General features: G+C 72.3%; 40 protein-coding genes (1 of these 40 running past the window's edge). 18 read left to right on the top strand and 22 right to left on the bottom strand.

Annotated features, from left to right (window positions below):
* Positions 1 to 99: 99 nt before the first annotated feature.
* Complete coding sequence (locus tag ACYVAQ_RS19715; protein ID WP_460792197.1) at positions 100 to 561, bottom strand: hypothetical protein; 462 nt, start codon at positions 559 to 561, stop codon at positions 100 to 102.
* Positions 562 to 710: 149 nt separating this feature from the next.
* Here ACYVAQ_RS19715 and ACYVAQ_RS19710 point away from each other — a divergent pair, with 149 nt between their 5' ends.
* A complete protein-coding gene (locus tag ACYVAQ_RS19710; RefSeq protein WP_460792196.1) occupies positions 711 to 941 on the top strand; it encodes a DUF7336 domain-containing protein in 231 nt (76 codons plus the stop codon).
* Here ACYVAQ_RS19710 and ACYVAQ_RS19705 read toward each other — a convergent pair.
* Both ACYVAQ_RS19705 and ACYVAQ_RS19700 read right to left on the bottom strand, forming a co-directional pair.
* Entirely contained in the window at positions 920 to 1,774 is an 855-nt protein-coding gene (locus ACYVAQ_RS19705; RefSeq protein ID WP_460792195.1) for a hypothetical protein, read from the bottom strand. The genes ACYVAQ_RS19710 and ACYVAQ_RS19705 overlap by 22 nt on opposite strands.
* Positions 1,767 to 2,429, bottom strand: coding sequence for a hypothetical protein (locus ACYVAQ_RS19700; RefSeq protein ID WP_460792194.1), 663 nt, complete (start codon positions 2,427 to 2,429; stop codon positions 1,767 to 1,769). Before ACYVAQ_RS19700 ends, ACYVAQ_RS19705 begins: the two co-directional genes overlap by 8 nt.
* Positions 2,430 to 2,518: 89 nt before the next feature.
* On the opposite strand from ACYVAQ_RS19700, the gene ACYVAQ_RS19695 reads away from it, so the two are divergent.
* Positions 2,519 to 3,226, top strand: a complete 708-nt coding sequence (locus ACYVAQ_RS19695) for an aspartate/glutamate racemase family protein (protein WP_460792193.1) — start codon at positions 2,519 to 2,521, stop codon at positions 3,224 to 3,226.
* 24 nt (positions 3,227 to 3,250) lie between these two features.
* On the opposite strand, the gene ACYVAQ_RS19690 is transcribed toward ACYVAQ_RS19695, so the two are convergent.
* The 9 genes from ACYVAQ_RS19690 to ACYVAQ_RS19650 form a co-directional block, all read right to left on the bottom strand.
* Entirely contained in the window at positions 3,251 to 3,442 is a 192-nt protein-coding gene (locus tag ACYVAQ_RS19690; RefSeq protein ID WP_460792191.1) for a hypothetical protein, read from the bottom strand.
* Positions 3,439 to 3,660, bottom strand: coding sequence for a DUF7218 family protein (locus ACYVAQ_RS19685; protein WP_460792190.1), 222 nt, complete (start codon positions 3,658 to 3,660; stop codon positions 3,439 to 3,441). Before ACYVAQ_RS19685 ends, ACYVAQ_RS19690 begins: the two co-directional genes overlap by 4 nt.
* A gap of 170 nt (positions 3,661 to 3,830) precedes the next feature.
* Entirely contained in the window at positions 3,831 to 4,343 is a 513-nt protein-coding gene (locus ACYVAQ_RS19680; protein WP_460792189.1) for a hypothetical protein, read from the bottom strand.
* Positions 4,344 to 4,494: 151 nt separating this feature from the next.
* Positions 4,495 to 5,415, bottom strand: coding sequence for a methylenetetrahydrofolate reductase (locus ACYVAQ_RS19675; RefSeq protein ID WP_460792188.1), 921 nt, complete (start codon positions 5,413 to 5,415; stop codon positions 4,495 to 4,497).
* Between the two features lie 9 nt (positions 5,416 to 5,424).
* On the bottom strand, positions 5,425 to 6,444 hold the full coding sequence (locus ACYVAQ_RS19670) for a Rieske 2Fe-2S domain-containing protein (protein WP_460792187.1): 1,020 nt from the start codon (positions 6,442 to 6,444) through the stop codon (positions 5,425 to 5,427).
* Positions 6,441 to 8,852 (bottom strand): cytochrome P450, encoded by a 2,412-nt coding sequence (locus ACYVAQ_RS19665; RefSeq protein ID WP_460792186.1) that lies wholly within the window; start codon positions 8,850 to 8,852, stop codon positions 6,441 to 6,443. The genes ACYVAQ_RS19670 and ACYVAQ_RS19665 overlap by 4 nt, the downstream gene beginning before the upstream one ends.
* Positions 8,853 to 8,956: 104 nt before the next feature.
* The gene (locus tag ACYVAQ_RS19660) at positions 8,957 to 10,288 is read right to left on the bottom strand and encodes an adenylate/guanylate cyclase domain-containing protein (protein WP_460792185.1); all 1,332 of its coding nucleotides are present in this window, start codon (positions 10,286 to 10,288) and stop codon (positions 8,957 to 8,959) included.
* Between the two features lie 54 nt (positions 10,289 to 10,342).
* Positions 10,343 to 11,515, bottom strand: coding sequence for a PucR family transcriptional regulator (locus tag ACYVAQ_RS19655; protein ID WP_460792183.1), 1,173 nt, complete (start codon positions 11,513 to 11,515; stop codon positions 10,343 to 10,345).
* A gap of 56 nt (positions 11,516 to 11,571) precedes the next feature.
* Positions 11,572 to 12,969: an amino acid permease gene (locus ACYVAQ_RS19650; protein WP_460792182.1), complete on the bottom strand. Its 1,398-nt coding sequence runs from the start codon at positions 12,967 to 12,969 to the stop codon at positions 11,572 to 11,574.
* Between the two features lie 209 nt (positions 12,970 to 13,178).
* On the opposite strand from ACYVAQ_RS19650, the gene ACYVAQ_RS19645 reads away from it, so the two are divergent.
* Positions 13,179 to 13,661 carry an SRPBCC family protein gene (locus ACYVAQ_RS19645; protein ID WP_460792181.1) on the top strand — a complete coding sequence of 161 codons (483 nt, stop codon included), beginning with the start codon at positions 13,179 to 13,181 and terminating at the stop codon, positions 13,659 to 13,661.
* Positions 13,662 to 13,839: 178 nt separating this feature from the next.
* Here the strand turns inward: ACYVAQ_RS19645 and ACYVAQ_RS19640 are convergent, their stop codons facing one another.
* Positions 13,840 to 14,313 (bottom strand): SRPBCC family protein, encoded by a 474-nt coding sequence (locus ACYVAQ_RS19640; protein ID WP_460792180.1) that lies wholly within the window; start codon positions 14,311 to 14,313, stop codon positions 13,840 to 13,842.
* A gap of 45 nt (positions 14,314 to 14,358) precedes the next feature.
* On the opposite strand from ACYVAQ_RS19640, the gene ACYVAQ_RS19635 reads away from it, so the two are divergent.
* From ACYVAQ_RS19635 to ACYVAQ_RS19620, 4 genes are all read left to right on the top strand, one after another.
* Positions 14,359 to 14,742 carry a hypothetical protein gene (locus ACYVAQ_RS19635; RefSeq protein ID WP_460792179.1) on the top strand — a complete coding sequence of 128 codons (384 nt, stop codon included), beginning with the start codon at positions 14,359 to 14,361 and terminating at the stop codon, positions 14,740 to 14,742.
* A gap of 169 nt (positions 14,743 to 14,911) precedes the next feature.
* On the top strand, positions 14,912 to 15,343 hold the full coding sequence (locus ACYVAQ_RS19630; protein ID WP_460792178.1) for a hypothetical protein: 432 nt from the start codon (positions 14,912 to 14,914) through the stop codon (positions 15,341 to 15,343).
* A gap of 7 nt (positions 15,344 to 15,350) precedes the next feature.
* Positions 15,351 to 16,124: an SGNH/GDSL hydrolase family protein gene (locus tag ACYVAQ_RS19625; RefSeq protein ID WP_460792177.1), complete on the top strand. Its 774-nt coding sequence runs from the start codon at positions 15,351 to 15,353 to the stop codon at positions 16,122 to 16,124.
* 162 nt (positions 16,125 to 16,286) lie between these two features.
* Positions 16,287 to 21,800 (top strand): ATP-binding protein, encoded by a 5,514-nt coding sequence (locus ACYVAQ_RS19620; RefSeq protein ID WP_460792176.1) that lies wholly within the window; start codon positions 16,287 to 16,289, stop codon positions 21,798 to 21,800.
* Here the strand turns inward: ACYVAQ_RS19620 and ACYVAQ_RS19615 are convergent.
* Entirely contained in the window at positions 21,797 to 23,065 is a 1,269-nt protein-coding gene (locus ACYVAQ_RS19615) for an RNA polymerase sigma factor (protein WP_460792175.1), read from the bottom strand. The two genes, ACYVAQ_RS19620 and ACYVAQ_RS19615, sit on opposite strands and share 4 nt — an antisense overlap.
* Positions 23,066 to 23,156: 91 nt before the next feature.
* Entirely contained in the window at positions 23,157 to 23,510 is a 354-nt protein-coding gene (locus ACYVAQ_RS19610) for a YciI family protein (RefSeq protein WP_460792174.1), read from the bottom strand.
* Positions 23,511 to 23,678: 168 nt separating this feature from the next.
* Here ACYVAQ_RS19610 and ACYVAQ_RS19605 point away from each other — a divergent pair, with 168 nt between their 5' ends.
* The 3 genes from ACYVAQ_RS19605 (at position 23,679) to ACYVAQ_RS19595 (ending at position 26,989) form a co-directional block, all read left to right on the top strand.
* On the top strand, positions 23,679 to 24,818 hold the full coding sequence (locus tag ACYVAQ_RS19605) for an MDR/zinc-dependent alcohol dehydrogenase-like family protein (protein WP_460792173.1): 1,140 nt from the start codon (positions 23,679 to 23,681) through the stop codon (positions 24,816 to 24,818).
* A 487-nt stretch (positions 24,819 to 25,305) separates the two neighbouring features.
* A complete protein-coding gene (locus ACYVAQ_RS19600; RefSeq protein WP_460792172.1) occupies positions 25,306 to 25,908 on the top strand; it encodes an antibiotic biosynthesis monooxygenase family protein in 603 nt (200 codons plus the stop codon).
* A 28-nt stretch (positions 25,909 to 25,936) separates the two neighbouring features.
* Positions 25,937 to 26,989 carry an FUSC family protein gene (locus ACYVAQ_RS19595; protein WP_460792170.1) on the top strand — a complete coding sequence of 351 codons (1,053 nt, stop codon included), beginning with the start codon at positions 25,937 to 25,939 and terminating at the stop codon, positions 26,987 to 26,989.
* On the opposite strand, the gene ACYVAQ_RS19590 is transcribed toward ACYVAQ_RS19595, so the two are convergent.
* Complete coding sequence (locus ACYVAQ_RS19590) at positions 26,973 to 27,557, bottom strand: hypothetical protein (RefSeq protein WP_460792169.1); 585 nt, start codon at positions 27,555 to 27,557, stop codon at positions 26,973 to 26,975. The two genes, ACYVAQ_RS19595 and ACYVAQ_RS19590, sit on opposite strands and share 17 nt — an antisense overlap.
* A gap of 3 nt (positions 27,558 to 27,560) precedes the next feature.
* Positions 27,561 to 28,016, bottom strand: coding sequence for an SRPBCC family protein (locus ACYVAQ_RS19585; RefSeq protein ID WP_460792168.1), 456 nt, complete (start codon positions 28,014 to 28,016; stop codon positions 27,561 to 27,563).
* Positions 28,017 to 28,092: 76 nt separating this feature from the next.
* On the opposite strand from ACYVAQ_RS19585, the gene ACYVAQ_RS19580 reads away from it, so the two are divergent.
* Together ACYVAQ_RS19580 and ACYVAQ_RS19575 are read left to right on the top strand one after the other, a co-directional pair.
* Positions 28,093 to 28,713: a TetR/AcrR family transcriptional regulator gene (locus tag ACYVAQ_RS19580; RefSeq protein WP_460792167.1), complete on the top strand. Its 621-nt coding sequence runs from the start codon at positions 28,093 to 28,095 to the stop codon at positions 28,711 to 28,713.
* 4 nt (positions 28,714 to 28,717) lie between these two features.
* Entirely contained in the window at positions 28,718 to 29,650 is a 933-nt protein-coding gene (locus ACYVAQ_RS19575; RefSeq protein ID WP_460792165.1) for an alpha/beta hydrolase, read from the top strand.
* 21 nt (positions 29,651 to 29,671) lie between these two features.
* Here ACYVAQ_RS19575 and ACYVAQ_RS19570 read toward each other — a convergent pair whose 3' ends face one another.
* A complete protein-coding gene (locus tag ACYVAQ_RS19570) occupies positions 29,672 to 30,307 on the bottom strand; it encodes a hypothetical protein (protein ID WP_460792164.1) in 636 nt (211 codons plus the stop codon).
* 137 nt (positions 30,308 to 30,444) lie between these two features.
* On the opposite strand from ACYVAQ_RS19570, the gene ACYVAQ_RS19565 reads away from it, so the two are divergent.
* The gene (locus ACYVAQ_RS19565) at positions 30,445 to 32,274 is read left to right on the top strand and encodes a sensor histidine kinase (RefSeq protein WP_460792163.1); all 1,830 of its coding nucleotides are present in this window, start codon (positions 30,445 to 30,447) and stop codon (positions 32,272 to 32,274) included.
* On the top strand, positions 32,262 to 32,900 hold the full coding sequence (locus ACYVAQ_RS19560) for a response regulator transcription factor (protein WP_460792162.1): 639 nt from the start codon (positions 32,262 to 32,264) through the stop codon (positions 32,898 to 32,900). The genes ACYVAQ_RS19565 and ACYVAQ_RS19560 overlap by 13 nt, the downstream gene beginning before the upstream one ends.
* On the opposite strand, the gene ACYVAQ_RS19555 is transcribed toward ACYVAQ_RS19560, so the two are convergent.
* Entirely contained in the window at positions 32,882 to 35,761 is a 2,880-nt protein-coding gene (locus tag ACYVAQ_RS19555; protein WP_460792160.1) for an ATP-binding protein, read from the bottom strand. The two genes, ACYVAQ_RS19560 and ACYVAQ_RS19555, sit on opposite strands and share 19 nt — an antisense overlap.
* A 97-nt stretch (positions 35,762 to 35,858) precedes the next feature.
* Here ACYVAQ_RS19555 and ACYVAQ_RS19550 point away from each other — a divergent pair, with 97 nt between their 5' ends.
* Both ACYVAQ_RS19550 and ACYVAQ_RS19545 read left to right on the top strand, forming a co-directional pair.
* On the top strand, positions 35,859 to 36,959 hold the full coding sequence (locus ACYVAQ_RS19550) for a class I SAM-dependent methyltransferase (protein ID WP_460792159.1): 1,101 nt from the start codon (positions 35,859 to 35,861) through the stop codon (positions 36,957 to 36,959).
* Positions 36,956 to 37,705 (top strand): SDR family NAD(P)-dependent oxidoreductase, encoded by a 750-nt coding sequence (locus ACYVAQ_RS19545; protein WP_460792158.1) that lies wholly within the window; start codon positions 36,956 to 36,958, stop codon positions 37,703 to 37,705. The genes ACYVAQ_RS19550 and ACYVAQ_RS19545 overlap by 4 nt, the downstream gene beginning before the upstream one ends.
* On the opposite strand, the gene ACYVAQ_RS19540 is transcribed toward ACYVAQ_RS19545, so the two are convergent.
* On the bottom strand, positions 37,666 to 38,394 hold the full coding sequence (locus ACYVAQ_RS19540) for a FadR/GntR family transcriptional regulator (protein ID WP_460792157.1): 729 nt from the start codon (positions 38,392 to 38,394) through the stop codon (positions 37,666 to 37,668). The two genes, ACYVAQ_RS19545 and ACYVAQ_RS19540, sit on opposite strands and share 40 nt — an antisense overlap.
* Positions 38,395 to 38,491: 97 nt before the next feature.
* On the opposite strand from ACYVAQ_RS19540, the gene ACYVAQ_RS19535 reads away from it, so the two are divergent.
* Both ACYVAQ_RS19535 and ACYVAQ_RS19530 read left to right on the top strand, forming a co-directional pair.
* A complete protein-coding gene (locus ACYVAQ_RS19535) occupies positions 38,492 to 39,031 on the top strand; it encodes a gluconokinase (protein WP_460792156.1) in 540 nt (179 codons plus the stop codon).
* On the top strand, positions 39,028 to 40,449 hold the full coding sequence (locus tag ACYVAQ_RS19530) for a GntP family permease (RefSeq protein ID WP_460792155.1): 1,422 nt from the start codon (positions 39,028 to 39,030) through the stop codon (positions 40,447 to 40,449). Before ACYVAQ_RS19535 ends, ACYVAQ_RS19530 begins: the two co-directional genes overlap by 4 nt.
* Positions 40,450 to 40,478: 29 nt before the next feature.
* Here ACYVAQ_RS19530 and ACYVAQ_RS19525 read toward each other — a convergent pair whose 3' ends face one another.
* Both ACYVAQ_RS19525 and ACYVAQ_RS19520 read right to left on the bottom strand, forming a co-directional pair.
* Positions 40,479 to 41,648 carry an acyl-CoA dehydrogenase family protein gene (locus ACYVAQ_RS19525; RefSeq protein WP_460792154.1) on the bottom strand — a complete coding sequence of 390 codons (1,170 nt, stop codon included), beginning with the start codon at positions 41,646 to 41,648 and terminating at the stop codon, positions 40,479 to 40,481.
* Positions 41,645 to 42,341 carry the 3' portion of a CaiB/BaiF CoA transferase family protein gene (locus tag ACYVAQ_RS19520; RefSeq protein ID WP_460792152.1) on the bottom strand. Its footprint extends 443 nt past the window's final position, so the window shows 697 of its 1,140 coding nt (coding positions 444-1,140); its start codon lies beyond the right edge, outside the window; it ends in the stop codon at positions 41,645 to 41,647. Before ACYVAQ_RS19520 ends, ACYVAQ_RS19525 begins: the two co-directional genes overlap by 4 nt.

Below are 42,341 nucleotides of genomic sequence, written 5' to 3'. Positions count from 1 at the left end.
CCTGTTCTCTAGATCTTGAGCAATCCAGAGACTGTCTTCCGTGGCCCACACCTACGCGCAGGCACACCGGGTGTCACCCCAACCCGTGATCCCTAAGCCCTAGCCACCCCAGCCGTTCAACTGCGCTACGACTGCATCGACCCACGTCTTATGCAGATGAGCGTCACGCGCTCCGCTGTTAATCGACCTCATGACGATGGTACGGCCGTTGCTGACGTGCGCCACCAGCACGACATGTGGCGTGCGCATGTACGGAAGCGGCACCAGGCGTGCTTCGAAGCGAGTCCCTTCCAGCTTGAACTTCCAAGTCCGCATCGCTCCGAAGACCACCACGTCGTTGCCCGTGACCCAGACCGTGCCCGCACGAGTGCCGCGCCATGCTGCCCACATCGCCCCAACTGCGAAAGCGCCGGACATCGCCTGCAGGAATATGCCGCCACGCCCAGGAACAAAGATCGGGACTGCCAGCACAACAGCGGACACCAACAAGAGCACCACGTAGACCCACCAGGAGTGCCGAGATCCGTAGAAGACATGCCGGTCTGCGGGCTCAGGCGTCACCGCCCCATCATGCTCCGGCGCGGCGACGACCCGCAGTCGAATACATCCCGCCCTGTCGTGCCGTGACGGCTGCGTCCTTCCGCCGCGAGCCGGACAGGACGAATCTGCCAGCTGGCAGCCGCGCGCCTTGCCCGTGGCACGATGCGAAGGTGAACGCACCAAGTCACGTGTGGCTGCTTTGGCATGGCGACGACATCTATGACGAGACGCCTGAGGCGAAGCTGCTTGGGGTCTACGCATCGGAGGAGCTGGCTCGCGAGCGGATCGAACGCTGCGCTCGACTCCCGGGATTTCGAGATCATCCAGAGGCGTTCGAGATTGCTCGCTACGAAGTCAATCGAGACGAGTGGTCTGAGGGCTACGTCGTGCTGACGGGTTGACCACGGTGCTGCGCCGCGAAGGCCGCGTCATTCCGCCGCGAGTGATGCTGCAGGCGGGGGTCAGGCCGTGAGGATTCGGAGCGCGACCTGTCCGTCGGCCCGCCCATCTGGGGGCAGCGCGCGCCAGACCCAGGCCTCATCGTGCAATGCCCGGCGATCGCCGTGAGCCGGGACTTGTCCGATCCGGCGAACTGCTCACGAAGCGCGTAAGGATCGTCGATGCATGCCAGCAAGAGCGCGGCGTCCTGTACGTGACGCTCCTTGTCGCGGGCGTCGGTCTGATACGCGGCAGCCTTGAGGATCAGGGCGCCGAACGGCGACGGCACGCTGACCGTCGTGGTGCGGTCGGGGGTGATGCCCATCCGCGCGTTGATCGGTCGCCGCAGCGCCCGGGTACCACCTTCGATCACCATCATGTCCTTGCCGCGCAGCTTCTCGACCACTCGCGGAGCGGCGTGGTCGGCCACCAGCACGTCGACGACATCGGATCCACTGGTGACGAGGTCGACCCGCGACTCCGCCCGCGTGAACCGATGGGCGACCCTGTTTCGCTCGTCGATCGACGGGCTGAACACGTAGCCGATCGACTCCAGTGCGCGGGCTGCCTCGGAGGCCACGCCTCGGGTCGTCTCCACATGGAGCACGATGTCGACGTCATTGGTTGGCCGCAGGGCGTCGATGCCGCGGTAGATCCCGTGAAGCTGGGTCATGAGACCGCCGACGAGAGTCCACTTCTCATGCGGGAGCACGGCTTCGATCTCGGCGACGTTCAGCCACGGGCCGACCCAACCGCCGGGCGGGCTCGGCACGTCGATGGTCGGGCGCTCAGCCACGGAAGTCCTCCAGCGCCTGGTCGAGCGCTTCGAGGCCTGCCCGCCTCTCACGTACATCCAAGGACTCCGCCAGGTCCAACGCCGCGAGTACGACGCCGCGACCAGCTAGGTCGCGAACGAGATCGAGCGAGGTAGTCGTGGCTCGGAGCGTCACGCGACCTTCGTCATCGCGAATCAGGCCGTGACGAGACACGACTCGGGCAACGTCACCGGCCGCGAGATAGCCGTCGATGTCGTTGGTTTCAGCCAGTCCGAGCTGCCCAGCCACATTCGCCGGATACACCAGTTCCCCAAGCAGATACCGGCCGGCGCTCGAATGTGCGCGGTACCGGGTCACGGCAGCCCTCCCTCGGGTGCGCTCGACCAGGCCGGTACTCGACAGCTCGCGGAGCCGTGCCTTCAGCCTGGTCCGTTGCCTCGATCCCAGCCACTCCGCATCGGCTCCGGCGAGCAGCGCGAGCGCTCCCCAAGCAGTGGACTCTGACCACGCCCGACGGCGGGACTCGCCGCGGACAGCCAGGAATCGGTCGACCGAGCTCTCGTCGATCACCCCGCGGGCGACCTGACGCAGGTCTCCCTTGGCGACGAGGTGCTGCACCTGTCGCGTCGAGACGCCCAGCCGTTCGGCGACGGTCGAGACAGCCACAAGAACCACGACAGACAGTTTCGCATATGCGAAGTTGTCTGACCACTAGCGCTGGAACGAAATGGTGAACTCGTAGGCTGGAATAGGGCGCCCGCCTGATGCGGAGCCTGGTCGTCAACCCGAACACCACCGGGTCGATGACCGCGCTCATCGGGGCGTGCGCGGGCGCTGCCGTGAGCGGGCCGGGCGTGACCGTCGACGCGGTCAGCCCGGCCCGCGGACCCGTGTCGATCGAGAGCCATCGCGACGAGGTGCTCGCTGCCGTCGGCGTCGTCACGACGATCGAGGCGGCTGAGGCCGCCGGCTACGACGGCTTCGTCATCGCGTGCTTCGGCGATCCGGGCCTGCTCGCTTCCCGCGAGGTGGCGAACGGCCCGGTGGTCGGCATCGCCGAGGCGGCCATGCGCACCGCCGGCTACCTCGGACGCAGCTTCAGCGTGGTGACGACGCTCGCGCGCACCGTCGGCCACGCCTGGGACATCGCACGCCAGTACGGCGTCGCCGACCTCTGCGCCGGCATCCACGCCTGCGAGATCGCCGTGCTGGACGTCGCGACGGACCCCACCGCGCGTGCCCGGATCCTCCAGGTGTGCAAGCAGGCATTCCTCGACGACGGCTCCGACGTGATCGTGCTCGGCTGCGCGGGGATGGCCGACCTCTGCTCCGAGATGTCGGTCGAGCTCGGCGTACCGGTCATCGACGGGGTGGCCGCCGCGACGGCCGAGGTCGAGAAGCTCGTCCGCCTCGGGCTGCGCACCAGCAAGCACGGCGAGCTCGCGCCTCCGCCCCGCAAGGAGATCCTGTGAACGGGTCGTCTCGGTGTCTGTCGCTCAGCGCTCGCCAGCGTCGTCGGTCGTCGGATCCTGGTCGTCGGCCGGCCGTGCGACACCGCCGCCGCTGACGACGTACCCCTCCTCGGGGTCCTCGTCCGGCCGCAGCTCCTCCGGCGGATCCCCCATCGCCGGAGCTCCCAGCGTGCCTCCCCTGCCCGAGCCGGCGCGCGGATCGTCCTGGCCGCTCACCGGTGGGACGCCTTCCCACCCTTGCGCCCGGCCTTGACCTTCTGCGCGTGCGTGCCGCCCTGGGAGCTGTCACCACTCCCGGAGTGGCTCTTCTCGCCCCCGTGCTTCGACGCGTCGGACGAGTTCGCGATCCGCGCCGCCCGCTCCTTCGACATGCCCTTGTCCTTCAGGGCCTCGTACTGCTTCTCGTTCTTCACGTTCGCGCTCTTGCTCGGCATCGGTCCTCCTCGGGTCCGGTGGTGGCTGCCGCGTCCCGGTACCCGCGGTTCGCCTCGGCTCACCTCCACCGGCATCAATCCGCCGCTTGTGAACGCCCAGATCTGCCGCGAAACGCGCCCAGCTTCTGTGCAAGCGGAAGGCGCTGAGTAATGCGCGGCCCGTGGGCACATCAGGTAGCACGACAGATCGCCGGAAGGCTTCCAACCACGCCGTAGCCGAAGAAGCGGACCGATGGACTGTCTCGCGGCGTCAGCAGAAGGTCGTGGACGACCAGACCAGTGATGTCCCTACGAGTTGCGCCGAGGACGATCCGCGCGCCCGGGGCCCACGAGCGTGGCTCGGCGCCGCGCTTCTTGCTCCACGAGTCCGGGGTGAACACGAACTCGAACGTCTGGGTGACGGCAAGTGACCCAGCGAACCGAGCGGCTCGACCGTCGGTGGTCCGGCACCGAACCCGGGCACCCCAGGCGATCCGACCAGCCTCAACGTCGGCCACGAGACGCGAGGCAGCAGACAACGCCTGACCCCGGAGATAGGCAATGGTGCCCAGCGCGCCCGTGATGGCGGCGCCGAGGTACGCCGCCCCTGACAGCGGGCCTGCAGCGTTCGCAGCGCCCACTACCTCGATGACGATGAGCGCGATCCACACCGCTGCCACGAGAGGCCTCACGACGCCCATCATCGCGCCCACTCGTGCGCTCTGCTGCCCGATCGGCGGATCTGCGGGTGAGCCGCGGCTCGGAGGCGATCGCAACGGGCATGGTGGCATCGCGCTTGTGTCACCGCTCGCCAGCTCCTCTGCGCCTACGCCGGTCGCGACCGACTGCGTTCGGTCAGGAGCGCAGGCGGGCGGCGAGCTGGGCCGCGAGCTCGACGGAGGCTTCGATCTCCTCGCGGCGGATGGAGACGCTCTCGACGTTGAGGCCGAACGGTACGCCGAGGCGGTCGCAGAAGTCGGCGAGCTCCTCGGCCGTCGCGGCGGCCTGCTCCAGCGAGGCGCGGAGCGGGTTGGTGGCGTGGCGGAGGTCGTTCTCGATCCATCGGGGGACGTCGACGCCGAGCCAGCGGAGGAACTCGAGGGTCTTCATCGAGCCGCACACCGAGAAGGTGAAGACGATCGGGACCGGGGCGAGCCCGCGCTCCGAGCACTCGTAGCGGTAGTCGGAGACCAGGTTCTTGGCGGCGTTCAGGTCGTAGACGACCTGGGTCACGAAGAAGCGGCAGCCCGCCTCCTGCTTGGCGATCAGGCGCAGGTGCTCGTTGTCGCGGCGGCTGTGGCGCTCGGGGATCGCCACTCCCCCGAGCAGCAGGTCCGGGTTGGCATCGGCACGCAGCGCCTGCGCCTCGCTCAGGGACACCGGCGCGGAGACGCCGCTCGATGCGGCGCCGACCATCACCGTCAGCGTGCGCTGCGGGTCCTGGTCGGCGAGCCAGCTGCGCAGCCCCTCGCGCTGGTACTTCCCCACCGCCCGGTAGACGACGACCGGGGTCGGCCAGTCCTGCAGGTGATCGGCACGGTACGCCGACGGGTCGATCGTCGGGCTGAACGGGAACGGCCGCTCGGCCTGGTTCCGCGAGCTCTCGTCGTCGATGTCGTAGAGCACCAGTCCGTCCAGGTCGAGGCCCTCGAGGCGCTCGATCGTGGCCCGGGCGATCTCCGGCAGGCGCTCGGCCGGCGTCGACTCCCGAGGGGGCGTGATGGCGAAGAGGACGAAGCCCCCGCGACCCGAGGCGATGCGTTCGACGACCTGCACGCCGCGAGGTTAGCGGGTTCCGGAGCCGCGCTCGTCCTCCACCATCGAGGTCAGGATCCGTCGCGCCCGTACGGCGGCGCGGTCGGCCTTGACGTTGAAGTACCGCCGTGGCGTGGTGTCCTCGTCGCGGCAGCGCTGGACCGTCTCGAGCACGGCCGTGTCGCGGTCGGCCATCTCGTGGAAGACCGCGGCCAGCTGGGCGCCCGCGTCCGGCGACACCGACGAGCCGCGCCACGAGATCTGCAGGAAGACGTGGGTCCGGCCTGTGGTCTCCGGCGTGAAGCCGTGGGTGCGGACCAGCTCCAGCTCGGGGCCGTCGGGTCCGCTGATCGTGTACGTCTGCTGGTGCAGGCCGGGCGTCACGAACGTCCCGGTCTCCCGGCGACCGAACGAGCCGACGCTGTCGATGCCGGAGACCAGTGCCTCCCACGGCGCCAACGGTGCCTTCGGCAGCTCGCGCAGGTAGGAGACCGACACCTCCGAGACCTCGACCTCCTCGAGCGGCGGCAGCGCCTCGATGCCCGGCGGCACCAGCTCGGGGTGCATCTCGAAGACGTTGGTCAGGTCGAGGTAGTGCTCGTGCAGCAGGCCGAGTTCGGCCGCGACGGTACGTCGCTCCCCCACGCTGCTCCAGCCGTCGCCCGCGAGCCACGGCGTCGCCGGGGGCGGCCGGAGCCGCTCGCCGCCGCGGGTGCCGGTCCAGACCCAGACGAAGGGCCCGCGCTCGACGACGGGGAACGCGCGCACGCGGGCGCCCGCGGGCGGGTTGTCCTGCGAGGGGACACGGACGCAGCGGCCGGTCGCGTCGTACGTGCAGCCGTGGTAGCCGCACACGACGAGGTCGCCCTCGCGGTGGCCGGCCGAGAGCGGGTACGGCCGGTGCGCGCAGCGGTCCTCGAGGGCGGCGATCGAGCCGTCGGCGAGCCGGAACAGCACGACGTGGGTGTCGACGACGCGTCGCGTGGTGAAGCCGTCGCCGACCTCGTCAGAGGTCGCGGCGACGTACCAGCACTCCCGGGGATAGCTCATACGTCCAGCACCAGCTTCTTCGACAGCGAGCGGGAGACGCAGAGCATGATCGTGTCGCCACGCTCGCGCTCCGCCTTGGACAGGATCGAGTCGCGGTGGTCGGGCGTGCCCTCGAGCACGTCGGCCTCGCAGGTGCCGCAGATGCCCTCCATGCACGACCCGAGTACATCGACGCCGGCCTTCTCGACCGCGTCGAAGATGGACGTGCCCTCGGGCACGGTCACGGTCACGCCCGAGCGCGAGCACTCCACCTCGAAGGAGTCGAGCGCGTCCTCCGACGCGTCGACCTTCTTGGCCGCGAACCGCTCGATGTGCAGGCTGCCGTCCGGCCATCCCGCGCACCCCTCCTCGACGGCGTCGAGGAGCGGACCGGGGCCGCAGCAGTAGACCAGCGTGTCCGGCCGCGGCGTGCCGAGCACGGAGGCGAGGTCGAGCAGGCCCTTCTCGTCCTGCGGCCAGACCGTCACCCGGGGGTCGCCCTCGAGCCGGTCGAGGAACGCCATCGACGCGCGCGAGCGACCGCCGTACAGCAGGCTCCACTCCGTGCCCCGCGCCTCGGCCGCCTCGATCATCGCGAGGATCGGGGTGATGCCGATGCCGCCGGCGATGAACTGGTAGCGCGGCGACGCCACGAGCGGGAAGTGGTTGCGCGGACCGCGTACCCGGACCGTCGCGCCTTCCGCCAGCTTGTCGTGGACGTACGCCGATCCGCCCCGGCTCGTCGGGTCGCGGAGGACGCCGACCTTCCAGGAGGTCGCGTCGGCGGCGCTGCCGCACAGCGAGTACTGCCGCGTCAGCGACGGGCTGAGGACCAGGTCGACGTGGGCGCCGGCCGTCCACGACGGCAGCTGGGCGCCGGACGGGTCCGCGAGGGTGAGCTCGACGATCCCGTCGGCCACCTCGCGACGACCCGCGACCTGCAGGTCGAGCTCGGTCTCCTGGGTCGTGGTGACCCAGCCCTCGCGGGAGCGGTTCGGCGCGGGGCGGGCCGCGGCGACGGCCTCCTTGCGGGCACGCGGCCGGGGCTCCTGCCCGAGCGGCGTGAGCCGGACCATCATCTTCGTGTAGCCGCGGACGAAGTTGGACTGGAGGTACTCCGGCTCCTCGACGACCTCGATGTCCGCGAAGCGCGCGAGCAGCTCCTCCCACAGGATCCGCAGCTGCATCTCGGCGACCCGGCTCCCCATGCAGCGGTGGACGCCGATGCCGAAGGAGAGGTGGTGGCGGGCGTTGGGGCGGTCGATGACGAAGTCGTCGGGGTTCTCGAAGGTGCGCTCGTCGCGGTTGGCCGAGGCGTACCACATGACGACCTTGTCGCCCTTGCGGATGAACTGGCCGTTGAGGACGGTGTCCTTGGTCGCGATCCGGCGCATGTAGGCCAGCGGCGTCTGCCACCGGATGATCTCGTGCACCAGCTTCGGGACCAGGCTGTGGTCGGCCTTCAGCCGCTCGAACTGATCGGGGAACTGGTTGAGCGCGTAGACACCGCCCGACATCGAGTTGCGGGTCGTGTCGTTGCCGCCGACCACGAGCAGGATCAGGTTGCCGAGGAACTCCATCGGCCGGTTGATCAGGTCCTTGGTGTCCTCGGACATCTGCATCAGCGTGATCAGGTCGTAGCCCGGCTTCTCGCCGGCGGCGCGGCGCGCGGCCTTGTCGTGCCACAGCGCGCTGAAGCTCTTCGCCATGTCGGCGACGCCCGTGTACAGCTCGTCCATGTCGACGGGGCCGCCGGTCGCGCCGGCGCTGGCGCCGGCCAGCTCGGTCCAGTAGACGAGCTTGCGGCGCTGGTCGTAGGGGAAGTCGAGCAGCGTGGCGAGCATCCGCGAGGTGAGCTCGATGCTGACCTTGTCGACCCAGTCGAAGGGCTCGTCGACCGGCAGGCTGTCCAGGACCTCCTGCACGCGCGAGCGGATCAGCCCCTCCATCTCCTCGAGGTTCTGGGGGGCCACGACGCCCTGGACGGCGCCCCGCTGCTGGTCGTGGCGCGGCGGGTCCATCGCGATGAACATCTCGATGTCGAGTCCCTCGGGCGGCGTACCGATGACGATCTGCGGCTCGGCGGAGTAGGTCTCGAAGTCCTTGTCCACGGTGATGATGTCGTCGTACCGCGTGATCGACCAGTACGGCCCGAAGGCGCTGTTCGCCTGGAAGTGGACCGGCACCTCGTCCCGCAGCCGCTTGAAGTACGGCAGCCACTGGCCCTGGCGGTAGAGGAACGGGTTGCTGACGTCGATCTCGGTCAGCTCGAGCGTGTCGACGTCGGGGAGCACCTCGTCGGCGAAGACCGGCTGGTCGTCCCCGACCACCCGCCGCTTCACCTTCGTGAAGAGGTGGAGGCCCTGGACCTGCCGCTCCATGGGGATCGTCGCCTGGGCCTTGGTGATGACCTTGTCGAGCACTCGCATCTCACCAAAGTAGGCCTTCTCAGGCCTGTCCGTACGTGGCGTGGTGAACGAGCTTCCCGACCCCGGCTGTCACGGTGCACAAGAGCTCGGGGTGAGCGGCCGGGTCAGCCGTCGACGGCGTACAGGCGCCAGGTGTCGGGGATGCCCTTGAGCTCGTGCTCGCCGCGCTCGGCGAAGGCGATACCGGAGCCGGCGACGAGGTCCTTCACGGTGCTGGAGACGAGGACCTCGGAGGCGCCGGCCTTGGCGCCGACCCGGGCCGCGATGTGGACGGCGATCCCGGCGACGTCGTCGCCGACGAGCTCGACCTCGCCGGTGTGCAGGCCGACCCGGATCTCGATGCCGAGCGGCTTCACGGCCTCGACCAGCGCGAGGCCGCAGCGGATCGCGCGCGCCGGGCCGTCGAAGGTCGCGAGCATGCCGTCGCCGAGGGTCTTGACCTCGACACCGCGGAAGCGGGCGAGCTCGCGGCGCAGCACCGCGTTCTGCTGGTCGAGCAGGTCGCGCCACGCCCGGTCGCCCAGCTCACCGGCCAGCACCGTCGAGCCGACGATGTCGGTGAACATGACGGTGGCGAGGACACGGTCGACCTCGACGGCACGTCGTACGCCGGTGAGGAACTCCTCGATCTCGTCGATCACCGCGTCGGCGTCGCCGGCGTACATGGTGTGGTCGATGCCGGGGAGCTCGACGTACCGGGCACCGGGGATCTGGGTGGCCATCCACGCGGCGCCGAGGTGGTTGACCGCGCGATCGCCCTTGCGGTGCAGGACCAGGGTGGGCACGTTGATCGTCGGCAGGACCGCGCGGACGTCGATGTCCATGAACATGAGGTAGCTCTGGGCGAGCATCGCGGGGGTGGCGCCGTACCGCTGGAACTTGGCGAACGTCTCGACCGCCTGCGGGTCGTCCTGGAGGCTGGGCGCCATCACCTCGATCATCGCGCCCTCGTAGAGGTAGGGCGTCATCTCCAGGGACGCCTCGAGGAGGTCCTCGGCGGGCGTGGCCCAGGGGTAGTCGGGCGCCCAGGTCGAGCGCGCCATCGCGCCGTACAGGACGAGCTCGGAGACGCGGTCGGGGTAGGTGGCGGCGTACAGGATCGAGAGCGGAGCTCCCTCGGAGACGCCCAGGATCGCCGCATGGGTCGAGCCCACGGCGTCCATGACCGCGCGCAGGTCGTCCATCCGCTCCTCGAGGGTGATGCTGCCCTCGACCGGGTCGGACAGGCCGTTGCCGCGCTTGTCGAACATGATCACCCGGGCGAACGAGGCCAGCCGCTCGATGATGTGGACCGCCGGCGGGACCTCCCAGACGAGCTCGACGTGCGAGATGTAGCCCGGCACGTAGAGCACGTCGATCGGCCCGTCGCCGACGACCTGGTAGGCGATGGACACGTCGCCGGACCGCGCGTACTGCGTCTTGGGCCACGCGATCATCGCGGCGACGCCCCTCGGAGGGTCATGGGGGCATTGTGGCGCACCGGCCGCGGGTCAGGGCTGGACGGCGACGAGCCCGAGCACCGGGGCGAGCGTGAGGCCGAGGTGCAGCCGCAGCTGGTCCTCGCCGTCGGTGAGGTCCAGGCCGGTGACCTTGCCGATGCGCTGGAGCCGGTAGTACACCGTCTGCCGGTGCACGCTCAGCTGCTCGGCGGCCCGTTGCACGTTGCCGCCCGCGCGCAGGTAGGTGAGCGCGGTGGTGCGGAGGTCGGGGTCGTCGAGCTCGAGCAGGCGTCGTACGGCGTCGTCGACGACCGCCTCGGTGAGGACCGCCTCGGGCCCGCAGGCCAGGAGGCGGTAGATGCCGAGGTCGGCCCACGCCGCGACCGGACGACGTTCGGGGACCGCGGTCAGCACGCGCGCGGCGAGGCGGGCCTGGCGCCAGCTGGTGCGCAGGTCGGCGAGGTCGGGGGTGGGTACGCCGATGCCGGCCACGAGGTCGACCGAGTGGTCCTCGGGCAGGCCGTCGAGGTAGAGCTCACGCGTGGTGCGCGCCAGCTCCTCGGCGGTTCGGACGTCCCCCTCCGGCACGGGGACGAGCAACGTCGTGTGGTCCGGCCCGGTCCAGGCGATGACCGAGCTGGGCAGCGTCCACACGTTGATGGGTACGGCGTCCGCGGTCGGTCGCCGCACGACCTGCAGCTCGACCACGGCGACCGGCACCCCGCGCCGCACGATCCGGCGTGCGTCGATCTCCTCGGCCGCCCGCTCGACGGTGTCCGGGTCGGTGGACAGCAGGTCCTGCAGGAGGATGCCGAGGTCGCTGCGGTGCCGCGCCTGCTGCGCCATCAGCGCACCGGCCTGCTCGGCGAGCTCCATCGCGGCCGGCAGCAGCGCGTCGTCGATGTCGCCGTCGTCGATCGCCCACAGGTAGCCGTAGGTCACGCCGCGCCAGCGCGCGGGCAGGCAGAGCCGGGGCAGCACTCCCATCGCGGGCTCGGCGGGCGTGAGCACCGGACCGGTGGCCGTGGTGATGCCGAAGCCCTCGAACCAACGACGGACGTCCGCGCCGGAGCCGCGCTCGAGGATGGACCGCTGGCGCACGTCGTCGACCTCGGCACGGTGGGAATGGAACGCCACCATCGCGAAGGTGCGGTCCTCCAGGGTCACGGGGTGCGCGAGCAGCCGGGAGACCTCGTCGACGATGTTCTGGAGCTCCGGGCGCACCCACCCATCATCGACCACGCCATTCGGGTCATCGGCCGGGCGGTGCGGAGCGATCGTCAGGAGAGCTCCGCGACCGGGGTCGACGGGACGGCGCCGGCGGCGCGGGCGCTGATCCGGCCGCGCAGCGCGGCGTACGCGACGAGCACGAGGCCCCACGACGCGAGGCTGCAGAGGATCTGCACGCGGGTCGAGGAGTCGACGTACATCGAGATGAGGATGCCGATGATCGCGGCGGCCGCGAGGATCGGCAGGGCCGGGTAGAACCACATCTTCACGATGAGCCGCTCGGGCGCCTCGCGCTCCAGCCGACGCCGCATCACCAGCTCGGAGCAGCAGATCAGCAGGTAGACGAAGAGGATGACGGCACCCGAGGAGTTGAGCAGGAACAGGAAGACCTTGTCCGGGGAGGTGTAGGCGGCGATCACCGAGACGAAGCCGATGATCGTCGACAGCAGGATCGCCCGAGCCGGGACGCCCCGCTGGGTCACGGCGCTGACCGAGGCCGGCGCCTGGCCCTTGGTGGAGAGCATGAAGAGCATCCGCGACGCCGTGTAGAGCCCGGAGTTGAGGCACGAGAGGACCGCGGTGAGGACCACGAAGTTCATCACCTGCGCGGCGGCCGGGACACCCATGGCGTCGAAGGCCGTCACGAACGGCGAGGACAGGACGGACTGCGAGTTCCAGGGCAGGATCACCACGAGGAGGAACACCGAGCCGACGTAGAAGGTCGCGACCCGGAAGATGACGGAGTTGGTGGCGCGGACGACGGCTCGCTCGGGCTCCGCGGACTCGGCCGCGGCGATGGTCGCGATCTCGGCACCGACCATGGAGAACACGACGATCGCGATGCCGGAGGCGATCGACCCGAAGCCGTGCGGCATGAAGCCGCCGTGCGCGGTCAGGTTGGAGAAGTCGGCGTGCCGCCCGGGCCAGAGCCCGAGCACGAAGGCGAGCCCGGCGAGGATGAAGACCAGGATGCAGGCGACCTTGATCGTGGAGAACCAGTACTCGAACTCGCCGTACGAACGGACCGAGAAGAGGTTCGTCGCGGTCATCAGCACCAGCAGGCCCAGCGCCATGATCCAGAGGGGTACGCCGGGCAGCCACCGCTGCAGGATCGCCGCGCCCGCGACCGCCTCGAAGCCGACGACGATCACCCAGAAGTACCAGTAGAGCCAGCCCACCGAGAAGCTCGCCCAGCGGCCGAGGGAGCGCTCCGCGTAGTCGGAGAACGACCCGGCCGACGGCTCCGCGACGGCCATCTCCCCCAGCATCCGCATGACCAGGACGATGAGGATCCCGGTCGCCGCGTAGCTGAGGAACGCCGCCGGCCCCACGCCGTTGATGACCGTGCCGGACCCGACGAACAGGCCTGCCCCGACCACGCCGCCGATGGCGATCATCGAGAGATGGCGTTGCTTGAGGCCCGGACGAAGCGTGGTGGCCGATGACATGGGGCGACTCCTACCCGTTGGAGGTACCGAACTCTGGCTCCCGACCCTAGGTGACGCCGGTCACGCGAGCGATCGCCATCTGTCTGAAGGTGGTGTGCCGGGGTCAGACAGATGCCCAACGGGATCCGATTCTCTGCGGGCATGTCGAGAACCGACTGACGGCTCCGTCCCTGGGGTGACAGCAGCACGAGACCCCAGGAGGAACCACCATGAACACCACCGCGACCATCGAGCTCCGCCGCAGCCTGCCCGTCTCCCCGGAGCGGATCTGGGAGCTCTGGACCACCCCCGAGGGCATCTCCGCCTGGTGGGCTCCCGACGGCTTCCGCACCACCGTCGACAGGCTCGACCTCCGCGTCGGCGGCGCGCTCGACCACACGATGACCGCCACCGGGCCGGAGCAGATCGCCTTCATGGAGCAGGCCGGGATGCCGCTCTCGACCAGCTCGCACAAGGAGCTCACCGAGGTCGTCGAGCCGCACCGGCTGGCCTACCTGTCGCTCATCGACTTCGTGCCTGGGCAGGCGCCGTACCAGCACCTGACCGTCGTCACGCTCGAGCGGACCGCGACCGGCACCGACGTCGTCATGGAGTGCGAGCCGCTGCACGACGAGGAGTGGACCCAGCGCATCGTCGCGGGTCGGACCAACGAGCTCGACAACCTCGAGCGCCTGGTGGCTGCCGAGCGCTGATCGCCGGTGGTCTAGTCCGGGTTCCCTATTTCCCGCGTTTCCGATGACAGGACGCCGACGAGCGAGGGACGGTAGGAGGAGCTCCCCGCGGTCGCCGAGCCGCGACGAGTCGCCCACGTCTGCGGTGCCCCCATAGCCGCGGGCGTGCGGTGTTTTTGGGGGCGGGCCAGCTGCACGGCTACCGGGTCAGGCCGGCGACGTACCTCGTCGTGTCGGCGAACAGCCGACCGACGAGGACGGCGTTGAGGGGGCCGCCGGGGCGGCCGAGGGGTGACGGGGCGACCGCCACCTTCCAGGTGAAGCGGCAGGTGTCCGAGCCGGTCGGCTCGACCTCGTAGTACTCCGCGAAGCTGGTGAAGATCGGCAGGTTCACCCGCGTGAAGTGGAAGGCGAACCGGCGGCCGTCCTCCCAGAGGAAGAAGAGCTCGTCGGCGTGCATCAGGCCGAGCAGGCTGACGTGGCGCTGCGCGCCGACGCCGTACGGCGCCGGGGAGAGCCAGTCGAGCCTCAGCCCGCGGCACCAGTGCAACGGGTCCTCGACCAGGTCGTCGCTGAAGAAGGTCTCGGCGGACCGCGGGACGTCCCAGGTCTGCTCGAACCGCTGCGGCGCGGTGTCGAAGAAGGTGAGGTCGACCGGTGCGCAGGTGGGCATGGTCGGAACCTAGCCGCCCCAGGCGTCGGCGAGGAGGATGTCGACGTGGCTGAAGGCGCAACGGGTTACTCCGACGTGGCGATGCGGGTCGGCATCTTCTGCCGTCCGGACGGCTTCAACGCGGTGTCGACGGGGTGGCCCTTCGGCAGCCTGACCTACGGACAGGTCGGCGTGGCGGTGTCCGCACCAGGCATCGTGTCGGCGGCGGTCCGGCGTCGGTTCGCCTGGGCGGACGTGGTCCACGCCGAACGGACGTCTCACGGAGTGCGGTTCCGATTCGGCGACCGCGCCAGCACCATCGTGGTGACGACGTTGTCCGGTCGGAATCGGCGGCTGCTGGCCGAGGCTGCCCGCCAGCACTGCGTCGAGGGTGTGTACAGCGACGAGGTGCACCGGCTGCACTGGTGGCGCTGGGATCCGGACGAGTAGCTCGAACCGTCGAGAGCTGTGCGGCTTCGACGGATGTGGGGAAGATCCGCGCCACCGGGTGGACTCAGATCTCCCCGCGACCGGATCGGAGACCGCTACGACAGGTCGACGACGGCGCGGATGGTGTCGCGCCGCATCGCCTCGAGGATCGAGGCGATGGTCTACCCGGGTGCAGGGGGCGGGCGGTCGCGACCTGGAGGCGTTCTGGACCGAGAACCGCTTCCAGGCCTACCGCGGTGTGAGCGTCCTCGGCTTCCCGAACTTCTTCGCGATCCTCGGGCCCTACGGCTACAACGGCTACAACGGCTACAACGGCTCGTCGTACTTCGATCTCATCGAGACCCAGTCGGCGCACATCGTCCGCCTGCTCAAGGCAGCCCGGAAGCGCGGCGCGAGCCGGATCGGCTACTTCGCCAGCGTGCTCGGGCGCCGGGACAAGCAGGTGTTCTTCCAGGGCCAGTGCTCCACGGCGAACAGCTACTATTTCGACGAGCACGGCGACGTACCGCTGCGACCGGCGTCCACCCTGGAGACGATGTGGGACGCGGCCCATTTCCCGCTCGACGACTACGCCTTCACGACACCGGTCGGCTCGGCATAATGAAGCAGTGCTGTTCCACCGGTACGTCGCCCTCGGGGACTCCCAGACCGAGGGGCTGAACGATCTCGACGCGCATGGGGGCATCCGCGGCTGGGCCGACAGGTTCGCCGTCTACCTGGCCGAGAGCAACCCGGACCTGCTCTACGCCAACCTCGCGATCCGCGGCCGGCGCACGAAGCGGATCCGCGCCGACCAGCTCGAGCCCGCGCTCGCGCTGAACCCGGACCTGGTGAGCGTGATGGCGGGCGCGAACGACGTGCTCGGCTCGTTCGACCTCGCCGAGACGATGACCGACCTCGAGGACATGTACGCCGCCCTGCGCGGCATCGGCGCCACCGTCATCGGCTGCACGTTCCCCGACCCGGGCGCCACCTTCAGCATCGCCGGGCACCTCACCCCGCGGGTGCGTGACCTCAACGCGGCGATCCGCGAGGCCGCGGCGCGGCACGGCGTGGTGCTCGTCGACTTCGAGGAGTACCCCGCGGTCAACGACCCGCGCTGGTGGAGCTTCGACCGGCTGCACCTCAACACCGCGGGGCACACCCGGCTCGCGACGGCGTTCGCCGACGTGCTCGGCGTACGACCCGACCCGTCGTGGCAGGAACCGCTGCCGCCGCTGTCGGCGCGCGCCTGGTGGCGCAGCCGGGTCGAGGACGCCCAGTGGCTGGGCCGGTTCTGGGTGCCGTGGTTCGTCCGGCACGTCCGCGGCCGCTCGACCGGGGACAACCGTCTGCCCAAGCGACCGGTGCTCGAACCGGTCCTGCCGATCGCGGAGGCCTGAGCGGCGCAGGGGCCCGTCATGTGACGGTCAGGTAAACAATATGAGGCAATCCTCACGTAATATTTGAGCCTTTCCTCATCTTTTGCGAGGATGTGTCCGGCAGCCACCGCTGCCGACCGACGCGTCCTCCCCGGGCGCTTCTCCCGACCCCGGAGGTAGCTGGTGTTCTCACGAATCGCGATCGTGAACCGAGGAGAGGCCGCGATGCGGCTCATCCACGCCGTCCGGGACCTCGCCGCGGCGGGGCAGGACCTCACCTCGATCGCGTTGTACACCGACGCGGAGCGGCACGCGACCTTCGTGCGCGAGGCCGACGAGGCCCACGGCCTCGGCCCCGCCTCCGCGCGGCCCTACCTGGACCTCGAGGTCCTCGAGCGCGCCCTCGTCGCCACCCGCGCCGACGCGGTCTGGGTCGGCTGGGGCTTCGTCGCCGAGGACCCGGCCTTCGTCGACCTGTGCGACCGCCTCGGCATCACGTTCATCGGCCCCGGCTCCGACGCGATGCGCCAGCTCGGCGACAAGATCGGGTCCAAGCGGATCGCGGAGAAGGTCGGCGTACCGGTCGCGCCGTGGAGCAACGGCCCGGTCGACACCCTCGAGGAGGCACTGGCGGCCGCCGAGCGGATCGGCTACCCGATGATGCTCAAGGCGTCCGCCGGTGGTGGCGGCCGCGGCATCCGCAAGGTCACCACCCCCGCCGAGCTCACCGACGCCTACCAGCGCACCCGCGACGAGGCCGAGCGTGCCTTCGGCAGCGGCGTCGTCTTCCTCGAGCGCGTCGTCACCGGCGCGCGCCACGTCGAGGTGCAGCTCATCGCCGACAGCCACGGCACCGCCTGGGCCCTGGGCGTCCGCGACTGCTCGGTGCAGCGGCGCAACCAGAAGGTCATCGAGGAGTCCTCCTCGCCCCTGCTGTCCCGCGACCAGGTCGAGGAGCTCAAGGCCTCGGCCGAGCGCCTCGCGGTCGCGGTCGGCTACACCGGCGCCGGCACCGTGGAGTTCCTCTACCAGCCCGAGGAGCGCTCGTTCGCCTTCCTCGAGGTCAACACCCGGCTGCAGGTGGAGCACCCGATCACCGAGGTGACGACCTCGGTCGACCTCGTCAAGGCCCAGATCCACGTCGCCGCCGGCGGCGCGCTCGAGGGAGAGCGGCCGGTCGAGGCCGGCCACGCGATCGAGGCGCGGCTCAACGCCGAGGACCCCGACCGCGACTTCGCCCCGGCCCCCGGTCGGGTCGCGCTGCTCGAGCTGCCCAGCGGCCCGGGCGTACGCGTCGACACCGGGCTGGGCGAGGGCGACGTCATCCCCGCCGACTTCGACTCGATGATCGCCAAGGTCATCGCCTACGGCCGCGACCGCGACGAGGCGCTCGCCCGCCTGCGCCGGGCGATGGCGGAGACGACCGTCGTCATCGAGGGCGGCACCACCAACAAGGCCTTCATCCTCGACCTGCTCCAGCAGCCGGAGGTCGTCTCGGGCGAGCCGCAGTGGGCGGACACCGCCTGGATCGACCGGGCCCGGGACGAGGGCCGGCTCGTGTCCGACGACCACCGGGAGATCGCCCTGCTCACCGCCGCCGTCGCGGCGTACGACGAGCAGCTCGCGGTCGAGCGCACCCGCTTCCTCGAGACCGCGCACGGCGGCCGGCCGCAGGCCCAGCACGAGGTCGGCGAGCCGGTCGAGGTCAAGCTGCGCGGTACGACGTACCAGCTGACCACGCTGCAGCTCTCCCCCGGCCGCTACCGGATCACCGTGGCCGCGGGCGCCAGCTCCGCCACCGCCGACGTCGAGATCGAGTGGCTCGACGAGTTCCACGCCCACCTCGTCGTGGGTGGTCGCAAGCACCGCATCGTCTCGGCCGTGCACGGGACCGTGCACCTGGTCGAGGTCGACGGGGTCGCCCACCGGATCAGCCGCGACGAGGGCGGTGTCGTGCGGTCGCCCGCGCCGGCCCTCGTGGTCGCGACGCCGGCCGCCGTCGGTGACGTGGTGCAGGCCGGCGCCCCGCTGCTGGTCCTGGAGTCCATGAAGATGGAGACCGTCATCCCGGCGCCGGTCACCGCGCGGGTGCGCGACCTGCTGGTGATCACCGGCAGCCAGGTCGAGACCGGCGCGCCCCTGCTGCGGATCGAGCCGATCGCCGACGAGGCCGGCAGCGAGGGCGCGACCGACGCCGCGTGCGCCGACGTGGTCCTGCCCACCGACGGCGGCGCCACCTCGCTGCGCGACCGCGCCGAGCGGGCGCACGCGACCATCGCGGCCCAGCTCCTCGGGTACGACGTGCCGGCCGCCGACCGCCGCGACACGCTCAAGGAGTACCTGACCGCGCGCGACGAGCTGCGGGCGTCCGGGGAGTACGTCGTCTCCGACGACGTCGCCCTGGTCACGCTCTTCACCGACATCGCTGACCTGCACCGCGACCGTCCGGCCGACGACGAGCGGCGCAACGAGCTGCGGGTGCACAGCTCCCGCGAGCACTTCCACACCTTCCTGCGCAGCCTGGACGCCGACCGCGGCGGCCTGCCGGAGCACTTCCGCGAGCGGCTGTGCCGGGTCCTCGCGCACTACGGCGTGACCGGTCTCGACCGCTCGCCCGCGCTCGAGGAGGCCGTGTTCCGGATCTTCCTCGCCCAGCAGGGGCCGGCGACCGACGCCGACGTCGTGGTCGCCCTGCTCCAGCGCTGGATCGACGAGCCCGCGCCCGCCGACGCCGACCCCGCCGACGTACGTGCCCAGCTCGAGCGGCTCAAGGCGGCCACCCAGCGCCGCTTCCCGGCGGTCGGGGACCTGGCGCGCAGCATCCGGTTCCGCTGGTTCGACCAGCCGTTGGTCGACGCCGAGCGGGAGACGGTCGTCGCCGGCGTGCGCGACGAGGTCGCCGCGCTCGCCCACCCCGACGCCTCCGACCGCGCCGCGCGGATCGACGCGCTCGCCGCGATCCCGGAGAAGATCGTGGGCTTCCTCGGCGAGCGCATCGCGTCGGGTGCCGGTGCCCCCGAGCCGATGCTCGAGGTGATGACCCGCCGCCACTACCGCGAGACGGTCGGCGCCGTGACCGTGTCCGAGCGGGAGGGTCGCCCGTTCGTGGGCGCGACGTACGAGATCGACGGCGCGGCGCGGCACCTGGTGACGACCACCGGGACGTGGGACGAGCTGAGCGACCCGGCCTCCGCGCTGGTGCGCGAGCTGGCCGCGGCGCTCGCCGAGAGCGGCGCCCCTGCCGACGTCGTCGCCGACCTCTTCCTGCACTGGCCGTCCACCCCGGACTCCGCACCGGCCGTCACCGCCGCGCTCCGCGACGCGCTGGCCGCGTCCGGGCTCCTCGCCCTGGCCCGTCGGGTCACGGTCGCGGTCTGCCCGGGCGACGACACCCAGGTCGAGTACTACACCTTCCGCACCGACGACTCCGGCGAGGTCGTCGAGGACGAGCTGGTCCACGGCGTGCACCCGATGGTGGCCCGTCGCCTGGACCTCTGGCGGCTCCGCGACTTCCACATCACCCGGCTCGACGCGCCCCACGACGTGCTGCTCTACGAGTGCGTCGGCCGCGACAACCCCGAGGACCGGCGCCTGGTCGCGCTGGCCCAGGTGCGGCAGCTGGTCGTCGTCCGCGACGAGGACGGCCAGGTCACCGGCGTACCCCACGCGGAGCGGGCGATCGAGAACTGCCTCGAGGCGGTACGCCGGGCGCGCACCTCCCGCGGGGCGGCCGGCGTCAAGCTCGACCTCAACCACGTCTGGGTCCACGTGTGGCCCGTCGTGGACGCCGACCTCGACCAGATCACCGGCCTGCAGCGCAAGATCACGCCGCTGACCGACGCCGCCGGCATCGCCGAGGTCGTCGCGGTCGGCCGCGTCGCCGGCCCGGACGGTACGCCGGTCCCGATGTCGATCCGCTTCGCGTCCGGCCCGGGCGGCCGGGTGGTCAGCGCGATCGAGGCGCCGCCCACCGAGCCGCTGCGCACCCTGGACACCTACGACAGCCTCGTGCTGCGCGCCCGTCGCCGGGGCTTGGTCTACCCCTACGAGCTGCTCCCCTTGCTCACCGGCGCCCAGGGCTCGTTCGTCGAGCACGACCTCGACGACGCCCACCGGCTGGTGCCGGTGGACCGTCCGCGCGGCCTCAACAAGGCCGGCATCATCGCCGGTGTCGTGTCGACGCCGACGGCGCTGCACCCGGAGGGCGTCACCCGTGTCGTCCTGTGCGGCGACCCGACCAAGGCGCTCGGCGCGGTCGCCGAGGCGGAGTGCCGCCGGGTCATCGCCGCGATCGACCTCGCGGAGGAGATGGGCGTGCCCGTGGAGTGGTACGCCCTCTCCGCCGGCGCCCGGATCTCCATGGACTCCGGCACCGAGAACATGGACTGGGTGGCGGCCGGCCTGCGCCGGATCATCGAGTTCACCCAGGCGGGCGGCGAGATCAACGTGGTCGTCGCCGGCATCAACGTCGGCGCCCAGCCGTACTGGAACGCCGAGGCCACGATGCTGATGCACACGCGCGGCATCCTGGTGATGACCCCCGACAGCGCCATGGTGCTGACCGGCAAGCAGTCGCTCGACTTCTCCGGCGGCGTCTCGGCCGAGGACAACTTCGGCATCGGCGGCTACGACCGGGTGATGGGTGCGAACGGCCAGGCGCAGTACTGGGCCCCCGACCTGCCGGGTGCCTTCGACGTGCTGATGGCGCACTACGAGCACACCTACGTCGTCCCGGGCGAGCCCGGCCCCCGGCGTACGACGACGAACGACCCGACCGAGCGCGACATCCGCGACTTCCCGCACGTCGATCCCTCCAGCGACTTCACCACGGTGGGACAGATCTTCGACGCGGCGAGCAACCCGGACCGCAAGAAGGCGTTCGACATCCGCACCGTCATGCGGGCGGTGGCCGACCAGGACCACGAGACCCTGGAGCGCTGGGCGGGGATGGCCGACGCCGACACCGCGGTCGTGTTCGACGCCCACCTCGGCGGCCACCCGGTCTGCCTGATCGGCATCGAGTCCAAGCCCGTGCCGCGGCGCGGGTTCCCTCCCACGGACGGCCCGGACACCTACACCGGTGGCACGCTCTTCCCGCGCTCCTCGAAGAAGGCGGCGCGTGCGATCAACGCGGCCAGCGGCAACCGCCCGCTCGTGGTGCTGGCGAACCTGTCCGGCTTCGACGGCTCGCCCGACTCGATGCGCAACCTGCAGCTCGAGTACGGCGCCGAGATCGGCCGTGCCATCACGAACTTCGACGGCCCGATCGTCTTCGTCGTGATCTCGCGCTACCACGGCGGTGCCTTCGTGGTGTTCTCCAAGGCGCTCAACCCGCGGATGACCGTGCTCGCCCTGGAGGGCTCGTTCGCCTCGGTCATCGGCGGCGCGCCGGCTGCAGCGGTCGTGTTCTCGGCCGAGGTGGACAAGCGCACCGCCGCGGACCCGCACGTCAAGGAGCTGGAGCAGGAGCTGGCCGAGGCCACCGCGGCCGAGCGCGGTCGCCTCGCGATCGAGCTCAGCAGGCTGCGGGCCTCGGTCCGGGCGGAGAAGCTCAACGAGGTCGCCAGTGAGTTCGACGGCGTTCACGACATCCACCGGGCCGTGCGGGTGGGATCGGTCGACGCCGTGATCTCCGCCGAGCGGCTCCGGCCCGAGATCATCGGGGCGATCGAGCGGGGCCTCTCGGCGCAGTCCTAGGTGGCCGCGGCCTGCTCCGCGTCGCTCGCGCGGCGCAGGAGCAGCTCGCGCTCGCCCTGGTTCTGGGTGAGGGCGGCGGCGGCCCGGAAGGCGGCCGCCGCCTCGTCGTGCCGGCCGGCGCGGTCGAGCAGGTCGCCGCGGACGCTCGGCAGCAGGTACGACCCGGCGAGCGCGCCGTCGGGCAGCCGGTCGAGCACGGCGAGTCCGGCCTCGGGCGTGTGGGCGCGGCCGTGCGCGACGGCCCGGTTGACCTCGACGACCGGGCCGGGCGCGGCTTCGGCGAGGACGTCGTACAGGGCGGCGATGCGGGGCCAGTCGGTCTCCTCCGCGACCCGTGCGCGGGCATGGCACGAGGCGATCGCCGCCTGCAGGAAGTACCGACCGACCGGCCGTCCCTCGGCGGCCAGCCGCTCCGCGCGGGCCAGCGCGTCGAGCCCGCGCCGGATGAGCAGGTCGTCCCAGAGCCGCCGGTCCTGGTCCTCGAGGAGCACCGGCCGACCGTCGGCGTCGACCCGGGCCACGCCGCGCGAGGCCTGCAGCTCCAGCAGCGCCTGCAGGCCGTGCACCTCGGGCTCGTCGGGGACGAGCGACGCGAGCATCCGGGCCAGCCGGATCGCCTCGCGGGTGAGCTCGGGACGCATCCAGTCCTCGCCCGCCGTCGCGGCGTACCCCTCGTTGAAGACCAGGTAGATCACGGCCATCACGTCGTCGAGCCGGTCCAGCCGCTCCTGGCCCAGGGGGAGCTCGAGCTGCACCCCCGCGTCGGCCAGCGTCCGCTTCGCGCGGGAGATGCGCTGGCCCATCGTCTTCTCCGGGACGAGGAAGCCGCGCGCGATCTCCGCCGTCGTCAGGCCGCCCACCAGCCGCAGGGTCAGGGCCGCGCGCGACTCGGCGGTCAGCGACGGGTGGCAGGACAGGAAGATCAGCCGGAGGACGTCGTCCTCGATGAAGTCGACCTGGTCGGTGAGGTCGGGCATGCCGTCCTCCTCGCTCAGCTCGTGGCCGATCTCGGCCGTCTTGCGGCGCAGCGTGTCGGCGCGCCGGAACGAGTCGATCGCCCGGCGCTTCGCGGTGGTCATCAGCCACGCCGCGGGATTGGCGGGTACGCCGTCGGCGGGCCAGCGCTCGAGCGCGCTCAGCAGCGCGTCCTGGGCGAGGTCCTCGGCCAGGTCGAGGTCCCGGGTCATCCGGGTGAGGGCGCCGATCAGCCGGGCCGACTCGGCACGCCACGTCGCGGTGATGGTCTCCGCGGTGGTCTCGGCCATGCGGCCAGCCTAGGGACTCGCACCCCAGGCCGGCCGCACGACGGTCTCGATACGCCGCTCGCTGGCGCTCGCGGCTACTCGACCACCGACATCAGGCGTCGGCAGCGGCCTCCGGCGGCGCGTCCGAGACCTGGCGCAGGGTCGCGACCATCGAGCACTCGGGCCAGTACTTCGCGTGCAGCTCGGCGAACTCGGCCTGGCCGGCGATGGCCTCCTCGACCGTGTCGTACTGGAGCAGCGCCCAGCCGCCGACGACCTCCTTCGACTCGGCGTAGGGGCCGTCGACCCGGGTGGTCTCGCCCTTGCGGACCACGAAGTTGACCGTGTCCTCGGTGCCGAACAGGCCGCCCCCGTCGAGGAAGTGGCCGAGCTGGGCCTGCTCACCGATGTAGACGTCCATCGCGTCGAACAGCGCCTGCGGCGGCATGCCCTGTCCCTCTTCCATCCTGACGAATCCCATGAACCGCGGCATTGCTCGCTCCTGTCGTGTCGTGGTCACGCGCTGTCTCGGTGACCCTCTCGCACCTACGTCGATCGGCGTCGTGCAACTTCTACATCGTCGCCGAAAAAAGTTGTCGAGCACCGAGGTGCCGGCGGCCGCTAGCGTGCGGTCATGACCTTCACCTCGCTCGAGCTGCGCTCCGAGATCACCGCCGACGGCCACCTGCAGCTGTCCCTCGAGGACGCGGAGGTCGGCGACCCGGGGCCGGACGAGATCGTGCTCAAGGTGGAGGCGAGCCCGATCAACCCCTCCGACCTGGCCCAGCTGCTCGGCCCCGCCGACCTCGACACCCTCGAGGCCAGCGGTACGCCGGAGCGGCCGGTCGCGACCGCGGCGATCCCCGCGCCGGCGCGGCCCGTGGTGGCCGGCCGCGTCGGGAAGCCGCTGGTCCTCGGCAACGAGGCGGCCGGCACTGTGGTGGCCGCGGGGGCCGACGCGGAGCACCTGGTGGGCAAGGTCGTCAGCGCGTTCGGCGGCAGGATGTACGGCCAGTACCGCAAGGTGCCGGCCTTCCAGGCCTACCCCTTCCCCGACGGCATCACCCCCGAGCAGGGCGCCTCCGCGTTCGTGAACCCGCTGACCGCGCTCGGCATGGTCTCGACCATGCGGCTCGAGGGCCACACCGCGCTCGTCCACACCGCCGCCGCCTCGAACCTCGGCCAGATGCTCACCAAGATCTGCGTCGGCGAGGGCGTCGGCCTGGTCAACGTGGTCCGCAGCGCGCAGCAGGAGCAGATCCTGCGCGACCTGGGAGCGACGTACGTCGTCAACTCGACCGCGGACGACTTCCGCGCCCAGCTGCAGTCCGCGATCGCGGAGACCGGCGCGACCCTGGCCTTCGACGCGGTCGGCGGCGGCCCGCTCGGCGGGCAGATCCTCGCGGCGATGGAGGCGGCGCTGCTCGCCAAGGACCCGGAGCCCGGCCCCTACGGCTCGTCGGTGAAGAAGCAGCTCTACGTCTACGGCCGGCTGGACCGGACCCCGACCACCATCCCGATCTCGGTGGGCATGGCCTGGAGCGCCGGCGGCTGGCTGCTCATGCACCACCTGATGCGGATCGGTGTCGAGGAGACGATGAGTATGCGCGCCCGGGTCGCCGAGGAGATCACCACGACGTTCGCGAGCCACTACACCGACGAGATCTCGCTGGCCGAGGCCGTCGACCCGGCCACGATCCGCCGCTACGGCCGGATGGCGACCGGCGAGAAGTTCCTCCTGCGCCCCTGGAGCACCGCGACCGCCACCCCGTAGGCGAGGTGGTCGGCCACCTGCGGACCGACCGGCAGCCGGCGAACAGCCGGGACGTGGGGCCCACGACGCCCAGGTCGAGGGCCGCGATCGCCGCGCCGGCCAGTGCACCCGCGACGACCGGGCGGCGCCGCGGGAGCACTGCAGCGAGCACGACGCCCCACCCGAGCGAGATCGCGACGTGGGCCACCAGACCGGCCACGAGGAGCCGCCCGCGGCGCTCCTCGGCGGGCAGCAGCAGGGTGCCGGCCGCCAGCGACGCCTCCAGCGGGTCGCGCCCGCTCAGCAGCGCGTACGCCGTGGACGGAGCCCCGCTGAGCAGCCCCGCCACCGCTCCGGCGCGGAGACCGTCGTACCGGGCGGGCGAGGGGCTCACCGCTCCATGATCGCGCGGCCGAGAGGGTCTGGCGCGTCGACCGCGCGAGGAGTATGCAGGGAGGTACCGGCGACGCCGGTCGGGCGTCGCCCCAACTCCTGAGAGGAGTGGGTCGTGTACGCACGTTCCACCACGTTCCACGGCAGGCCCGAGAACATCGACGCGGGCATCAGGATGGTCGAGTCCGAGGTCGACCCGCTGCTCTCGCGCACCACGGGGTGCCTCGGCGTCTCGCTGCTCGTCGACCGCGACACCGGCTACTGCATCACCACGAGCTCCTGGGAGAGCGAGGAGGCGATGGCGGACAGCGACGAGGTGCTGCGCCCGATCCGCGAGCGCGGACGCGACGTCATGGGCGCCTCGATGCAGGTCGACTCGTGGGAGATCGTCGCCATGCACCGCACCCAGCACGCCGCGTGCTGCCGGGTGAGCTGGATCGAGGGCGACGTCGACACCATCACCGAGACCTTCCGGGTGGCGCTGCTCCCCCGGCTCGAGCAGATGGACGGCTTCTGCAGCGCCAGCCTGATGGTCGACCGGATGGCCGGCCTGGCGTGTGCGACGACCGCCTGGGCGTCGCGCGACGCGATGGAGGCCAGCCGGACGATGGCCGACGAGATGCGCGAGCGCGCGGCCGACGAGGCCAACGGCATGGTCGTCGAGGTGCACGAGTTCGACCTCGCCTACGCGCACCTGCACGTCCCCGAGATGGCCTGATCCTCGCGATACCGGGTACGGCACCCGGGTGCCGAACCTGCGCCGTGCCCGGACCGTCGTACGCCGCCACCCGCGCGTGCTCATGGCGGCGAAGACCGCCTTCGCGGCCGGGGCGGCGTGGCTGGTGGTGCAGCCGATCGGCGGCTTCGTCCACCACTACCCCTACTACGCGCCGCTCGGCGCGGCCGTCGCGATGTCCACCACGGTGGCGGCGTCGATGCGGTTCACGCTGCAGAGCGTCGCCGCGATCCTGGGCGGCGCGGTCCTCGCCCTGGCCGTCCGCGCGCTGCCGATCGGCGAGCCGGCCGGCATCGCACTCGTCACCGGCGCCGGCACGCTCGTGGCCGGCTGGCGGTTCCTGGGAGCGATGAGCGGCTGGGTGCCGATCGCCGGTCTCTTCGTGCTGATCCTGGGCGGCGACCAGCCCGAGCGGTACGTCGTGGCGTACGGCGGCCTCACCGGGGTCGGTGCCCTGATCGGGGTGGGCGTCAACGCCCTGCTCCCGCAGCTGCCGTTCGCGCCCGCGAGCCGCGCCCAGGCCGACCTGCGCCACCGCCTCGCGCGCGAGCTCGACGAGCTCACGGACGGGCTCGACGCCGAGCAGCGGCTCGACGAGGGCTGGGAGGACGTCGTCCGGTCGCTCGACCCACAGATGCGTGAGGTCGAGGACCTGCTGCGCGTCGGCGAGGACGCCCGTCGCGCCAACTGGCGTGCCCGCCGCTGGACCGAGCTCGCCGACCGTCGGCACCGGCAAGGCCGCTCCCTGCGCCGGCTCGCGGGGTGTGTCGAGGAGGTCGTCGCCCTGACGTCGGCACCTGACGCCTCGGTCCACGACGACGGCCCGGCCGGGACCCGCCTGCGCACCTCCCTCGCCGCGGCCCTGCGCGCCACCGCCGACCTGGTCCGCGCGGTCGACGAGGACGACCCGGACGCCGGGAGCGAGGAGCAGGAGCGGGCGGCCGACGCCGTGGCCGAGCTCCGCCGGACCGTCACCCGGCTGCTGCCGGAGTCCGACCAGAGCCGCTTCGACGCGGCCGGGATCGTCGCCAGCCTCGAGCGCGCCGTCAGCGTGTGGCGGTAGCGAGCCGGGCGCGATCCGCCACCGGTCGGGCCGCAGCCCGGCCGACCAGGTAGCCGACGCCGAGGCCGACGAGCAGCACCAGCGGCGCCACGAGCGCGTCCGGCTTCGTGGTCATGTCGACGACCACCGCGAGCAGGAGCGCGGTCGTCATGTGGCCCACGACCGTCCCCGGGCGCGCGAGCACGACGGCGCGAAGCTCGGGACCGATCGGCCCGTCGGGCGCCGCCGCCACCGCCGCCGCGATCGCCTTGGAGTACGGCGCCATCACCGCGCCCGAGGCGGTCAGCAGCGCGTACGCGATCAGGCCGCTCCACACGAACGGGTCGCCGAAGCCGACCTTCTCGTCGTCCGGCGAGATGAGAACAAGCACCACACCCAGGGCGACGAGGGTGGTCCCGAGCACCGGCATCAGGAAGCCGTAGCCCATCGCCGTGCCGAGCGGCCGCAGCTCGGCGACCGTCCGCGCCCGCCGCGCCATCCACTCGCACCCGTGCAGCAGCGTGCTCATCCCGAACACGGCCAGCGCCGCGATGATGTGCAGCGCCAGCACGACGTCGTACGCCGCCACGGCTCAGTCCGTCACGTACGCCGGCGTGGCGATGACGACGTCGCACATCCGCGCGGTGATCCGCTCGCTGCGGCGGTGGATGCCGAGCGCGAGCAGCGGTGTCATCAGCCGGGTCGCGCCCTTGGGACGCATCCGCACGTCGACCCGCAGCACGCAGCTGGTCGGGCCGGTCGGCGTGAGGTCGAAGACGATCCGGAAGTCCATCCCCGGCTCGACGTGCTCGTACGCCGCCCGGCGGTCCTCGACGTACTCCACGCAGGTGTTGGTCACCTCGCGGGTGCGGCCGTGCTCGTGACGCACCATCACCGAGCGGGCACCGAGCCCGGGCTCGTCGAGCTGGCGCACCTCGAGCACCTCGCGCTCCCAGCGCGCGTGGTTCTCCGCGTGGTGCCGCACCATCACGTCGAAGGCGTGCTCGGCGCTGCAGCTCATCTCCTTCGTCACCGTTGTCGCGACCATCGTCATCCCCTGCTTCCCCATCGATTTCACTAGTTATGATCACTAGTGATTGTCACCAGCTAGAGTGATCCTCGTCATGAGTGCTGTCAAGCGTCCGAAGCAGACCCGCCGCGAGAAGGCCGCCGCCAACCGCGAGCGGATGATCCTGGCCGCCAAAGAGGCGTTCGCCGAGCAGGGGTACGCCGGCACCCGGATGGCCGACATCGCCGAGCGCGCCGGCGTGGCCGTGCAGACGCTCTACTTCGTGTTCCACACCAAGCCCGAGCTGCTCGAGGCCTGCTACGAGTACTCGGTGCTCGGCCCGGAGAAGCTCCCGCCGCCGCTCCAGGCGTTCTGGCAGGAGATGCGGCGCGCGCGCTCCGGACGGGGCGTGCTCGCCGCGTTCGCCCGCGGCAACGTGAGCATCACGGCCCGGACCGCCGTCGTCGACGAGGCCGCGAAGGCCGCCCGGCACGAGCCCGACGTCCTGCGCGTCCGCACCAACAGCGAGGCGCTGCGACGGGTGGGCTACCGCGAGGTCATCACCCTGCTCGCGGACAAGGGCTGGCTGCGGCACGGGCTCGACGTGGACGCCGCGACCGACGAGATGCTGGTGCTCGGCAGCCCGTCGACGTACCTGGAGCTGCAGGGGTACGGCTGGAGCGACGACCGCATCGCGGGATGGCTCGGTGACCTCCTCGCCGCTCGGCTGTTGTAGCGGCATGAGCTACGCATCCCAGTCCGCCTGGCGCACCATCCAGGAGCAGCTGCCGCCGGCGTACCGGCTCACCCCGGCGACCGAGCCGGTCGAGGAGTGGTGGGAGCACGACGGCCACCGGATCCACCTCGACACCTACCGGAACCCCGCGGCGCCGGTGAAGGTGCTGCTGTTCCACGGCGTCGGCACCAACGGCCGGCAGATGACCACGATCCTGGGCCGGCCACTGGCCGAACGCGGCTTCGAGACGGTGGCGATCGACATGCCGACGTACGGGATCACCGAGGTGGCACCTGGCGCGCTGGTCAGGTACGACGACTGGGTGCGCCTCGGCTCGGCGCTGGTTGAGAAGGAGCGGGACGGGCGGCCGATCGTCCTCTACGGCCTCTCGGCCGGCGGGATGGAGACCTTCCACGTCGCCGCGCTCAACGGCGACGTCGCGGGCATCGTCGGGATGACCTTCCTCGACCAGTCCTCGGCGCGGGTGCGCCGCGAGACCGCCTTCGACCCCGTGACCGGCACGGTCGGCGCGACGCTGATGGGCCTGCTCGCGCGCACCCCGCTGCGGCGGGTCCGGGTCCCGATGCGCTGGGTCAGCAAGATGCGGGCGCTGGTGAACAACCGGGCAGCGAAGCGCGCCTGCTACGCCGACAGGACGTCGGCCGGCAACAGCGTCTCGGTCGCCTTCCTCGACTCCTACCTGAACTACGACCCGCCGGTCTCCCCCGAGGCCTTCGACGTGTGTCCGGTCCTGCTCACCCAGCCCGCCGCCGACCGGTGGACCCCGCTGCACCTCTCCGAGCCGTTCCTGTCGCGGATCACGAAGGTGCCGGTCACGACGGTGCTGCTGGAGAACGCCGGGCACTACCCGCTGGAGCAGCCGGGCCTGGACCAGATGGTCGAGGCGGTCGCGGCGTTCTGCCGCGACCGCGCCTGACCTCCCGCCCCACCCGGGGGGTCAGGCCTCCTCGGCGATCAGCGCCGCCCCGAGGGTGACCTGCAGCGCCGCCATGATCCCGACGGCGAGCTGCACCTGCTCGGCCACGATCAGTCCGATCATCACCAGCGGCCAGATCCCGTTGACGAGCGGGGTGAAGCGGCCGACGCCCTGCCACGCGCCGGTCCGCAGGGTCGCGACCCCGGCCGTCGTGAACCCGACGCCGAGCAGGACGGTGCACACGCCGAACACCAGGCCGATCGCTCCCCCGATGCCGTTGTTCTCCATCGCGTCGGCGTTCGCGGCGGACAGGAAGTTGGCCACGACGATGCCGGCCGCGGCGACGACGGCGGCCCATGCCCCGGCGCGTCCGTACCTGCTGCCCGCGACCGCCCGGCTCCGGGCGAAGGCGGCGAAACCGACGACCAGGAACAGCCCGCTGAACGACCACCAGGTCGAGATCTGGCCGGCCAGGTCGCCGTACCAGGGGAAGTTGAGGGTGTCCTTGGCGGCGGGGCTCGCCGACCGGTAGGCGTTGGTGATGACGGCCGCGTCGATCTGCGAGCCCGCGGCGGCGACGAGCGCGACGGCGGGCAGCAGGACGGCGGCACGGACGCGGCGTCGGGTCGCGGCGGGCTGCTGGATGGTGACGGACATGGTGACCTCCTCGGGTCGAGAGTGATGACACCAGGGAACCCGCGACGCACCCCCGAGCGCGTCCGGGCGGACGCTGCACCTCGACCTCCGTGCTGATACTGAATACGCGGGCAGCCGGCGTGCGTCACGATGCGGAGGTGGGAACGCGAGTCCGGCCGGCACACGGGGCACTGCTGCTCGTCGCCATCGCGGCCGAGGCCGGTTCCGTCACCCTGTCCTGGGGCCGGGAGCCGGTGTGGGACACGCTCGTGTACGCCGTCTACGCGCTGGCGAACATGGCGGCGGGCGTGCTGATCCTGGCCCGCCACCCGCGTCACCGGATCGGGATGCTCCTCGTCGTGAACGGCCTGCTGCAGTCGATCGTCACCGACCTCGCCCAGGGCTACGCGCTCACCGGTACGCCGCACCACTGGCCGGCCGCCGCGGCCGTCGACCTGGTCGCGAGCAGCTCGTGGGCGGTCAGCGGAGCGATCCTGCCCGCGATCCTCGTCCTCTTTCCGGACGGCACCCTGCCGACCAGCGGCCGGATCTGGCCGTGGGTCCTCCCGCTCGGGTGTCTGGGTGCGGTGCTCACCCTGGCGGGGTGGGCGACGGGCCCCCGGGTCGCCGCGCAGATGGTCGGCGGGACCAACCCGGTGCACGCGCCCGGCGTACCGTCGGACCTGCTCTACTGGCTGGGCTTCCCCGGCCTGACCGGCGCGCTCGTCCTCGGCGTCGTCGCGATGGTGCAGCGGATGCGAGCCGCGACCGGTGTCGAGCGCCAGCAGCTGAAGTGGATGGTCTTCGCCGCCGGTGTCATGGTCGCGACCCTCGTGCCGAGCAGCCCGCTGTTCAACAGCTTCGTCGTGGTGCGGATCGCCGACGCCCTCGTGCTCACCGTGCTCCGGCTCGCGGCGCTGGCCGCGATCTGGCGCTACCGGCTCTACGACATCGAGCTGATCGTCAGCCGCACCGTGCTCTACGCGTGCGTCACCGCGGTCCTCGGCGGCGTCTTCGCCGTCCTCGTCGTGGCGCTCGGCGTCGTCTTCGGCAACGGCTCGCCGGTGGCGACGGCGGGTGCGACCCTGGCCGTCGCGCTGGGGTTCCGGCCGGTGCGCGACCGCCTGCAGAAGCACGTCGACCGTGCCTTCGACCGGGGCCGGTACGACGCCCTCGGCCTGGTGGCCGGCTTCATGGCCGACCTGCGGGCGGGCCGCCGCGAGCCGGAGGACGTGGCGGGGGTGCTCGCCGAGGCGACGGCCCGGCTCGGGTCGGCGGAGAGGCAGGCCGCCGTGCGGCCTGCCCTCGAGCAGGAGGCGGCGCTCGCGGTCGAGATGGTCCGGCTGCGGGCCGAGCTGCGCGAGCAGCTGCTGGAGGTTCGTGACTCCCGGCGGCGGATCGTCGAGGCGGCCGAGACCGAGCGGCACCGCATCGAGCGCGACCTCCACGACGGCGCCCAGCAGCGCCTGATCGCCGTCGGCCTCGCCCTGCGCCACGTCCAGCACGACCTCGCCGACGCCGCACCGGCCGTCCGGTCGACGCTCGACGCGGCGGTGCAGGAGGTGACCGACACGATCGGCGAGCTGCGCGAGATCGCCCGCGGCATCCGGCCCGGCGTGCTCGAGGACGGGCTGGAGTCGGCGCTGCGCGAGCTGGTCCAGCGCACGCCGCTCCCGGTCGACGTCGTCGTCCCGTCGCACCGGCTCCCGGCGGCGGTCGAGACGGCGGCGTACTTCATCGCCTGCGAGGGCGTGACCAACGCGGCCAAGCACGGCGGCGCCACCCACGTCGACCTCCGCATCGAGGAGGCCTCCGGGACGCTCGTGGTCCGGGTCGAGGACGACGGCGTGGGCGGCGCGACCCTCACCCGCGGTGGCGGGCTGGTCGGCGTCAGCGACCGCGTCGCCGCGCTCGGCGGCCGGCTGTCGATCCGCTCCGAGCCCGGTCAGGGCACCACGCTGCTCGCGGAGCTGTCGTGCGCGTCGTGATCGCCGAGGACCAGGTGCTGCTGCGGGCGGGGCTGGCGCGGCTGTTCCAGGACGGCGGCCACGAGGTCGTCGGCACGCAGGGCGACGCGGACGGTCTGGTCGACCTGGTGCGGGAGCAGTCGCCCGACCTGGTCGTGGTCGACGTACGCATGCCGCCCACGCACACCGACGAGGGCATCCGGGCGGCCGCGGACCTGAAGGCCGCCTGGCCCGACCTCGGGGTGCTCGTGCTCTCCCAGCACGTCGAGACGGTCCACTCGGTCGGGCTGGTGCGGCACCCCGGCTTCGGCTACCTGCTCAAGGACCGGGTGCTCGACGTCGACGACTTCCTCGCGACCGCCCAGCGGATCGCGCACGGCGGGTCCGCCCTGGACCCGACGGTAGTGGCGAACCTGGTCGCGGGCCGGCAGCGCTCCGGGCTGGAGTCGCTCAGCGAGCGCGAGCTCGAGGTCCTCGCGCTGATGGCCGAGGGTCTCACCAACACGGGCATCGCGGCGCGCCTGGTGATCAGCGAGCGCACCGTCGAGTCGCACGTACGACGGCTCCTCATGAAGCTCGACATCGCCGAGTCCACCAACGAGCACCGCCGGGTGCTCGCGGTCCTCGCCTACCTCAGGGCGGTCTGACCGGGGTCGTAGCGGCAACGCGCACCGGTCGTCACGCTGCGCTCGAGGTGCTCGCCGATGGCGGGCGAGCGCGCGCCGACACGGCGGATCGCCGACCGGATCGCGCGGGTGACGTTCACCCGCGCCCGCTCGGCCTCGTCCGCGAACCGGCGCGGCCGCCCGCCGAGACCCAGGTCGCCACGGAGCTCGGCGAGCAGGGCGTCGCGCTCGTCCTCGAGCAGGCCGACGCGTCCGTCGTCGTTCCAGCCCCGCGCCTCCTCGAGCTCGTCGTCGATCTCCGCGAGCCGGGTCCGGTACGCCGCCAGCGCGCGCCGGTCCAGCACCTCGTCGCCTCCACCCTCGTGCGGCACCTCGGCGCCCGCGGGGGCGGCGAGCCGGGTGGCGGCGACGTCGCTGCCCGGGTTCGCCAGCAGCACCGCGAGCTGGGTGAGCCCGAGGCTGCTCGGCAGCCGGACCACGTCGGCACCGAGCCGGAGCGTGACGATGCCGTCCGCCGACTCCATCGTGGCGCCGCTCCCGCCGACCCCGGCCAGCCGACGGAGGTGCTCGGACACGGGCCCGAGGCAGGCGACTCCCCCGGCCGCGACGACGAAGCGGCCGGCGTACGGGAGGAGCTCGGCGCGGATCCGGGCAGCCTCCCTCGCGTCGCCGAGCGCTACGGCGTCCTCGGCGAGCAGCGCGAGCGACCAGGTCCGGAGCAGGTCGTGCTCCAACCCGTCCAGCTGCGCCATCAGCCGCGCGAAGAGCTCCCGCGCCTCGGCCTCCCGACCCTCGGCGAGCAGCATCTGCACCACGGCGCCGTCGTGCGCGATCGGGTACGGCGATGCCGCGGCGAGCTCGCGCGCGGTCCGCTCCATCGCGGCGCGCTCCTCCGCGGTGAGGTCCGCGATCCGCCCCAGCGTGAACAGCTGCCCCCAGGCCACCGCCTCACCGTCGGCGAGGCCGAACCGCGCCGCCAGGTCCCGCGCCTCGCGCACGGCCGCGAGACCTCCGGCCGCGTCGCCGCGCACCGTCGCGATCGTCGCGCGGCGCGAGGCGGCGAGGTGGGCGAGCGCGGGCTGCCGGGAGCGCTCGGCGAGGTGCTGCAGGGTCGCGACCGCGCCGGCCGCCGTGGTCAGGTCCCCCACCTCGAGCGCGAACACCATCGCCCAGGTGGCGGCGCGCGCCGCCAGGGCAGGGTCGGTGACCAGGCTCGCCAGCCGCTGCGCCCGCTCCAGCGCGTCGATCGGGTCGTGCCGGCCCCACTCCACCTCGAGCCGCGCGGCGAGGGCGGCCGGCAGGTCCGGCGCCAGCTCGCCGGCGCGGACCGCGAGCAGCAGCGCCTCGGCCCGGTCCTCGACGGCGACGAGCTCGGCGAGCCGGGCCACGACCGCCGCGCGCACGGGGCCGTCCTCGGCGCCGAACCGGCGGTCGGCCTCGCGGAGCAGGTCGATGGCGTCGAGCTGGACGGCGTTGAACGCCAGGCCGGTCGCGCCCAGCAGCGCGGCGCGCGCGAACAGTGCCGTGTCGTCGAGGGAGCGGGCGAGCGCGAGCGCCTGCGCCACCACCCGGTGCCCCTCGGCGGCCCGGCCCGCCCGGAGCCGCGCCTCGGCGAGCGCGAGCAACAGCTCCGCCCGGGCGACGGGGTCCGGTGACGGCAGCCGGTCGTGCGCCGTCAGGGCGAGCAGGTACGCCGCGGCCGCCTCGCCGTGCGCCGACGCGCGGCTCGCGTCGTCGCCGGCCAGCCGGGCGTGGTGGACCGCCTCGGCCGCTCCGCCCGCGGGCCAGGCCGCGGCGAAGTGCCACGCGAGCCGGTCCGGGCCGGCGCCGGCCGCGCGCAGGACGTGAGCGACCCGCAGGTGGGTCTCGGCGGCGCGGGCGGGCGGCAGGCCGTCGTACACGGCCTCTCGGACGAGGGCGTGCGTGAAGGCGTGCCGTCCCACTGCGTCCCGGCGCAGCAGCCGCAGCGCCACAGCGCGGTCGAGGATCGCCTGGACCTCGGCCGGCGCGCGGCCGGTGGTGGCGGCCAGGGTCGCGGCCGTCAGCTCCTCGCCGAGGACCGCGGCGGCCTCGAGCACGTCGTCGGCCCCCTGGCCGGCCACAACGGCCTGCCGGCGGAGCGCGTTGCGCAGCCCCAGCGGGAGCCCGGTGTCACCGGCCGATCCGCCGGCGCCCAGCTCGCGCGCGGTGTGCACGACGAAGAGCGGGTTGCCCTGCGTGCGCTCCAGCACGGCGGCGACGAGGGGCGGATGCGCGGTCAGCCCCTGGGCGGTGAGCACGGCCACGACCTCGGCCTCCCCGAGCGGCCGCGGGTCGAGGACGGTCCCGGCTCCCTCGAGGCGCGAGACCACCTCGGCGGTGCCGGGTGCCGCGGCCACCTCGGCCGGCCGGTACGTCGCGACCAGCACCACGGGCGCGCCGGCCGTGGCGCGGTACACGTCCTCGAGCAGCTCCGCGGTCGAGGGCCCGGCCGCGTGCAGGTCCTCCAGCGCGACCACCACCGGCCCCGAGCCCGCCAGCGCGCACACCAGCTCCGCGACCGCGTCGTGCAGGACGAACCGGTCCACCGCGGCATCCGCCCCGTCCGGACCGAGCGGTCCCAGCGCGGCCGCCCGCCGGCGTACCTCCTCGGGCGCGAAGCGCTCCGCCGCCCGCAGCACCTGCACCCACGGCCAGTACGACGGGGCGCCGTCCTCCCACGCCGCACCGGACAGCCAGGTGGCACCTGCCGCCACGGCCGCCGAGCGGAACGCCTCGACCAGCGACGTCTTGCCGATGCCGGGCTCCCCCACGATCAGCACGAGCTGACGTGCCCCGGAGGCCGCCCGCGCGAGAGCGGCGTCGAGCGCGGCGAGCTCGCGCGCACGGCCGACCAGGTCCACGCGTGCCTCCTCGGAAGCCGGCCCGAGATCGTTCACGACCAGTGAACACCCGGTGCACGCCTGAGAGGTACCACTCCCCAACGATCGGAGATCCGCCATGACCACCCAGCTCGACACCCACGCCGACCTCGCCGACCTCCCCGACCTGGAGGAGGCCGCCGGCGCCTTCACCGGCCGCGTCCTCGCCGACACGGCCGCGGCCGCCACGGTCGTGATGGCCGCGCTCGGCGACCGCACCGGCCTGTTCCGCTCCCTCGCCGCCGACGGACCCGCCACGAGTGCCGGCCTCGCCGGACGCCTCGGCCTCGACGAGCGCTACGTGCGCGAGTGGCTGCACGGCATGTACGCCGCCGGCTACGTCACCTTCGACCCGCCCGCGCAGACCTTCGCGCTGCCCGCGGCCCACGTGCCGACCCTGGCGGCCGAGGAGGGGCCCGGTTTCTTCGGCGGCGTGCACCAGGAGCTGCTCGGCGCGGTCCAGCGGTACGACGAGGTCGCGGCCTCCTTCCGCGACGGAGGCGGGGTCGCGTTCGCCCACCTGCACCCCGACGTCGCCCTCGGCACCGCCCGGTTCACCGCCGCGTGGCACGAGCACCTGCTGGTGCCCGAGTGGCTGCAGCTGGTGCCCGACACGCTCGCTCTGCTGGAGCGCGGGTGCGACGCGGCCGACGTGGGCTGCGGCGCGGGGCGGGCGTCGATCACGCTGGCGATGCGATTCCCCGCGTCCCGCTTCGTGGGCTATGACGTCTCCGCCGACGCCGTCACCGCGGCCCGCGCGAACGCTCGGAGCGCCGGCGTGGAGGACCGGGTCCGCTTCGAGGTCCTCGACGCGAGCCAGGGGCTGCCGCAGATGTTCGACGTGGTGACGACCTTCGACGTGGTCCACGACGCCGTCGCTCCGCGCGCCCTGCTCCGGGCGATCCGCGACGGCCTGCGCGAGGGCGGCCGCTACCTCTGCCTCGACATCAGCTGCTCGGCCGAGACCACCGAGAACGTCGGCCCGATCGCCACCCTCCTCTACGGGTTCAGCCTGCTCTACTGCATGACGACCTCGCTCGCCGAGGGCGGCGAGGGGCTCGGCACGCTCGGCCTGCCGGAGCCGGTGCTGCGCGACCTCGCGACCGAGGCCGGCTTCGCGTCGGTACGCCGGGTCGAGATGGACAACCCGTTCAACGCGCTCTACGAGCTCGTGCGATGAGCGGCCGGCTGGAGGGCCGCGTCGTCGTGGTCACCGGCGCGTCGGAGGGCCTGGGTGTGGCGATCGCCCGGGCCGCCGGCGCCGCCGGGGCACGGGTCGCGGTCGCCGCCCGGCGCGCCGACCGGCTGGCCGTCGTGGCCGAGGAGCTCGGCCAGGACGCGCTGGCCGTGCCGTGCGACATCACCTCGGAGGCGGACTGCCGGACGCTGGTCGGCGCCGTCACCGACCGGTTCGGCCGGATCGACGCCCTCGTCAACAACGCCGGGATCGCCGCGTCCGGCCCGGCCGAGGCCGAGTCGCCGGAGCTCGTCGAGCAGGTGGTGCGGACCAACCTGCTGGCGCCGTACCGGCTGTGCCAGCTGGTCGCCCCGGCGATGCTCGAGCGCGGCGACGGCGCGATCGTCAACGTCTCCTCGATCGGGTCGCTGGCGAGCTTCGACCGGTTCGGCCTGGCGGCGTACGACGCCAGCAAGGCCGGCATCAACGGGCTCACCCGTGAGCTCGCGGCCCAGTGGGGCGGCCGCGGCGTGCGGGTGAACGCGGTGGCGCCGGGGTGGTTCCCCGGCGCCACGAACGGCTACTTGGCCTCCGACGACCTGCGCGCCTGGGTCTCGGGCCACACCGCCCTCGGCCGGCCGGGACGGCCCGAGGAGCTCGCCGCCGTCGTGGTGTTCCTGCTCTCCGCGGCGAGCAGCTACGTCACCGGTCAGGTGCTGGCGGTGGACGGGGGCTGGACCGCGTTCTGAGCGCGGAGGGCCTCGGCCGCCTCGTCGATGATCGCGCGCATGGCGGCCTCGGCATCGTCCCCGTCGCCGGTGCGTACGGCGACGGCGACCTGCTCGTGCAGCCGGATCGCCTCCGCGTTCGGGGTGGCCGGCATCAGGTGGTGGTGGGTACGACCGGCGAGCACCTCGGCCACCACGTCGCCCATCGCCGCCAGCATCTCGTTGCCGCAGGCGTCGAGCAGGGTGCGGTGGAAGTCGGTGTCGGCGACCAAGTAGGCCTCCAGGTCGCCCGCGGCCGCGTGCACCACCATGTCCGCGACCGCGCGCGCCATCGCGCCGTGCTGGGCGGGGGTCGCCCGCTCCGCGGCCAGCCGGGCCGCGATCGGCTCGATGCCCCGGCGTACCTCCGAGAGGGACTGGAGCTGCTCGGGCCGGCCCTCCCCGTCCAGCCGCCAGCGGATGACCAGCGGGTCGAAGACGTTCCACTCCCGGCGGTCCAGGACGGTGATGCCGACCCGGCGCCGGGTCGCGACCAGGCCCATCGACTGCAGCACGCGCACGGCCTCGCGCGCGATCGGCCGGGACACGGCGTACTGCTGCTGCACGACGTCGAGGTTGAGCACGGCTCCGGGAGCCAGCTCGCCGCCGACGATCCGGCGACCCAGCTCGTCGCGCACGCTCTGGTGCAGGCGGAGCGGGTCGGCGGTCATGGCGGCATCCTCCCAAACCGCGCGCCCAGGCACAATCGGCAACCTTTTTGACACACAGGTGTTGCAATCGGATGCCTTTTGAACCATCCTGTGAGCCATGCCACAGCATCCCCTCCTCGTCGTCATGGGCGTCTCGGGCTCGGGCAAGTCGACCGTCGGAGCCGCGATCGCCCAGCGCCTGCGCCTGCCGTTCGGCGACGCCGACGACTTCCACCCGGCCGCGAACATCGCCAAGATGAGCGCCGGCATCCCGCTCGACGACCACGATCGCGCCCCCTGGCTCGAGTCGCTCGGCACCTGGCTCGCCGCGCACGACGCCACCGGCGCCGTGCTCAGCTGCTCGGCCCTGAAGCGGACCTACCGCGATCGGCTGCGCCACCACGCCCACCGCGCCGAGTTCCTGCACCTGCGCGGCACGCCGTCCGTCATCGCCGGACGTCAGGCCTCCCGCCCGGGGCACTTCATGCCCGCAAGCCTGCTGCACTCCCAGTTCGCGACGCTCGAGGAGCTCGCACCCGACGAGCGCGGCGTCGTGATCGACGTCGACCAGGACATCGACGCGATCGTCGAGCGCTACCTGTCCCTGCTGTCCCTGGACCCCGCCCCCACCGAGACCCTCACGGAGGACAACCGATGAGCCCCCTGACCATCGCCGCAGCGGCGCCCACCCCGCCGGTCGCGCCGGTCGCCTCCGGCGGCCTGCTCGTCGCGGCCGCGCTGATCGCGATCGCGTTGATCGTCGGCCTGATCACCCAGCTGAAGCTGCACCCGTTCCTGGCGCTGCTGATCGGCGGCCTCGCCGTCGGCGTGATCGCCGGGCGCAACGTGAACGACGTGATCACCTCGTTCACCACCGGCTTCGGCGCGACCGCGTCCGGCGTCGGCATCCTCATCGCCCTGGGTGCCATGTTCGCCAAGCTGCTCGCGGACTCCGGCGGCGCCGACCAGATCGTCGACACGATCGTCGGCCGCTCGTCGGCCCGCACCCTGCCGTGGGCGATGGCGGCAGTCGGCGCGCTGATCGGCCTGCCGATGTTCTTCGAGATCGGTCTCGTCCTGCTGATGCCGGTCATCTACCTCGTCGCCCGTCGCGCCCAGGTCTCGCTGATCACCGTCGGCATCCCCGCCCTCGCCGGCCTGTCGGCCATGCACGGCCTGGTCCCGCCGCACCCCGGCCCGCTCGTCGCGATCAGCGCCGTCGGCGCCGACCTCGGTACGACGCTGGCCCTCGGCGTGCTCGTCGCCATCCCGACCGTGATCGTGGCCGGCCCGCTGTTCGGCACCTTCGCGGGCACGTGGGTCCCCGTGCCCGCGCCCGACCTGTACGACGTCACCACCCCCGCCGCCGAGGTCTCCGACGACGCCGGGCTCGGCGCCACCGCCCGCCGCCCCTCCTTCGGCACCACCCTGGCCACCGTGCTGCTGCCGGTCGTGCTGATGCTGGGCAAGGCCGTCGCGGACATCGCCATCGACAACCCCGACAACCAGGCGCAGAAGGTGCTCGACGTGATCGGTACGCCGCTGATCGCGCTGCTCGTCGCCGTCCTCGTGGCGATGCTGACCTTCGGCCGCGGCACCGGGATGAGCGTCCGGACCATCTCCACGACGGTCGAGAAGTCCCTGCCCGCGATCGCCGGCATCCTGCTCATCGTGTCCGCCGGCGGCGGCTTCAAGCAGTCGCTGGTCGACACGGGCATCGGCACCCAGCTCGCCGACTGGGCCCAGGGCGCCGGGGTCTCCACCCTGCTCCTGGCGTGGCTGCTGGCCGTGCTGATCCGGCTCGCCACCGGCTCGGCCACGGTCGCGACGATCACCGCCTCGGCCCTCGTCACCGGCCTGCTGCCGGGCATGAGCTCGGTCGAGCTGTCGCTGCTGGTGCTCGCGATCGGCTCCGGCTCGCTCTTCCTGTCCCACGTCAACGACGCCGGCTTCTGGCTGGTGAAGGAGTACTTCCGCCTCGACGTCGTGCAGACGCTGAAGACCTGGTCGCTGATGGAGACGATCCTGTCGGTCACCGGCCTGGTGCTGGTGCTGCTGCTGAACCTCGTCCTGTAGCGCGAGCCCCCGGCGGATGACCGGGATCGTCAGCGGAATGCGGCGATCCCGGTCATCGCCTGTCCGACGACCAGCGTGTGCATCTCGACGGTGCCTTCGTAGGTGAGCACCGACTCCAGGTTGTTCGCGTGCCGGATGACCGGGAACTCCAGGGAGATGCCGTTGGCGCCGAGGACCGTACGGGCGGTCCGGCAGATCTCGAGCGAGGCCCGCACGTTGTTGAGCTTGCCCACGCTGACCTGCTCGGGGCGCAGCGTCCCGGCGTCCTTGCGGCGGCCGAGGTGCAGGGCGAGCAGCAGGCCCTTGGTGTACTCCAGGTTCATCTCGACCAGCTTCTGCTGGGTGAGCTGGTACGACGCGATCGGCTTGTCGAACTGGGTCCGCTGGCCGGCGTACGTCAGGGCGGCCTCGAGCGACGAGCGCGCGGCGCCGAGCGATCCCCAGACGATGCCGAAGCGGGCCTCGTTGAGGCAGCTCAACGGGCCCTTGAGGCCGCGGACCTCGGGGAACGCCGCGTCGGCGGGGAGGCGGACGCCGTCGAGCACGAGCTCGCTCGTCACCGACGCGCGCAGCGACATCTTGTGCTTGATCGCGGGCGCGGAGAACCCCGGCGTGTCGGTGGGTACGACGAAGCCGCGGACCCCCTCGTCGGTCTGTGCCCAGACCACGGCGACGTCGGCGACGGAGCCGTTCGTGATCCACATCTTGCGACCCTCGAGGACCCAGTCGTCGCCGTCGCGGCGGGCGCGGGTGCGCATGCTGCCCGGGTCGGAGCCGGCGTCCGGCTCGGTCAGGCCGAAGCAGCCGATCGCCTCGCCCGCGGCCATCCGCGGCAGCCAGGTGTTCTTGTGCTCCTCGCTCCCCCACTTCCAGATCGCGTACATCGCGAGCGATCCCTGGACCGACACCAGCGAGCGGATGCCGGAGTCGCTGGCCTCGAGCTCGAGGCAGGCCAGGCCGTACTCGGTCGCGCTCATGCCCGCGCAGCCGTAGCCCTCCAGGTGCATGCCGAGCAGGCCGAGGTTGCCCAGGTCCTTCACCAGGCCGCGGATGTCGTCGATCTCGCCGCGCTCGAACCAGTCGGCGACGTACGGGTCGACGCGCTCGGCGCAGAGCTGGCGGACCGAGGCGCGGACGGCCTTCTCCTCGGGGCTGAGCAGGTCGTCGATGCCGAGCAGGTCGAGCGGGACGGTGTTCATCGGGTGTCTCCTTGCGCCAGCCAGCGGCGGACGTCGTCGTTGTGCTCGCCGAGTCGCGGGGGTGCGACGTACCGGCTGATCGGGGTGCGGTCGAGGTGGATCGGGCTGCGGACCTGCGGCGGCGCGTGGGCGCCGACATCGACGGTCGGGTCGAGGCCGAGCCGCTCGGCCAGGGCGAAGGCGTCGGCGACGGTGCCGACCGCCCCGGCCGGGACGCCCGCCTGCTCAAGGCGCTCGACCCAGGTGGCGACGGGCGCCTCGGCGAGCCGCTTCTCCAGCTCGGCCACGAGGGCGTCGCGATGCTCCACGCGGGCGGGGTTGGTGGCGAAGCGTTCGTCGTCGGCCAGCCCGCGTGCCTCGAGGACCTCGGCGAGCCGGCGGAACTGGCCGTCGTTGCCGCAGCAGACGGCGACGAGCCCGTCGGCGGCCGCGAGCGTCTCGTACGGGGCGATCGACGGGTGCCGGTTCGCCATGGCGGTGGGCGCGCGGCCGGTCGCGAGGTAGCCGGACGCCTGGTTGACCAGCGAGCCGAGCAGGCTGGAGAGCAGGTTCACCTCGACCCGCTGGCCGCGGCCGCTGCTCTCCCGCTCGCGGAGCGCGGCGAGGATCCCGATGGTCGCGTCCTTCGCGGTCAGCACGTCGACCAGGGCGACCCCGACCTTGGTCGGGGCCCCGGGCTCGCCGGTGATGCTC

Source organism: Nocardioides maradonensis (assembly GCF_054777115.1).
This window is presented reverse-complemented; position numbering and strand designations above follow the sequence as displayed.

Coding starts and splice junctions, on each gene's coding strand:
- ACYVAQ_RS19695 (WP_460792193.1), top strand. CDS start 2,519: ATGCGGAGCCTGGTCGTCAACCCGAACACCACCGGGTCGATGACCGCG.
- ACYVAQ_RS19685 (WP_460792190.1), bottom strand. CDS start 3,660: ATGCCGAGCAAGAGCGCGAACGTGAAGAACGAGAAGCAGTACGAGGCC.
- ACYVAQ_RS19680 (WP_460792189.1), bottom strand. CDS start 4,343: ATGATGGGCGTCGTGAGGCCTCTCGTGGCAGCGGTGTGGATCGCGCTC.
- ACYVAQ_RS19670 (WP_460792187.1), bottom strand. CDS start 6,444: ATGAGCTATCCCCGGGAGTGCTGGTACGTCGCCGCGACCTCTGACGAG.
- ACYVAQ_RS19665 (WP_460792186.1), bottom strand. CDS start 8,852: ATGCGAGTGCTCGACAAGGTCATCACCAAGGCCCAGGCGACGATCCCC.
- ACYVAQ_RS19660 (WP_460792185.1), bottom strand. CDS start 10,288: ATGATCGCGTGGCCCAAGACGCAGTACGCGCGGTCCGGCGACGTGTCC.
- ACYVAQ_RS19650 (WP_460792182.1), bottom strand. CDS start 12,969: ATGTCATCGGCCACCACGCTTCGTCCGGGCCTCAAGCAACGCCATCTC.
- ACYVAQ_RS19645 (WP_460792181.1), top strand. CDS start 13,179: ATGAACACCACCGCGACCATCGAGCTCCGCCGCAGCCTGCCCGTCTCC.
- ACYVAQ_RS19640 (WP_460792180.1), bottom strand. CDS start 14,313: ATGCCCACCTGCGCACCGGTCGACCTCACCTTCTTCGACACCGCGCCG.
- ACYVAQ_RS19615 (WP_460792175.1), bottom strand. CDS start 23,065: ATGGCCGAGACCACCGCGGAGACCATCACCGCGACGTGGCGTGCCGAG.
- ACYVAQ_RS19610 (WP_460792174.1), bottom strand. CDS start 23,510: ATGGAAGAGGGACAGGGCATGCCGCCGCAGGCGCTGTTCGACGCGATG.
- ACYVAQ_RS19605 (WP_460792173.1), top strand. CDS start 23,679: ATGACCTTCACCTCGCTCGAGCTGCGCTCCGAGATCACCGCCGACGGC.
- ACYVAQ_RS19585 (WP_460792168.1), bottom strand. CDS start 28,016: ATGGTCGCGACAACGGTGACGAAGGAGATGAGCTGCAGCGCCGAGCAC.
- ACYVAQ_RS19580 (WP_460792167.1), top strand. CDS start 28,093: ATGAGTGCTGTCAAGCGTCCGAAGCAGACCCGCCGCGAGAAGGCCGCC.
- ACYVAQ_RS19575 (WP_460792165.1), top strand. CDS start 28,718: ATGAGCTACGCATCCCAGTCCGCCTGGCGCACCATCCAGGAGCAGCTG.
- ACYVAQ_RS19570 (WP_460792164.1), bottom strand. CDS start 30,307: ATGTCCGTCACCATCCAGCAGCCCGCCGCGACCCGACGCCGCGTCCGT.
- ACYVAQ_RS19550 (WP_460792159.1), top strand. CDS start 35,859: ATGACCACCCAGCTCGACACCCACGCCGACCTCGCCGACCTCCCCGAC.
- ACYVAQ_RS19545 (WP_460792158.1), top strand. CDS start 36,956: ATGAGCGGCCGGCTGGAGGGCCGCGTCGTCGTGGTCACCGGCGCGTCG.
- ACYVAQ_RS19540 (WP_460792157.1), bottom strand. CDS start 38,394: ATGACCGCCGACCCGCTCCGCCTGCACCAGAGCGTGCGCGACGAGCTG.
- ACYVAQ_RS19535 (WP_460792156.1), top strand. CDS start 38,492: ATGCCACAGCATCCCCTCCTCGTCGTCATGGGCGTCTCGGGCTCGGGC.
- ACYVAQ_RS19530 (WP_460792155.1), top strand. CDS start 39,028: ATGAGCCCCCTGACCATCGCCGCAGCGGCGCCCACCCCGCCGGTCGCG.
- ACYVAQ_RS19525 (WP_460792154.1), bottom strand. CDS start 41,648: ATGAACACCGTCCCGCTCGACCTGCTCGGCATCGACGACCTGCTCAGC.